The organism is Actinomadura sp. 6N118, from assembly GCF_044326415.1.
Lineage (GTDB): Bacteria > Actinomycetota > Actinomycetes > Streptosporangiales > Streptosporangiaceae > Spirillospora.
Genome location: NZ_JBIRAZ010000040.1, coordinates 1 through 55,319, shown reverse-complemented (window position 1 = coordinate 55,319; position 55,319 = coordinate 1). Strand labels below are relative to the sequence as shown.

Below are 55,319 nucleotides of genomic sequence, written 5' to 3'. Positions count from 1 at the left end.
GCCTTTCGCGACGTCTGCCCAGCCTTCTCAGGTCGGCCGGGTCATGCCTTCACCCGCTCAGAGCCCGGGCTTGTGGGTCCGGGCACGGTGGCAGCGTCGATCAAGCGCGCGACGAGCTGCTCGTAGGGCAGTCCGGCTGCGGCGAACATTCTCGGTACCTGGGACTCGGCCGTCATTCCGGGCATGGTGTTGACTTCGTTGAGGACGGGTCCGTGGTCGGTGAGGAAGAAGTCGATGCGGGCGACACCGGCGCAGCCGAGCGCGTCGAACATCCGCAGCGCCGCCCTGGTCAGGGCCGCCCGGTCTGCGCTGTCGATGTCGGCGGGCACACTGAACCGAGCCGAACCGTCGTATTTGGACAGGGTGTCGAACACGCCGTCGGTGTGGATCTCCAGCGGCGGTGACGCCCATCGACGGCCATCGGCCTCACGCAGAACGGCCACATCGATCTCCCGGCCCACGACGACGTCCTCGATCAGGATCCGGTCGTCGAATCGCGCCGCACAGCTCAGCGCGTCGCGTAGCTGGGAGGCGTCGCGTGCCAGGGCGACACCGAAACTCGACCCGGCCGAGGCCGGCTTCACCACCACATGCGTCTCGAACTCGATGCCCGCGATGTCTGCCGCCGCCACCAGCCGGCCGGGAGCAGTCCGGATCCCGACGGCCTGCGCCACGAGCTTGGTCGCCCACTTGTCCATGCCGACCGCTCCGGCCCGCAGGCCCGAGCCGGTCAATGGCGTATGCGTGAGGGCGCACAACGCCGCGAGGGTCCCGTCCTCGCCGGACGGGCCGTGGACTGCGGGGAAGACGGCGTCGGCACGTTCGATGACGCTCAATGCCGCCGCCAAGGACCCGATGGGCTGCGACCCGAGCGCATCGGTTCCTCGCCCCCATATCCCGTCGCGGTCGATGGTCAGCTCGTCAACGTCGAATCCGCTGGAACGCAGCGCCTGCGCGACCGCTGTGGCAGTGGCCAGGGAGACCTCGTGCTCGGCGTTCTGTCCGCCGCCGATCACCACGATTCGCCGTGTCACGCGATGCCCCCTTTCACGCGGTGCTCCCTTTCACGCGGTGCTCCCTTTCACGCGGTGCTCCCTTTCACGCGGTGCTCCTTTTTCACGCAATGCTCCTTTTCACACGCGGCCCGATGCCGGTGACGATGGTGTGCGGAATGGTCCCGGCCCAACGAGCCCAGTCGTGGATGGTCGGGGTCGCGCCCCCGTCCGGGCCGAACACGGTCGCGGACGTGCCGACCGGGAAGGACTCGGCACCGGTATCGATCACGATCTGGTCCATCGAGACCCGTCCGACGACCGGAAAACGGCGCCCGCGGATCTCAACGCCGGCCTGGGGCAAGCGCTCTCGCGGGATCCCATCGGCGTACCCGAGGGGGAGGACGCTCAGATGGGTGGCACGATCGGTGACATACGTGCCGGCGTAACCAACCGTCGTTCCAGCCGGGGCCGCCGTCGTGTGCACGATCGGTGCGGTCAGACGGGACGCGCCGTGCATCTCCACGGTCCCGGACGGATCGATACCGACCAGTCCCGCCCCGACGCGGACCATGCCGAAATGTGTCGCCGGATCGGTCACCGTCCCCGACGTGGCCGCAAGATGTGCCAGCGGCGAACCGAGCCCCGCCGCCCGGACCACCTTCAGCGCCTCGTGCATACCGGCGACCGCCGGTGCGTTCGCCACGGGGTCGGCCCGGTCGGCCAGCGGAAGATGCCCCATGACACCCACGACGCGGACCCTGCGAGCCTGCTGACCACGCTGCGCGAGAGCGATCAGTTCGTCCCACTGCCTGCGGGGGCAGCCGCCACGGGACATTCCGGTGTCCACATGCAGATGAACCCGCACCGCCGTCGCAGCGCGTGACGCGGCTTGCCCAACCAGCGCGCCGAGCTCGTCCACCGACCCGACCGCGACATCGACCCTCGCGGCCACGGCCGCCTCAGCGTCGATCCCGCAGGGGTGCAGCCAGGTGAGGATCGGCACCGCCAACCCCGCGGCGCGCAACGCGGAAGCCTCCGCGACGCTCGTCGTCCCGAGCCACCCGGCACCGGCGGCCACGGCAGCCTTGGCGACCGTGACGGCGCCGTGGCCGTAACCGTCGGCCTTGACCACGGCCATGACCTTGCTCTGAGTCCGCGCACGAATCTTGGCCACGTTCGCAGTCACCGCCACAGGCAGCGTCTGCAAGGTCGGCGGTCGAAACGTACCTGCCCGTCGCTCAAGCGCGACCGGGACCCGATTCACGGCTGCGTCCTCGGGTCGTCAGCCGGATCCGCATACCTCGGCGGCCAACTGTCGTCAGCATCGGAACGCAGCGCGTCATGCCAAGGCTCATTGCCATAGATCTGACACAGCCCGTACGCGGCGCCGTGCTCAGACAACCAAGCCGAGGCGTCCGGATGCGGCAGCCGGACCGGTGCGACCGTGCGGTATTCGAAGTGCCACCACTCGTTGTCGTAGATGCGGTAGAGCCCGTATCGTCCGCCGTGCTGTTCGAGCCACCGTGCGCCTTCGGTCGGCCGGACGTCGAGTGCGAGTCCTCGTACGTGGCTGGATTCTTGTGGTGGCAGCACCCGGCGCCGTGCCGCGGTCACCGAGCCGGTGCGCTGCACTTCGGCGGTGAAGATCTGGTGCTGTTGTGCCGCGTCGCGGTATCCGGAGGTGAGGCCGATCAGTTGCCGGTCGCGCCAGAACGCCTCGGCCCGCGCGTGGGTGAACGCCGCCAGCGTTTCCGGTGTCAGCCCGCGCAGATCCTCAGCGGGAAACCGCATGCCCAACGCCCACTGGCAGGCCAGGAAGCGGGCGTGGCCCGGCGCACGGCAGAAGGCAATCGGCACCAGCAGCACCGCAACGAACCGAGTGACGGCCGCCAGAACGCGCGCTTTGATAGCCAAGGGTGGATTCGCCACAACTCACCACCCAAGGGTCAAGCCGTACGCAGGGCCTCGGCAGGCGAGAGTCGGACGGCGCACAGGGCGGACATCGGGCCCGCGATCGCTGCACCGAGAATCGACCAGACTGACAAGCCCGCTCCTGCGCCTACAACGGGCTGGCGCTGATACTGATGAGCTGTGGTCCATGCCTCCACTGCAGACGGAGGACCGTTGCGGTGGCGTATGGGTTTTTGGATACGCCCGCGATACACCGAATCCCCGGGCATTAAGGAACCGGCGCAAGCCGGCAGTGCGAGAGAGTCCTGCCGCTGGTAATCGCCACAGCCCGGCTACTGCAGATGCTGGACGACTCGTAGCATCCAGGACGGGACCACTTCTTCACCCAACTCGGACTCGGCCCCGCCGTCGCAAGTTCAACCGCCGCACCCGCACCGGCTCAGCCATCCCCAACCACCTCACCCCGCAGCGCCCTCGGCGCCATCAAGGCGGGGGATGAGCGTTGAGCCAGGCTGTAGCTCGGCGGGCTGACGCGCGTGACAACCACGCGTCCTGAACTATCTCTGCCAATTCGTCCCGGGTGAGCTCGCCGATACGGCTGGCCCGCAGTAGCACAGACAGGTGGCCTTTGAAATGCGCGGTGGTGAAAAACGGCGACGCCTCGTCCTGCACCAGCGCCTGCTTGTCTTCTTCGGACGCCACCCAGAAAACGATTACATCCTGATAGCGTTCCCCGGTCTCGGGATCGACGGCATCCGGCCGCGGATTGCGGAAGAAGACAAACGACTTCCCACCTACCTGGTAGATCGGATTGTCGCCGGTCCCGTGGTCAACGGTGACATGTGGCATAGCCAGAGCAAGCTCATGCACGTCCTCGACCCGCGCGGGCCTTCTCTCGTCGTCCGGCACGAACTCAGCCTAAGCGGCTTCGGTGGAGCGGGGCATGCTCTCCGACGATCAGCCTCACTGCGGCTGCCTAGACCAGCAGGGACATCGGTATCCACCCGTGAATGACCCGTCCACGCATGGGCGCGTCTGCTCCACCCGGAGCTCGGGAGTTCCGGGAGCTCCGGGAGGAGCCAACGCTACTTCGTTGATCCATGCGATCTGGGTCGCTGGGTGGCAACCCAGCTGGGCATCCTGGCCAGCCATGATGCCCATGGGCGGTGTCAGGGAGGGACCTTCTGGGGGTCAGTTGTTGCGGGGGCCGAATGCGTGGTTGAGGACGTCGCGGGTGACGGCCGCGCCGAGTTGATCGCCGTCCTTGGAGGCGAAGCGGTAGTGCACCCCTGCCCAGATCCTGGCCTGGACCAGCTCGGCCATGGCTTTGGAGAGGCTGGTGTAGCGGCGGGTCGTGCCGGAGTCGGCGCTGTAGGCGCTGAAGGAGAGGTTGTCGCGGCCGAAGAACTTCCGCAGGCTTGCCGTGGTCGCCGAGGTGAAGCAGGCGTGCCCTGACGGGTACTCCGCTGACGGCGCCGTGGTCCGCAGGGGAGTCCAGTCCGGGTCGGCGTCGGTGGCCGGGTTGCCATCGGTGTCGGCCAGCGGGATGGCCGTCACCGGACGCCAGAACCTCCAGAACTTCTTCTCCTGGTAGCAGGCGATCAGCGCGTCGGCGGCGGCCACGTCCACCATCGCGAACATGCGGGCCGTTTGCAGGGTGCCAAGCCGATGGGTCGTGGCGAGCTGGCGTTTGATCGCCCACTCCACCAGTCGCGGGTCGTCCCACCAGGTCGCCGCCTCGGTCTGGTCGGGCGTACGCACCGTGCTGGTGGCCGAGCCGAAGGTCTTGACCTCGTTCAGGTCGCGGGCATAGGCGGCGCTGCTCAGGGCAGGCGGCCCCGGGCTGCGGTAGTCGCCGGGGTCGCCGATGACGAATGGCTTCAGGGTGGCGAACCAGGCGCCGGTCTGGAGGAAGCCGGGCGGGGTCGGCCGCCACTGGCCCGGGGCGGTGCCGACGGGCCAGGTCGCATCGGAGAACGCGCCGTCGTTGCGGCGGGCATCGATCATGGCTGCGGCCGTGGCCTCGCCGACAGCGATGCCGCCGCGTTCTGAACGGCCGTCGGAGATCGCGGCGAGCGACTTCTCGTACTGCGCGCGCAAGGAGTCTGCCTGGCCGGGGAAGAGCCAGAGGAGCACACGGTAGGCCGCGGTGGCGACGGCTGCGGGGGCCGAGTCACCGGGCCGGCTGCGGGGAGCGATCAGGTACGGCTTGTACGGAGTGCCGGCGATCGCGTTGACCGCGTCGTACACCGCACCCTGCACTATCGCAAAGCTGCGGGCGGACGCTGTCGGTGATTGCCGGGCGACCTCGTAGATGGCGGTCTCAGCGTGGATATTCCAGGTGATGACGGCGTTGGATTGGGGGTTGGCGGCCGGCTGCGCTTGCGCCGCCTGTACTGCAGTGGTCGTAAACACCACCGGCACGGCCACAATAAGCGCGGTCATGACCGCCATCCCGCACAATCTGCGGAATGGTCCAGACTTACGAACACGATTCGTCATGGGCTCCCCATCGGCTGATCGGTGCCAGCTCACACAAGCGAAAACCAGTGTCCAACCACACTGAAGCCTGAGCAATGAGTTGATCTGGCCGGAACTGACCAGTGCGGCACAACATTTCAGCCGCGGATCGCCGTGGCACTGCTGCGGCGACCAGGGGTTATCCGAGCTTGACGCGGATCCTGGGAAAGGTGCCTTATCTCAAATCCCGCGGTAACTGCCGCAGTTCGTTGCTCGCCTGCTGTGGTCCGAGCGTCGCCATCGCCGCACGCCGACGGCAGCAGGACGTTGACCTGCTTCGGGCAGGCAGCACTGGACCTGCGGTAGCTGCGTAACCGCGCTGACCCGGCCGCGTTCGGGCGTGACCATGGTGTGTCGTGGGCGACCGCCTACCGCTGCCCCGGCGAGGCCGTCGGCGTGCTCGCCGCACACGCGCCCGATCCGGACGCCCGGATGCCGCCCGAACGCCGCCTGTGGTCCGAACGCCGTCTGGTGGCGCGAACGCCGTCTGGTGGCGCGGACGCCGTCTGGTGGCGCGGACGCCGCCTGGTGGCCTAGACCCCCGCCCGGTCACCCAGACCCCGCCCGGTTGCCCAGATCTCGCCGTCACTGGGCACAGGCCGAAACGTTCGCACATGCTGCCGACGCAGCGCTGACCCTCTTGGAGTGCGTCGGCTAGGAGGATGTCTCGTCTGAATCGCCTATGCCGAGTCTCGCGCGCAGGCGGCGATCGGCTGATGCGCCGCAAACAATCCTCGGGCCGTGGCTGCCCTGCGGTCCGGGTCGGCTTGTCTTCTGGCAACGCGGGTGCTGTGGAACGCACCAATTGGACAGGGCGGAGCGCGGCTGTAGCGGCGACGACACGGCGGAGTTTGGGTGAATGACCTCCTGAACGTCGGTTGTGAGGGCCTTGTCTTGCCGCGCGATTGCCTAAAGCGTTCGCGAAAAACCGTTCGCTTGCCCCGGACGGCCCGAGGGAGCATGGAGGAAGCGGGCGGCGTGGGAGGGCTGGGTGGCTGTACTAGGGGTACGACGTGGTTCCCAGAACGGCCAGTCGCCTCGGAAGCGAGCGGTTCTGCTGGCCTTGCGCTACTACTGCGATGTGCTGCGCCGTCAGTGGCGGGTCTCGATTCCCGCGATGGCTCTCCCAGCGCTCGGGAACACCTGCTTGTTCTACCTGACACCGCTGATGGTGGCCGCTCTGGTGGGGCATCTGGCCGGCGGCGGGGAGAGTGACCTTGGCGCGCTCCTGCCCTATGTCCTCGGCTTCGGCGGCCTCATGCTGGCAGGCGAGGCGCTATGGCGAGCGGGGCTGCACTTCCTCAACCGGGTGGACGCCCGCGGCATTGAGCGGCTCGGCATCGTGGGCATGGACGAGTTGTTCGCCAAAGACCCGGCGTTCTTCCACGAAAACTTCGCCGGCTCACTGACCAAACGGATCCTGAACTTCTCCAGCGGATTCGAAGACTTCGCCGACACCCTCGCTTTCTCGATCATTGCCAACGTGATCCCGCTGGCCTTCGCCTCGGTGATCCTGTGGCGGTATCACCCGGTCCTGGTCCTCGTGCTCCTGGGGCTGATCATCGTCACGGGCTTTCTCGTCACCCCGTTCATCCGCCGCCGGCAGGTGCTGGTGGACGAGCGCGAGGCCGCCAAGGTACGCGTGTCGGGCCATGTCGCCGACGTTCTGACCAACATGGAGACGGTCCGTGCGTTCGCCGCTGAGGATCGAGAGGCCGCCGAGTTCCGGGATCGTGTCGCCGAGCAGTCCCGGCTGTCACTGCGCTCCTGGGATTACGCCAACCTCAGAGTCGACACGATCGTCGCCCCGATGCTGATCCTGACCAGCATCCTGGGCCTGCTCGCCGCGGTGGGACTCCGTGGCGGCCTCGGGGTGGAGGCCATCGTGGTGACGTTCAGCTACTACACCAGCGCCACCCGGATCATGTTCGAGTTCAACCAGATCTACCGGCGGATAGAGAGCACGCTCACCGAGGCCGCGCAGTTCACCGAGTTGCTCCTGGATCCGCCGACCGTCGTCGACCCGCCCGATCCGCAGCCGTTGCGCCAGGCCGACGCGGCGGTCCGCTTTGAGCAGGTGCTTTTTGCGCATGGTGAAGGCCCACCCCTATTTGATGGGCTGGACCTGGAGATTCCCAGCGGTACCAAGGTCGGATTGGTGGGCCGGTCCGGCGGCGGCAAGACGAGCCTCACCCGGCTGTTGCTGCGTCTCATGGACGTCGACAGCGGCCGGATCCTCATCGGTGGCCAGGACATCGCCCGGCTGCGCCAGACCGACCTGCGCAGTCTGATCGCGTACGTCCCGCAGGAACCCGCGATGTTCCACCGGTCGGTGCACGACAACATCGCCTTCGCCCGGCCGGGCGCGACCAAGACCGAGGTGCTCCAGGCCGCGCAGGCGGCCCACGTCACCGAGTTCGCCGAGAACCTTCCGGACGGCTTCGACACGCTGGTCGGTGAACGAGGCGTCAAGCTCTCCGGCGGCCAGCGACAGCGCGTCGCACTCGCCCGCGCCATCCTCCGGGACGCCCCGATCCTGCTGCTGGACGAGGCGACCAGCGCCTTGGACTCCGAGAGCGAGCTTCTCGTCCAGGAGGCCCTGTGGCGCCTGATGCGCGACCGCACCGCACTGGTCGTCGCGCATCGCCTGAGTACGGTCGTCCGCATGGACCGCCTGGTGATTCTCGACCGCGGCCGCGTCCTTGAACAGGGCTCCCACCGAGAGCTCCTCCAGGCCAAGGGTCCCTACGCCCGTCTCTGGCACCACCAGTCCGGCGGCTTCCTCACTGACGACGCAACCCCGGGCCCCCTCGACCGCCGCCGACTGACCGGAAATCACATCCGGCAATCGGCTGATTAGCCGGATCCGACGATGGTCGGCCCTGCGCAATATGCTGCCTTGATCATCGAGCTCGAGCCGGCGGCAATCCAAGAGAAGCTGGATGCTCAGTGGGGATAATTAAACGCAACCTGGTGGGTATTGTCATAGGCGTTACCATTGTTTGTCCTGCCGTGTTGGTGCTGGTGGTTGTTTTAAGTTGCCTATCTGTTGGTGGAAGCCGGGCCCGAACAAGCCCTCACCTGGCGGACCGGGCACATGCGCGGCGAAGGGGCGCTGCCCGACCTGTTCTTCCCCGCAGATCACTCCTGGCTCGTCAGCGCCCTCTGGGATGACAGCTGGACCAACATCGGCGGGACCGCCGCGTTGATCAGCGCCCTGCATGGCAATCCGCTGGTCAACGCACGCCCCGTCGGGCCCGACGAAGACGCCCTCCCACCAGGACTCACGCGCGATTAACCGCGCGGAGTCTGCCTGCCGGGGCTTCGCTGACGGGGCGTTTCGCGGGCTGCCTCATTGCGTGGGTCAGCGGGCTACGGCTTGGCGGTAGGCCTTGTCGGTGCTTAGGAGGTTTCGGTGCGTGTCTTCTGTGGTGATGACGCCGTCGTCCAGGACTAGGACTCGGTCGGCGGCGTCTAGGAGGGGTGGGCTGCTCGTTAGCACGATGGTGGTGCGGTTGCGGCGTAGCTTGGCGATGTTGCGGGCTATGAGTTGTTCGGTGACTGCGTCGACGGCGGTCGTCGGGTCGTGCAGGACGAGGATGTCGGTGTCGGCGGCCAGGGCGCGGGCCAGAGATAGCCGTTGGCGCTGGCCGCCGGAAAGGTTCGCGCCGCGGTCGCGGACGCCGTAGTCGAGTCCTTCGCGGTGGAGGGCGACGACGTCGGTCAGCATGGACGCTTCGACCGCCTCGGGGATCAGGCGGCTGGTCCCCGACGGGTCGATGTTGGTACGGAGGGTGCCTGCGAAGATCTCCCCGTCGTAGGGGTTCACCAGCATGTGTTCGCGGATGGATTCGATGGAGAGGTCCGCCGTGTCCTGACCGCTGATCCGCACCACACCGGCGTGCGAGTGGGGAGGGACGTTGACGGCGAGGATTGCCGCTAGATCGGCCGCCGCGCGTGGCTGGTAGGCGGCGATCGCCACGAACTCGCCGGCGGACACATGGAACTTCAGCTTGCGCAGGGACCCGTACCGGACGCAGTCGACCTCGAGATCGCTGTTGGGGGCCGGGTGTTTCGGACCGGGGGTCATTGCCGGGGGCGCTGCCAGCACCAATGCCATCCGCTCGGCTGACGCGCGCGCAATCATCACGTACTTCGGCATCTCGGAAAACAGCTTGAGCGGTTCCATGATGAACTGCGCCAGACCCACGGCCATGACGAGCTCTCCGATGGTGATCTGGCCCTGGAACGCGAGGTGGCCTGCGGTCAGGGTCACGGCGGCGGCGAGGATCGCGTTGAGGGCCAGCGCGGTGCCTGCGTACGCGCCGTTCACCTTGGCGACGGTGATCGCCTGGTGCTTCGCCTCCGTGCTGACCTTCCGGTAGGAGTGGAACGCCGCGTGGTTGCCGCCGAAGCCGCGCAGGGGGCGCAAGCCGGTGATCAGGTCGGCGACCTTCGCACCCGCGCGGGCTACACGGGCCTGTTGCTCTTGAGTGCTTGCGCCTATCCGCTTGGACATCACGCTCAGGATCGACAGGATCGCGACGGTTCCGATGATGACCAGCAGGCCGAGCCGGACGTCGGCCATGCCCAGCGCGACCGCCGCGATCAGTACCGCGACCAGCGAGCTGATCAGGAGCGGCACCACCTCGATGATGTCGGCGGTCTGGTCGGCGTCCTCGGTGGCGATGGTCAGCGCTTCGCCGGACTTGAGGTCGACGTCCCTGGCCACCGGCTGGAGCCCGCAGGCCGCGACCCGTACCCGCCAGCGGTGAGCCTCGGTCGTGTTGGCCTTCTGCAGAATGCGCATCCCGAACCGCCACGAGTACGAGACGGTCGTGATGATCACGGCGAGCGCGGCGATCGACAGGCCGAGTGAGCCCAGGTTCCGGTCTCGCATCGTGTGTTCGACGATCAGCCCGAGCGCGATGGGGAAGGCGGTCTCGCCTGCTTGGTACATGCCCATGAGGGCGGTGCCCCAGGTCATGGCGCCGACGTTGCGGCGCAATGCGGTCCTGAGGATCTCGGACCCCGTTTCAGGAGTCGTCATTGCTAGCTACCTTCTCGCCAGGCTCGCCACAGTTGCGCGTATCGACCGCCCAGAGCCACGAGCTCTTCGTGAGTGCCCTGCTCCACCATGCGTCCCGCGTCCAGCACGGCGATCCGGTCAGCCGCCACCGCCTGGGTCAGCCGGTGCGCCACGAACAACGTGGTGCGGCCCATGCAGGCGGCCAGCACGGCACGTTCAAGCTCGGCGGCGCCCTGGCTCCCCGCCTCCGCGGTTGACTCGTCCAAGACCACCACCGGCGAACGGCCCAGCACCAGCCGGGCCAGGGCGATCTGGGTGACCTTGGTGACGTCCAGGCGCTCGCCGCCCTCGCCGACCATGGTGTTCAGCCCATCGGGCAGCGTGTCGACCCATCCGTCGGCGCCGACTGTGCGCAAGGCGTCCATCAGCTCGCCGTCGGTCGCCTCCGGCGCGGCCAAGCGCAGGTCGTCGGCGAGTGCACCGGAGAACACGTGCGTCTCCTGCGTCAGGATGCTCACCAGGGCGCGCGCGCCCGCCTCATCCAGATCGGCGAGGTCGGTCGACCCGATGCGCACCGATCCGGCCTGCGGGCTCCCGATACCCGCGATCAGCGCGGCCAGGGTCGTCTTTCCCGCGCCCGTCGCCCCCACCAGCGCGAGCGAGGCCCCGGCCGGGATCGTCAGGTCGACCTCCCGAAGGACCGGCTCTTCAGAGTCCGGGTAGCTGAACGTCAGCCCCTTGACCGTCACCGCGTACGCCGCGCTGTCCGCCGGCGTGGCCTTTGCCGTCGCGGTGTCCGGTGACGCGTTCGCTGTCGTGGTGTCCGGTGACGTGGCGTTCGCTGGCGTGGTGTTTGCTGACGCGACTGCGGGAGCGCCTACCAGGCGTTCCTCTGTGGGCTCTCCCAGGACGCCTACCAGCCGGGTCAGGCTTGCGCCTGACTTTTGTGCCTCGTCGAAGGTGAACATGATGGCGCCGAGAGGATTGAACAGCCGGTGGAACATCAGAGGGGCCGCCGATACCTCGCCCAGGCTGGCGGCGTCGGCTTCCAGCAGGGCATAGCCCACCAGGATGATCAGGACCAGGCCGATGAACTCGGCGCGGTTTTCTCTGCCGACGAACCGGCCGAAGAGCCGGAACACCTCGATGCCGAAATCACGCACGCGCCACGACTCGCTGGTCACCTTTTCGCGGAAGGCTCCTTCGAGGCGATACGCCCGGACTGTGTCGATCCCGTTCAGGCCGCTGATCAGCGCTTGCGCGCGGTCGGCCTGGGCCGCCCGCTGCTTTTGGTAGAGCGGGGCGGACCGGGGGAGATACCAGCGCAGGGCCAGCGCGTACGCGGGCAGCGCGCCGGCGCCCGCCAGGCCGAGCCGCCAGTCCAAGCCGAACATGCCGACGGTGGCGATGACGACCAGCACGCCCGCCGAGAAGATCGTGGGGATGGCCGTCCGGATGCCCTTCGACAGCACGGCCACGTCGTCGCCGACCCTGGAGAGCACGTCTCCCCGGCCGACCTGCTCGATCCGTGCGCTCGGCATGCCCAGCACCGCCCGGACGGCGCCCTCTCGCAGCCGTGCGAGGAGATCCGCGCCCAGCCTGCCGATCAGGTATGTCGACGCAGCGGTGGCCGCCGCGCCAAGCAGCGCGGCGGCCACCATCAGGACTCCGATCGTGACCAGGGTCGATGGCGATTCGCCCTTGACCACCCCGTCGACCACCCGGCCGAGCAGGAGTACCGGCAACACCTGAAGCGCCGCCCCAGCGACCGTGGTGAGCACGGTGGCGAGTGCCAGCCATGGCACTTCGCGGCAGTGCGCCGCGACCCATCGGGTGGCTTCGCGTCCGGTCGCAGTGAGCAGGGTCGCCGGGGTGGTGCGTGTGTCGGTGGGGCTCACACCTAGCCGACCGACTTGACCATCTCGTCGATCGCGTACGGCAGGGACAGCAGGGTGCCCTGGGACATGGCCGCGCCGACCGCCGGGCCCTCGCTGTCCAGCAGGTACGACACCTTCCCGTTCTTGACCGCGGAGAGGTTGGTGAACAGCTTGAACTTCTTCAGCGCCGTCTGGTCCGCCTGGTCGTTGATGACGAAGACGCGGTCGACATCGATGAGGTCGATGCGTTCGGGGGACAACGTGGTGAAGAACTTGCCGCCCGCGATCTTGTCGATCTCGGTGGCGCCCTTGAAGCCGATGCCCGAGATCAGCCGTCCGCGTACGTCGGTGGTGGTGAACGGCGCGACCGAGTCCTTGTACCAGGACAGCGCGACGGCGGTCTGGTTCGCGAACTCCGGGTGCGCCTTACGGGCGGCGTCGAGCTTGGCCTGGATGCCCTGCACCTGCTTGGTGCCCTCGGCCTCCTTGCCGAGCGCCTTGGCGATGTGCACGGCGTTGTCCTGCCAGGGCGCGCTGAACGGCTCCTTCTCGGCCTTGGTGCGTCCCACCGTCGGGGCGATCTTGGACAGCTTGTCGTAGGCGGCCTGGTCGATCTCGGAGTAGACCGCGATGATCAGATCCGGACGGAGCGCGGCGATCTTCTCGAAGTTCGGGCCGGAGTCGCCGTTGTTCATGACGACCTCGGGACGGGTGCCGCCCCACTTGTCCTTCACCCAGGGCCACTGGGTGTTGATGTCGGGGGACTTGCCCGGCGGGTTCGGGTACTGGTCGACCATGCCGACCGGCTTGACGCCGAGCGCCAGGATGGCCTGGTCGTCGGTGTAGCCGACCGAGACGACCCGCTCGGGGGCCTTATCGATCTTCGTCGACCCGAACGCGTGCTCCACGGTGACCGGGAACACGCCGGCCGCGGCGGCCGGAGCGGTGTCGCTCTGCTTGTCCGTGGAGTCGGAGCCGCATCCCGCGAGCAGGCCGGCGCTGAGGGTCGCGGCGGACAGTACCGCCGCCAATTGCCGCCAGGACGTCGTCAGCGTCGTTCGTCGGAGGGCCAATCGAAATCCCTTGCTTTCACGCTGTCCACCTGCAACCCCGTCTAGGGCAGGCACACCCTAACATGCAGAAATAAGGGCAGCCTAACCTAACTTTGATCTTGTCCTCACGTGTCGTCCCTTGTCAGACACGTCCTAGCCGTGCCTCTAGCCGGACTGGACGTGCGCACGGCCGATCGGCACGATGAGCGGCCGGTCGCCCACCGGGTCGTCGATCACCTTGGCGCGCAGCCCGAACGCCTTGTACAGGAGCTCGGCGGTGATCACGTCACGCGGATGCCCCTCCGCCAGGATCGACCCCGCTCGCATCACGATGAGGTTGTCGCTGTAGCGCGTGGCCAGGTTGAGATCGTGAAGCACCATGACCACGGTGCGTCCCGACTCGTGCAGGTCGTCCACCAGGTCGAGCACGTCGATCGCGTGGGCCAGGTCCAGGTAGGTGGTCGGCTCGTCCAGCAACAGCAGGTCGGTGCCCTGGGCCAGGGTCATCGAGATCCAGACGCGCTGACGCTGCCCGCCGGACAGCGTGTCGACCGGGCGGTCGGCCAGGTCGGCCACCCCGGTCATGGTCAGCGCGCGTTCCACGACGGCGGCGTCGTCCGACGACCACTGCCGCAACCAGCTCTGATGCGGATGGCGGCCCCTGGCGACAAGGTCGGCCACCGTCAGCCCGTCCGGCGCGACCGGTGCCTGCGGCAACAGGCCGAGCTTCTTCGCCACGTCCCTGGTCTTGAGCTTGACGATGTCCGCGCCGTCCAGCACGACCGTGCCCTTCGCCGGTTTGAGCAGCCGTGACAGGGTCCGCAGCAGGGTCGACTTCCCGCAGCCGTTGCGGCCGATGATCGTGGTGATCACCCCCGGCGGGATCGCCACATCAAGGTCCTCGATGACCAGCCGGCCGCCGTATCCGACCGCGACGTCCCGGGCCGCCAGCGGCGGGGCGTCATCGACCCCCGGCTCGTTCCCGTTGATGTGCTGAGCGGCCACAAGATCTCCTTTATTGGCTTTGCCCGACGCTCGCATCGCCGGCTGGGGCTCGCCTGTCTGAGGTTGCTTCTCTGAGGTCTGCTCATCTGAGGTTCGCTATCTGAGGTTCGCTCTCACCAGCAGATAGACCAGGAAGGGGCCGCCGATCGCGGCGGTGACCACGCCGACCGGGAGGGTGACAGGCAGCGCCGTGCGCGCCACCAGGTCCGCACCGATCAGCAGCAACGCGCCCACCAGACCGGAGGCCACCAGCGGCGGCGTCGGGAACCTCGCCAGCCGCATCGCCACCTGCGGCGCCACCAGCGCGACGAACGGGACCGGGCCTGCCGCGCTCACCGCCACACCGGCCAGCAGCACCGCGCACAACAACATGGCCGCGCGCACCACCGAGTACCGGACGCCCAGGCCCGCGGCGACCTCGTCGCCGAAGTGCATCGGCCTGAACTGGAACGCGACGCCTGCCACGACGACCATGAGGACGAGCGTGCACCAGAGCGCAATTCGGACCTCGTCCCACGATCGGCCGTCCAGCGAGCCCACCAGCCATGCCTGGGCCCGGGCCACGTCTCTGATGTCGGCCGTGACCAGCAGCCAACTCGTGATCGCTTCCATCGCGGCGCTCACCGAGATGCCGATGAGGATGAGCCGGAAGCCATCGATCCCGCGCCGCCACGCCAGGAAGTACACGAGCAGACCCGTGCCGAGACCTCCCGCGAGCGCTGCCGCGGACACTCCCACGGAGTTGGCGACCGCTGCGGCGGTCCCGCCTGACACCGTCACCAGGAACACCGCGACCGCACTCGCGCCCCCGGTGATCCCCAGGATGTCCGGGCTGGCCAGCGGGTTGCGCGCGATGGACTGCGTGATCGCCCCGGACACCCCGAGCGCGATCCCCACGATGAGCCCGGCGAGGGCACGCGGCATCCGCAGGTCCATGATCACGAACTTGTCGACCCGTTCGCCCTGACCGAGGATCGTGGCGATCACCCGGGGCAGCTCGATGGGGAAGTCGCCGACGCTGATGGACAGGCAGAACACCAGGAACGTCGCCGTCGCCAGCAGCAGCGTGACGAAGACAAGCCAGGGCCGCCACACGAACGACACCTGGCCGAGCCGTACGCCCGGTGCCACCGAGGGCTTCACGTCAGTCCCGTTCATGTGCTCTTGAACTTTCCGCGCCACACCAGGGCCGCGAAGAACGGTGCGCCGAGGATGGCGACGAGGACGCCCGCGTCGAGTTCGCCTGGCCGCACGACCAAGCGCCCGACGATGTCGCAGATCAGGAGGACGACCGCCCCGAGCAGACCCGCGTACGGCACCAGCCAGCGGTAGTCCGGCCCGGTCAGATACCGGGCCACATGGGCCACCATGAGCCCGAGGAAGGCGATGGGGCCGCACGCGGCCGTCGCCGCGCCCGCCAGCAGGGTGATGGCGAGGATGCCGACGGTCCGGGTCAGCGCGATGTTGACCCCTAGTACTCGCGCCACGTCGTCACCCATGTTGAGCAGGTTGATGGCGGGCAGCACGGTCAGTGCCAAGACCAGACCGACCGCGATGAACGCGGTCACCGGCCAGATGACGTCGAATCCGACACCGGCCACGGAGCCCGCGTTCCAGAACCGCCACGCGTTCAGAGCCTCCTTGTCGGACAGCGCGATCGCGGTGGTCATCGCCGCCAGGAACACCGTGACCCCCTGCCCGGCCAGCGCGAGCGTCAACGGGTTGCCGGCCCCTCGCCCGATGCTCGCCAGCCCGAACACGACGACGCCGGCGACCGCCGCACCCATGAAGGCGAACCAGACGTACTGGAACGGGTTGGACAATCCCAACAGGGCGGTCGCCGACACCACGGCGACCGAGGCGCCTGAGTTCACCCCCAGCAGGCCCGTGTCGGCGATCGGGTTGCGCGTGCACCCCTGGATCAGCGCCCCGCCGATTCCCAGGGCGACGCCGGCCACGATCGCGAGCACGGTCCGCGGCACCCGCACGGTCTGCACGATGAGCCTGATCTCCGTGAGCCGCTGGTCGGAGCCCGGCTCCACGAACAACCCGCGCCAGACCTCGCCGGGGGTCAGAGCCCGCGCGCCGACGGCCAGCGACACGGCCCCCGCGACCACGAGGACCGCCACGAGCACCCCCACCCCCATGACCCGCCGCCGCCGGAACGCCACGACCCCGGACGCGGGCCGCTTCTCCATGACCGTGCTCATCCGCGTCCGTCGAGTCCGGCAAGCACCACTTTCCTCCGAAACCGCAGGCAAATAAGGGGAGCCTAACCTAATTCAACGTCCCTGATCACCTAAGAAGAAGCCGATCCCCGATGAGTTGGCTATAATTCTGTACATGACTACTCTTCCGGTGGCTGAGGCCAGGCAGCAGTTCTCCAGCCTGGTCGAGGAGGCCGTCAAGACCCACCAGCGCATCCGTGTGACGCGCAATGGCCGGCCCGCCATCGTGATGATCGCTGACGACGACTTTGAAGCGATCATGGAGACGATCGAGGTGCTCTCCGATCGGGACCTCATGCGTGACGTTGCCGCTTCCCGTGCCGACGCCGAGGCTGGGCGGTATCTGACCGGGGACGAGATGGCCGCGATCATGGCCGCCCGCGCCGAAGGCATCGAGCTGGGCGACGAAGCCGACGTCATCGCTGAGATGCATGCCAGCGGCATCCCCGACGAGGTCTGTATGACGGCACTGAGGGCGATCATTGCTCGGACTCGTGAGGCGGAGTGACAGCGACCCCGGACGAGACCTCTCAGCGCTATGGAATCATTCTCCGCCCAGCGGCTTCCCGGGCGCTCCAGCGGATGCCGGAGAAGATCGCTGCGGCGTGCTGGGAGTTCGTTTCAGGCCCGCTGGCCGAGAACCCACACCGGGTCGGTAAGCCCTTGGTCGAGCCTCTGGCCCCTCAATACAGCGCCCGGCGCGGTGAGTATCGCGTGCTGTACCTGATCGACGACGGGACCGTCATCGTTGAGGTCACCGCGATATCCCATCGCGCCGACGCTTATCGCAGGCGCTGAACGCTCGGTCACCTGAACGCTCGGTCATCTGGACGAACGTGACGGGATGGCAGAGGCCCCGTCCGGAGTGGACGGGGCCTCTGTCGGTCAGCGGTTGGGGGGAGTTGCTAGCAGCGCTGGCCGCGGTTGATGCAGGTGACTGCGCGGTTCATCAGGCCGTTGGACATGACGTTGACGAAGTCGCCGTGGTCGGTGACCGGGTTGTGGAGCTGCTCGGGGAAGCTGTCCACGGCATAGACCTGGCCCTGGTTCAGCTGCTGGCGGCTGAGGTTGATGTTGTAGCTGAGCCGCATTTGCAGCTGGGGTACCGCCCTGGTGCCGGCTGGGCAGGCACCGTTCTGGCCGGCGAAGGCGATGTGCGTTCGGTGGTTGGCGCTGTCGGTGTTCTGGCCGTCCCAGCAGCTCGGGAACTCCAGAATGCGGGTCACCTTGCTGCCTCGGGGGCACAGCGGGTACTTGTCGGTCAGGCGGCGGTTCTCAAAACCGGTGCAGGTCCACGAGGCGCGGGCGTTGGCCGGGCCGTTGGTGGCGGCCTTGGCGTCGCCGGTGATGACGCGGATGAAGCGCGGCATCGCGGTCACCTTGCTCGTGGCGTTGCCCCGGAACTGGAGAGAAACCGTGGCGGGCCGCTGGACGCGGCCGACGTTGCCGTCTGCGGCGCTCTGGTCGTTCTGCGGCGGGTCGTTGGCGCTGCGCACGCGCACGACCGGCCAGAAGTAGGGCGACTTGTCGCCGTTGCTGCACGTCGTACCGCCGGCAGCGAGGCTCTCGTCGGTGGAGTTGCCGTCGGTGGTGAGGTTTCCGACGTAGTCGTGCTGGTGGTGTGCCCCGTTGGCAACGCCCGGCGCGACGATGAAGTTGTCGGAGTTGAAGTGCCCGTTCTCGTTGCGCCCGCATCGCGAGGTGAACGTGCCGCGTGATCCGCGGGCCTGGGTCCGCGCCTGCCGGACGTTGGGCCTGACTTGGCGGATGTCGACGAAGTCCGAGGCTACTGGGCGTTGCTGACCCGCGTTCCCGTTGCCTTGGCCCGGGGCCTGGCTGGGGGCCTGGCTAGGGGCCTGGCTTGGGTTCTGGCCTGGGTTGTTGCCCTGGCCGCCGCCCTGGCCGTCGTCGGCCACGGTGCAGGGGGCAAGGGCGTCCAGGCCTGCGGGGCGCTGGGCCACTCGGCCGATGGCCGTGGCGATCCGGTTGATCGTGGCTACGCGCTTGTCGCGCAGCGGTCCCACGATCGCGTTCTGTACGAAGTTGGGGCCGCCCTGGCCGACTGAGTTGGCCAGGCGCGTGTTCGCCTCCTGGATCTGCGTGTTGAGGAGCGCGAGGTTGCGGTCCACTTCAGCCTTGGCTTGTGCGGGCACCTGAGGAAGCTGTCCGGCTACGTCCGGACAGCTGATGGTCTGCGCTCTGGCCGCGGACAGAGCGGGAACGCTCGCCTCGGCCGTCACCGGACCTAGGCTCGCCAGGACCAACCCGGCCCCGGCGAGCAGGGTGATGCTGCGCGAGATGGAACGCGGTCGCCGTGCATTTCGCATGCGGCGCTCCCTCCTTGTTAAGGGTGTGAGGAAGTGCACCCGGCTCCGTTCAACAGGTACGCACCATCGGTCACTCTGGTTCAAGGCGATTTCAAATTGCACGCTGAGCTGCCAAGACGTCACGCCCTGGCGATACACGCTTAGGGGGCGCTCAGCCCTGGGTCAAGTGAGGCTTAAGACGTGTGGTCGGAGGTCTGCGTCGGTCTAATCTCAGCCGCGACGTCATCACGCGTCGAGCGAGTGGTCCGTGCGGCCTCCATGTTCACCCGGCTTCTACCGTGCGGGCCACTCGATTCTCTGCGCTACGACGTTCGCTTCTCTTGCAGGAGATTCGCTTCTCTCGCAACAAGAAATTCAGAAGGTGGGTGACTGGGAACGGTCCGTCAGAGGTCGATCAGTGGTACGCGCCTGTCGCCGAGCTCGTTCAACGTCGGTCGTAGCTGAAGAAACGTCCACGATGACGACCGGTTGGGTCGTGAGGTGAACCGAATGTCCGGGATCACCCGTACGACATCCCGACGGCTCTGAACGAGTCGAGACCGCGCACACCCGGAGACCTCGCGGAGGATCGTGTGCAAGCAGGGAATACGGTCCCCACCAATGAGACGTACGGCGCCGATTGGGACCAGCGACAGACGGCCGTACGTGCCACTCCCGACATGCCATGGCCCATGGGCAGGGAAGACGCTGCCCAGCGCGACTTGCAGCGCGAATCCCAGCGCGATTCCCAGCGTGACTCCCGGTTCGAGAACGGCCGCGGGGAGCTCCGGGACGAGCTGGGGTCGGCGCCCCGGGCTATGGACCCGGGATCGGGCTTGGAGCAGGGGTTCAAGCCGCCTGCGGCGAAGACCGCCGGCAACAAGCTGTTCGTCGTCCTGTTGTTCTGGGGGCTGCTGGCCACCAGCGTCGCGCTGTGGATGTTCGGTACCCCGCCCAGCACGCTCAGCGGCACGCCCGAGATGGTCACGGCCGGCGGGCGGGTCACCGGCTTGGTCGGCGGGTACCTGCTTCTAGCGCAGGTCCTGATGATGAGCCGGGTCGCCTGGCTGGAGAACTGGATCGGCGGCCACGACCTGATGCGCTGGCATCGCCAGGTGGGCGTCTATCTGCTGCTGTCGGTGCTGGCACACGCCGCGTACATCACGGTCGGCTACGCCATGAGCGCCGACGTCACGGTCGTCGACCAGACGGTCACCCTCTTCAACACCGTCGACGGGATGGTCGGCGCCTACACCGCCACCGGGATCATGGTGGCCGTCAGCATGCTGGCGATCCGGGGCATCCGCCGCCGGATGCCGTACGAGCTGTGGAAATGGCTGCACTGGTCCACCTACGCGATCCTGATCCTGGGCTACGGTCACCAGTTCGCCGGGGCTGATCTCGCCAAGGGTGGGTTCGCCGAGTGGTACTGGATGGGCCTGTACGCCCTGGTGATCGCCTGCCTCCTGTGGGGCCGGATGGTCGAGCCGCTGTGGCTGAACGCGCGGCACCGGTTCGAGGTCATGGACATCGTGCCCGAGACGGCGACGATGTTCTCGGTCTACATCGGCGGGCGCCGCCTGGACAAGCTGGAGGCACAGGCCGGGCAGTACTTCCGCTGGCGGTTCATGGCGGGTGGTGCCTGGTGGCAGTCACATCCGTTCTCGCTGTCGGCGGCTCCCAACGAGCAGTGGCTCCGGTTGACCATCAACGCGGTCGGAAGCCACACGACCGGGCTGCGTGACCTGCGGCCGGGCACCCGGGTGTTCGCCGTCGGCCCGTCCGGGACGTTCACCGCCGGTCACCGCTCCCGGCAGCGCGCGCTGCTGATCGCCGGCGGGAGCGGCATCTCCCCGATCCGCGCCGTGCTGGAGGATCTCCCGAACGGCAGCATGGTCATCTACCGGGCCTCCGACGCCGACGACATCGTCTTCCGCGACGAGCTGCGCAGCTTGGCGCAGCGGCACGGGCACGAACTGCGCTACGTGCTGGGCTCACGCCACGAACCTGGCCCGCAGAACCTGTTCACACCCCAAGGACTCCGGGAGCTGGTCCCGGACGTCCGCCACCGTGACGTGTACGTGTGCGGCCCACCCGGCATGGTCCAAGCGGCGGTCGCGACCCTGCGCCGCCTGCGGGTGCGCCGCCGCCAGATCCACCTTGACCCTTTCGAGTTCTGATCGAGTTCTGAAACGAGGGACGTGATGCGTCGAACCACCGCGGCCATTGCCGGCACATTGAGCGGGGCGGCCCTGCTCCTCGCCGCCAAGTACGGAGCGGACGCCAGTTCCACGGCGGCCGGCCAGGCCGTCGGCCAGACGGGCGATCTCGCACCCCCTGGCTCGGCCGCCGCCCAACCGCCCGGAAACGGCCAGAACCCACCCGGTAACGGCAACGCCGCGTCTGGAAACGGGAACGGGAATGGGAACGCTGCGAACGGGAACGGGAACGGGAACGGCGCAGCCGGGAATGGCGCGACCGGCAACGGGGCGACCGGGAACGGCGCGACCGGCAACGGCGCCGCCGGCAACGGCACGTCCGGGAACACTCCGGCCAGAGCCGCCAATGGCCTGAAGGACGGAGTGTTCCGGGGGAACGCCGTGCGCAACCAATATGGCCCCATCCAGGTCACCATTCAGGTGGCCGCCGGACGGGTCACGAATCTCACCGCCACCTCCGCCACGACCCCCGCCACGACGGCGCAGGTCAACGGGCGAGCCCTCCCGCTGCTGCGGCAAGCGGCCCTGACCGCCCAGAGCGCCCGCGTCGACACCGTCTCCGGCGCCACGTTCACCAGCGGTTCCTTCTCCGCCTCACTGCAGTCCGCGCTCACCGCGGCACGGGGCTGATGATGCGGCATGTCGAGGATGTCATGGGCACGGCGGTCAGCATCGAGATCGCCGACCTTCTCCCTCGCCGCGCCCTCGCCGAGTTGATCGACGACACCTGTGCCTGGCTGCACGAGGTGGACCGCCGCTTCAGCACCTACAAGGACGACAGCGAGGTCAACCAGCTCGAACGTGGCGAACTGGCCGTCGACCGGTGCTCGCCCGACATGCGTACCGTGCTGGACGCCTGCGCCTCCCTGCGGCGGGAGACCGACGGCTACTTCGACGAACGAGCCGCCGGACGGCTCGACCCGTCCGGCTACGTCAAGGGCTGGTCGGTCGAGATGGCGTCGGCGCGCCTGGCCCAGGCGGGCTCCTTCAACCACTGCATCAACGCCGGCGGCGACGTCCGCAGCCGCGGCCGCCCCGAACCCGGCCGCCCGTGGCGCTTCGGAGTCCGTCACCCCTGGGAGTCCGACAAGCTGGCCTGGGTGCTGACCGGCACCGATCTGGCCGTCGCCACCTCCGGCACCTATGAACGCGGACTCCACGTGTACGACCCCCACTCGGGCGAACCTGTTCAGGCCCTCCGTTCGGTCACTGTCACCGGACCCGACCTGGCCCTGGCCGACGCGTACGCCACCGCTGCCATGGCCATGGGGTCGGACGGCCTCCTCTGGCTGGCCCGTCTCGCCGGGTCTGGCTACGAGTCCGCCGCCGTGACCCGCGATGGTCACGCCTACCACTCCGACCATCTCCCCATAGCCGAGGATGCCCTCGAGACGGGTGTAGAGGTCGGCGACCACGCTGACGTGGGTGCCAGCTAAGGGCTACGTGGGTGTGCGGCTAAGGGCTACGTGGGTGTCGGCTAAGGGCTAGGGACGGGGTAGGGCTTGGCCTGGGTTCCACCAATGCACCGACAAGAAAATTTGTCTTGACAGTGTGGATTGTCGGGTGCCAGAGTTGGGGCATCGCAAGGAACCCAGTGGCTCAGCACTCGGAAGGACTCCGCTCATGCGTACGTTCAAGCTCCAGGTCCAGACCACCGTTGACGGCTACATGGCCGGCCCGAACGGTGAGATGGACTGGATGACGTTTCCCTGGACCGACGACATCAACAACCACATCGAGGCGCTCACCGCGCAGGTCGACTGCATCGTGCTGGGGCGCAAGCTCGCCGAGGGGTTCATTCCGACATGGGCCGCAGGGCCGGAGGGCGAGACCCAGGAGTCGATCGACTGGATGAACAACACTCCCAAAGTCGTGATCTCCAACTCGCTCACCGAGTCGCCCTGGGAGAACGCCGTGGTCGCCAACGGCGACCTTGCCGAGACCATCAACAAGCTGAAGTCAGAGCCCGGCGGGGACATGATCGCTTACGGCGGCGGCACGCTGGTGTCGAGTCTGATCGCCGGGGGCCTGCTCGACGAACTCCACCTGTTCATGAACCCGACCGCGATCGGTGCTGGGATGCCCGTCTTCCCCGCGGGCGCCTACCAGCAGCTCCGACTCGTCGGGGCCCGTGCGTTCGACTGCGGCATCACCGGGTTGCACTTCGAGCCGAGGCGCTCCTGATCCAGCCACCTTCACGCTCAAAGGCTCCTCCCGAACTCCCGGGGAGGGGCCTTTTGTCGTTGTCGGATACGGCTTGGGTTCGGAGCTGTCAGAGGGGGTGGGGAACTGTCAGGCCGCTGTCCATCGACTGTCAGCGAAGGTCGGCATCGTCTGGGCCATCGAGAACGACACGGACCTGACAGACCCTGATGGGGAGTGAACCTAATGATCACCTTCGCTGCTGTAGTGCAACTGCTGATCGCGCTGGCCTTTGTGAGCATCCCGGTGGTGCGCCACCGTTACGGGGGCGACGCGGCTGCGCATGCGGAGGCGGAACTGGAGCGCCAGGGCATCCCGGTTCGCGTCCTGAAAGAGAACAAAATCAACTTCGATGCGAGCGGGCACGAGACATGGGCGCCTGGTTCGATCGCTCTCATCGTGGCGGCGCTGGCGGTGCTCAACCTGTCGGGGAGCCACTGGGGTGAGGTTCTGTCCTGGGTCTTCATGCCGCTCGTCTTCCTCGGCAGCCTCGCCATCCTGTACAGCCAGCTGACCGCCGTTAAGTCGGTGGAGGCCGCGTTCAAGCGCAAGGGCGACCCGATGCTCCAGCGGATCGACGTGCCGGCGATGATCGAGGCGGCGGAGAAGGGCTTCCCGACCTGGGTGATGCCGTTCTTCCAGAACGTTCGGCACGCGGTGGTGCTGGGCGGCGCCCTCCTCGCGATGGCCGCACTGATCATGGCCTGACGAAAGCCGCCATTCCTTCCGCCGTCCCCCTCTCCCTGGCCTCAGGGCGAGGGGGACGGTTTTCGGGTGTCAGGATCAAGTTACTCGTGAGTAGGGCATCCTGGTGTGCATGAAGTCGAAGCCCATGCTTGCCATCGCCGGTGCAGTCGGCGGGACGATGCTCGCCACCGCAGGCATCACCACGTTCCTTATGACAGGCGAAGATGGCGGGGCGTCGGCCCGGCCCGGCGCGAGCGCCCGTGCTTACGGGGACACCAAGGACATCGCGGCGGCCCTTCGGGGACGAGGAGCCACCGGTTGCCGGGTCGATCAGGCAAGGGTCGAGTGCCGGTTCGGCGGACGTTATGTCGCGGGGACGGTGCTGAGTTCCGGCTCGGGCTCGGGTTCCGGTTCCGGGTTGACCATGGACACGGCCCTGGAGAGCTGGAAGACCGGTGTCGGGCAGAGCGCCCTCGGCGAGCAGGGCGCCTTCGCGATCTTGCACGGCCCGAACTGGCTCGTCACCGGCCCGGACGCGCTCATCGACAAGGTCCGCCCGGCGCTCGGCGGCCAGGTGCTCCACTGCGACCGGCCCTTCGGCACCTGCACCTGACCTCTGGCGGCGTCTCGGGACAGTCGTTCTCGGGGGAACTTGACGCGCGGTGAGGCGTAGCACACAGGGTGACCGGGTTAGGGCAGGTCGGGTGCGGAGAGCGGTAGATCCGTAAGAGCTGCTAGCTGTCCTGGACCGTGCCTGAATGTGCCGAGTGCCCGAGCCGCGATGCCGCGTCATGGCAGAATGAGGCCTCGCGCCCCGAGGGCTCGGTGGGGCGGGATGAGGGGCTGTGTCCGCGGAGGCGGCGGTTGCCGCCGTGCTTCGTGTTCACGAGGATTTCCCTCTGTGGGGGTTGCACCAGCAGACCACGGCCGACGCCGGGAGGAGGTTCGGTGGGCGTGTCGCATGTCGGCCGACGCCGCTCTCGACGTACCCGGCCAGCCGGCCGCTTTGGCGTACGAGCCACCGCGAGCCTCACCGCGCTGACCCTCGCCGCCGCAGTCGCCGTGCCCGTGGCGCTTGCTCCTGACGATTCCATCGAACATCAGGCGGGCCGAGCCGACCCGGCGCGCGTCGCCGCACGCGGAGCCGTCACGGGAGCCGTCACCGGAGTCGCCCGGTCCGCCCCGGACCAGATCCGCCAGCGCGAGTGGCATCTCGACGTGATGCACATCCCCAAGGCCTGGAAGTGGTCCAAGGGGCTCGGGGTCACCGTCGCGGTGCTCGACACCGGCGTCGACAAACGCCATCCCGACCTGGTCGGCCGGGTCACCAGCGGTCCTGACCTCACCGGCGGTACGCGGCGTCCCGGCGGGAAGTTCTGGGGCCTGCACGGCACCTCGATGGCGAGCATCATCGCCGGACACGGCAACGGGCCGGGCTCCCAGCGCGGCGTCATCGGCGTCGCACCGCAGAGCCGGATCCTGTCGATCCGCGTGACCTGGGAGAACGACGATCCGCTCCGCGGCAACGGCGGAACGAGCGGGCGCAACCGTGACGCCGTGGCGCAGGGCATCCGGTATGCCGTCGACCATGGCGCCGAGGTCATCAACATGTCGCTCGGCGGCGGCAGGTTGTTCTATGACGGTGACAAGACCGAAGAAGAGGCGGTCAAGTACGCGCTGAGCAAGGGAGTCGTGCTCATCGCCTCGGCCGGCAACGACGGAGCGGGCTCCAACCGCCGCAACTACCCCGCCGCGTACGACGGAGTGATCGCCGTCGGGGCCCTCGACAACCGCGGGCGCATCTGGAAGGACAGCAACCGGCGCTCGTACGTGGCGGTCTGCGCGCCCGGCGTCGAGATCGTCAGCGCGGACGCCAACAACGGCTATGTGGTCGGTACGGGCACCAGCCCGTCCTCGGCGATCGCCGCCGGGGTGGCCGCCCTCGTCCGGGCCCGCTACCCGAAGCTGACTCCGGACGAGATCCGCCAGGCCTTGGTCCAGGGCTCCGTACCGCGCCAGCAGACGGGTGCCTCGACCAACTGCCCGGGCACCCTCGACGCGGCGCGTGCCCTCCTGGCCGCCAACAAGATCAACAAGTCCGCGCACGGCCCGGGCGCCACGCCCAAGAGCACCGCGCAGTCCTCGCCCGTCGTCGACGAACCGGCGGAGGAGGGCACCGGCACCCTGGTGATGGCCGTCGTCGCGGGCGGCGCCGTGCTCGTGCTCGTCGGGCTGGTGCTGGGCTGGCGGCAGCGACGCCGGCCCGAAGAGGACGTCGACGAGGGCGACTACCTGCGTCATTCCGGGTCCGACCGGCCTCGCCAACCCGTCGGCGCCATGACGGGCGGCGGTCCGCCGAACGGCCCTGACATCGCGCCCGTCAACGTTCCGTTGTGGCAGAGCAGCGAGGTCTTCCCCGGAGGCATGCCCTCCGGCTCCCCGGAGTCGGCGACCCGGATGGGCGGCTCGCACACTCCGCCCTCGCACACTCCGCCTTCGCACGCGTCGCCCTCGCCCGGGGCGTCGGCCTCGCGAGAGCAGAGCGACCGTCCTCTCTGGCCTCCGCGTACCGGTGCTGCCGAGCGGAACGGCCAAGGGCATGAACGCGCGTACGGCCCGCCAACCGGCCACAACCAGGAGAGCCCGTACGGCTCGGGAAGCAGTCACCGCCAGGAAAGCCCGTACGGCTCAGGAAACGGCCACAGCCAGGAGAGCCCGTACGGCTTGGGAAATGGCCACCGCGCAGAGCGCGCCCCTGGCAACGATGAGGAGCGCACGCAGGGGCATGACCTTGAGCACGGATTCGGCTCGGCACGGCCCCCGCGGCGCCTTGAGCGCGAATACGGAGGCTTTGGCGGTGGCCAGGACATAGAGCGCGGCGACGGGCTGGAGCGCGGGTTCGGCGAAAAGCGAGGACGCAGGCACAAGCCGGAAAGCGACGAAGACCGTACGCCAGAGCTCAGCGGCGAAAAGCCCCCGTTCAGTCTCGACGACCTTCGTCCCTACCGTCCCGCTGAGCCCGGGGTCTCGGACAACGGCCGAGGCCGGAACGGTTCGAACGGACTGGGTGCCCTGAACGGATTCGGGACCTCCGCAAGCAATGGTCATGGCCGCGGCCTCAACGGCCATTCCACCGAGAACGGTGGCGACCGTCACGCGCTCGATGAGCCGACCACTCCGAATCACATACCCGACCTTGATTCCGTACGCCAGCGGGAGGAGGACGCCGAAGGCCCGACCGACGCGCTTCCACTCCTACCTTCCGCGGATGACTTCTCGGACGAACTGCCCACGGCAGCCTTCCCCACGGTGCCGCCCGCGGACCTGGACGACGACGACCAGTACGGCGCCCGTTTCCCCGAGCCCGGATCGTCGGCTGAGGACCAGCCGGGAAGTCTCTTCAGGCGCCAGCATCCGGAAGATGACGACGACTACCGCCCACCGTGGTGGTGATTCCCGCGCGCCGTCCTGGCGTCCGCTTACGTCAGGCCGCCTCGATGCGCGCGATGGCTTGAAGCCTGGCTCTCCGCTACTCCACCGGGCGTAGCGGAGAAGCCTCCGGCCGTACGATGCCGCGCCCCTAACCTGTCGCTGAGCATCGACTTATCCGCAACAAGGAGGTCGATGACCATGCTGACGACGTTGGCGATGCAGATTCACCCGGGTCCCTGGCACGAGAACGGGGCCACGGACGCCCCCGCCTGGTGGCCGGTGTTCCCCATCACGTTCGGGCTGTTCTGGGTGGCCGTGGTGGTCGCCGGGTTCTACCTGGTGCGCCGCCGCATCGCGGCCGGTGCCGCGCAGGCCGATCCGATGGCCCGCGCCCGGTCGGTGCTCGCGGAGCGCTTCGCCCGGGGCGAGATCGACGAGGACGAGTACTACGCCCGCTCGTCGACGCTGCGTAACGACGCATGACGTCCACGCCGCGCCCGCCGTGCCTCCACTGACCCCCGAAGGCGCGGCGGCCGGCAGGCCGTAGGACACGGCGGCCGGCAGGCCGGTGAGACGCCACGGCCGACAGACCGGTAGGACACGGCGGCCGACAGGTCGGCAGGACGCCACGGCCGGGGTCAGTCGGCTTGGGCTTCTTCGAAGATCTTGTCGATGCCGTCGAAGTCCATGGGGCATCGGGCCGCGGCGTCGGCGAATCGGGTGAGAAGGCGCGCGAAGTCCTCGCGTTCCGTCCCGGTCCAGTCCGTCATCAGCTCGTCGAGGTAGGCGCGGCGGAAGCGATCGGCGACCTGCTTGACGCGCATCCCCGCATCCGTCAGCCCGAGGTTGGCACGGCGTGCGTCCATCGGGGAGGGACGCCGGGAGACCAGGCCCGCGTCGATCGCATGGCCGACCAGCCTACTCGCCGTAGAGGGATCGATTTCGAGCCGTTCGGCGACCGCCCCGACCGTCACCTCGGCACTGAGCCGGCGCTCGTCCTCGCCGTCGAAGCTCAACGCGGCCACGGCATGGACCACCATCAGGTTGGAGAGCTGGAGGGGCCTGCCGCCGGGGCCGCTGGAGGTCTGGGCCCGGATGCGCTTCATGAGGTCGGGCTTGGCCCAGACCCGCCGGAGATGAAAGAGCGCGAGAGCGATGTCGGACAGCACCGGATCAGGAACGGCCTCGGGCTGGTCGCCCTTGGAGGCGTTCTCGGTCCCCATGCAGGGCCTCCGCTCCGCTCAAGATCTTCCCGGGACACCCCGTACAGATGCACAATACATACATCCGTTCGTGCATGCAGTGCGCATGGTGACTGCGCCTCGGCCGGACATGACGCCGTCAGGGAGTGGGGGAGATCCGGATGCGGGCGCCCGGTGGGAGACCGAGACGCTGGGCGGCGTCGCCGGAGTTGACGGCCAATGCCACGCAGCCGACCGAGTCTGCGTAGGCGACCAGTTCGCCCGGGGGTACGGAGCCGAAGGTCTCCCGGTAGGGGACGCTGAAGGTGCGGCGGTGGTGGGGCTCGGCGCCTTGGAGACGAGCGGTGACGCCGAGGGTGATCGTGAGGGACTCCCCGGGATGGGCGCCCAGCTGGTCCAGGTCGGCTCGCGTCAGCGAGAGCTGGATGTTGCCGAAGCGATCGACCGTGAGCACTTCGCCCTCCGCCCCGCCGTTCTGAACGCGTCGCGTCGGGGAGGGGAGCGTGATGAGGCTTGCGGGGTCCAGGGGGCGCCCGACGGCCGTGATGTCGAGGCCGCTCGCCAGCTGCGCGGCGACGGGCGTGAAGATGTCGCGCCCGTGGAACGTGGCGGAGACCGGCTCCAGCCAGAGCTTGGAATTGGTGAGTTCGAACGCGCGCGGCTCGTTCGGCGCCGACGTGGCCTCCCCGGCCGGGGTGCGCCACGGTGCGAGTGAGTACGTTCCGCCAGGCGCCAGACCGCGGGCGGCCCACGACAACAATCCGTTGTCAGGGCCCACGAAGATCCGGTCACCGGCCTCGATGGCGATGGCGCGCCGGCTCGTACCCACACCGGGGTCGACGACCGCGACGTGCACCCCCGGCGGGAGGTACGGGACGGTCTGCGCCAGCACCGCGGCGCCGCGCCGCACGTCACCCGCCGGAACGAGGTGGGTGATGTCGATGATCCGGACGTCCGGGGCGATCCGCGCGGCCACGCCGTGACAGGACGCGACGAACCCATCGTCAAGCCCGTAGTCGGTAAGAAATGTGATGCACTGACGCGCCTTGGCGCTCGTACCGTCACTCAACGGAACCCACCTCCGTTGCCTGAGCGTAACGTTGGGCCGTTCCGTCAGAACACCCGGAACTTGTCGGCGGGGACGCGTAGCATGGCACCCGGCCGAACCCGGACGACCCGGGATTAGTGACCACAGAGGGGACCTCATGCGAGAGGCCAACGCCCCTGGTGACGGCCCCCATCAGGACGGAAGCATGAACGATGGTCCAACGCTGCACCCACCCGTGACCGACGGCTTGGAAGACGACGGCGCCTTCCCAGCCGATCTCCTCTCCGAGCGTGACCGCCAGATCCTCGCCTTCGAGCGGCAGTGGTGGAAATACGCCGGAGCCAAGGAGCAGGCGATCCGCGAACAGTTCGACATGTCGGCGACGCGGTACTACCAGCTCCTCAACATTGTCATCGACCGACCCGAGGCGCTCGCACACGACCCGATGCTGGTCAAGCGCCTTCGCCGGATGCGCTCACAGCGTCAACGGCAACGCGCCGCGCGGCGACTCGGCATCCGGCCGTGACGTGACCAAAACTGGTCACGTGAACCTTTCTTTGACCGCCGTCGGCACGGACGGCCTCGACGCTATCCGCAACCACCCCCGCGGAGCCGTGCTCGGCTTCGACTTCGACGGCACACTCGCGCCGATCGTGGACGATCCCGAGGCGGCCCGGGCCCACCCCCGGGCGGCCGCGACCCTGGCCCGCCTGGCCCCGCTCGTGGGCTCGCTGGTGATCGTCACCGGCCGTCCCGCGGCGACCGCCGTGGAGTACGGCGGCTTCGAGGGCATCGACGGCCTCGTGGTGCTCGGGCAGTACGGCCTGGAGCGCTGGGAGTCGGGCACCATGACGGTGCCCGAGCCGCCTCCCGGTGTCGCCGAGGCCCGCGCGAAGCTGCCCGACGTCCTCGCGGCCGCCGGGGCCCCGGACGGCACGTTCGTCGAAGACAAGGGTCAGGCGCTCGCCGTGCACACCCGCCGCACCGCCGAGCCCGAGGTCGCCCTCGAACGCCTGCGCGGCATCATGAACGCGCTCGCCGAACGCACCGGTCTCGTCGTCGAGCCCGGCCGCCTCGTGCTGGAGCTGCGCCCGCCCGGCATGGACAAGGGCATCGCCTTCCGGAGCTTCATCGATTCTCTGGGTGACGGGCCGCCGTCCGCCGTCCTCTTCGCGGGCGACGACCTGGGTGACCTGACCGCCTTCGACACCATCGACGCACTCCGTGCCGAAGGCATCCCGGGCCTCAAACTCTGCAGCGGCTCCACCGAGGTCACGATCCTCGCCGAACGTGCTGACCTCGTAGTGGACGGCCCGCAAGGCATAGTCGAGTTCCTGGAAAACCTCCTCCCGTAAGGGTCCAATCGCGTGCATGGTGTCGCTCTTTGTGTTTGGCGTGACTCATTTCTGTGAGGAGTTGAGTTGTCACGCCTAACGGAGGGCGGCTGCATGTGGGGTTTTGCCTGTGTCCATAAGTGACAACAGGGGCGTGACTGATTAGCGTCTTTTGGTGTTATTCCGGGGTCGCATGTTGATAAGGCGTCCAATTGCGTCAAACTATGGGCGGCATCTCGGTGGAGTACGGGGGGACGGGAGCGTTGGACATGCAGCCAGGAACACCGCGAAGACCCGGCGACGTTCCGCCGAAGGGCGAGCCCGAGTCGTTCCACTACCAGCAAGGGCATCCGTCCGGGGCCTATGCGGCGGACGTGGAGGGGATGTCCGTCACGACCGGGCCCATCGGCGTGCGGGAGACCAGCGGCGTCGAGGTGCGACTCGGTTCGCAGTCGGGCCGGAGCCGCGCGCTGGCGGAACGGCGGAAGCGCGCAGGACGGCGCAGGGGGCTCATCCTGATCGCGGTCGTCGCCGGCGTGGTCACGGTGATCGCGGGTGGTGCGCTGATCGCGCTCGGGTTCGGGGAGAAGAGCGGCGGGGGCGATGACCCGCCGGCTGACTCGCGGCTCCAGTCTCAAGGGGTCGTGCCCAAAAGCGGGACGCCGGTCGTCGTCACGACGGCCGAAGGCGCCCAGTACCGGATCGCGGCTGTGAACGGGGGAGTCAGCGCCGACGGCGAGCCGACCGTGCAGTCGTCACCGCTGCCCGCCGGGTCTGCGGTCGCCTACATCGACTATGTGTTGAGCAACCCGACGGACCAGAAGGTCCTGCTCGACCCTCCTGGTGACGTGTTCGTGAAGCGCAGCCTTGTCGCGAGGCAGGCGCGCGGCCGTTGCATGTGGCAGGCGGGGGTGCCGGAGACCATGTGCACTCCGCCGACGCAGAGCGAGGTCATGCGCCGCATCTCCGGTGGCCAACTGGAAGCGGGTGATGGTGGCGACAAGTACATGCCGCCCCGCTCGTCCTACCTGATCCGCGCGATGGTCGAGGTGCCTGTCGACAGGCGACTGACAAGGAACGACCTGCGGCTCTACATCTGGCAAAAGCGTTTCGTCACCGGGGAGGCCCAGCCGGCTCTGTTCCCCAACTGACCAGCAAGAACGTGCCCCGCAGCCGTTGGGAGCGTCTGCTCTTGTCATGTGCGTCCATGACCTGGCGGACCCGGGAAATGGAAGGGCCGCATCGTGATCTGAGTCGAGTGATCACGATGCGGCCGGGGTGGGGTTACTCGGCTGCGGGGTCATCGGCGAGGATTCCGTAGAGGCGGCGGCGGGCGTCGTTGACGACGTCCAGGGCGCGTTCCTTCTGGCTTTCGCTGCCGACGTTCATGACCTGGTGCAGCGCGCCCATGAACTGTCCGATGGCCTCGCGACCGCGCAGGGCGTTCTCGCCCGCGGCCTCGGTGACCTCGTCCCATGGGGCGACGGTCTGCTGGGAGGCCTCCTCGCGGCCTGTGTCGGTCAACGAGAAGAGGCGCTTGCCGCCCTGCTCCTCACTGGTGACCAGGCTCTCGTCCTCCATCATCTGGAGCGTCGGGTAGACCGAGCCGGGGCTGGGCCGCCAGACCCCGCCGGTTCGGTTGTCCAGCTCCTGGATCATCTCGTACCCGTGCATCGGCCGTTCGGCCAGCAGGGCGAGCAGCGCAGTCCGGACGTTGCCGCGCCGGGTGCGCCTGCCGCGCCCGCGGCCACCGCCGTGCCGGCCAGGGCCGAATCCGGGTCCGCCGAAGCCTTGGCCCCAGGGGCCGAACGGATCGCCGCGGCGGGGACGCTCTTCGGGGTTCTTGAATCGTTCGTGTCGGGAGTGCATCGCAGTTCTCCTTCTGTAGTGATCGGTTGCGATGCATTAACGATATATCGGAACCTGTCGCGATGCAACTGTCAGGCCATAGGCGCCGCCATCACTGCCGTGGCGCCTACGAGGGCGCGTCGGTATGCAGGCGGCCACAGCCGCGGACGCAGTGACCACGGCGAACCTTTGTAGGAGTTTTGCGTTGGGGCTGACCAGCCCGGGTGACCCGGCTAAGCCATACGGCCCGGCTACGCCGTAGGGCGCGCAGCCGTTGCCGCCCGACGGCGGCACGGAGCGGTCGTCAGTTGGCGCATCCGCCTTCTACTCGCCCGGAACGCGACTGCCCACGCCCCCTGACGCCACGGCGCCTATGGCGTTCGGGCAACGTTGTCGCGTCACCTCGCCCTCGCCCTCGTAATAAGAGCTCAGCCGGTCACTCGGGGGCGGCGAGCTTGAGGTTGTCGAGGATGGTCTTGGCGAGGTTTCGGTTGTCCGTTTCCTTGATCCGGACCCAGGCGCCGAACGTGCCGCTCTTGTCGCGCAGGCCGATTTCGGTGACGGACGGCGTGCCGACCTTGCATGCCGTGAAGCGGGTGATCGTGCCCGAGAGAGCCTTGTCGGGAGAGACGTAGTTCTCCTGGGCGCCCTTCGTGCACTGCGTGTGACGGATGAGTCTTGGCGGCGGCAGTTTCCCGGCGGCCGTGTCGGTGGTCAGGCCCACGAAGACACCCGGGCTCGTTCCGTCGCCCTTGAACGCGGCGGCGCTCGGGGTCGCGCGCAGGACGGGCCGGGCCTTGGAGTCGTTCAGCGCGGCGACCGAGGTGCTCCAGGTGCGCTCCGCCGACTGGAGCGGCCAGGCATTGGGCGCCGCCAGCCTGATCTTGCCGGACGGGTCGGCGATCTGGACGAAGTCCTGCGGGAGGCCGGGCTGCTTAGGTTGACCGTTCCCGCCACCGCCGCCACCTCCGCCGCCGTCGTTGAACAGCGTGCCGAGCAGAAGACCGCCGACCAGCGCGATGGAGAGCACGATCGCGGCGATGATCATCGGTGTCATGAGCTTGTTCTGCTTGCGGTCGCCGGCTCCGGCCCTGGCGCCCGCCGGACCACCGGTCCCGCCTGACCGCCCGGGAAGGCGGACGTTCTTGAGCCTCCCCATCGGGCCGCCCGGCGGTCGCGGCGGCTGCTCGCCACCCGGTCGCGGCGGCTGGAACCCCGTGGGCAACGGGCCCTGCGCGTGACCATGCGGCGGTGGGTACCCAGGACCTCCACCATGCGGGGGCTGCGGGGTCGGGAGAACGGTCGTCTTGTCTTCGTCGTCAGGCGGCATCTGCGGGCCCGGACCAGGAGGTGCCTGGTAGGTGGGAGGTAGCGGGACAGCCACCGTACGGTCGTCATCAGGAGACGCAGGAGGCTCTCCGGGGCCATACTGCGGGCCGCCCCCACCCGGAGGCCGCGCCGGGCCGGGCTGGTCCACGATCGTCTTCTCGTCCTCGGGGACGCCCCCGTGAGGTCCCGGCCGGTCGCCTGGACGGGGTGGCACACGCATCTCGGAGGTGCGGATGTCGTCGTCAGCCGCCGTCCGGTCCTCGCGTGTGGGCGGCTCCGGTTCGACCGGGAAAGGTGCCCGAGGTTGCCCAGGCGCTACTGGTTGCTCCGGCGCGGGCGGGACAGGACGGCCGCCGCGCTGCTGCTCAGCCGGGTAGCCGCCAGGAGGGCCGTACTGGCCTGCCTGTCCTGGTCGCTCCTGCTGCGGGCCGCCAGGCTGGGCTCCGCCCGGGTAGGGCGCGCCTGGCTGTGCTGCGCCTGGCTGTGCTGCGCCTGGCTGTGGGGCGCCTGGCTGTGGGGCTCCGGGACGTGGAGACCCTGGCTGCCCGGTGCCGGCCGGACCTGGGCCAGCCGGAGCACCAGCGCCGGGTTGGGGACGGTCGGCTGCAGGAGGCGCCTGACCAGGCGTGACCTGGCCGGCTCCGGCCACGGGGCGCCTGGACTCGCCGGGCGACGCGGGTCGTTGGGGGCCCACGTACTCGTCCTGGATGGTCGAGTCCAGGCTCGGGGGCTCTGCCCGCATGGGGTGTGGCGTTCCGGGCGGCATGGTCGGCCGGAGCGTGGAGAGGGCCTCGGCAAAGGCTTCGGCGGTCGGCCAGCGCTTCTCCCGTTCGACCTCCAGGGCCCGGAGGATCACCTGGTCGAGCGCGGGCGGAATGCCCTCGCGAAGCGCGCTGGGCGGGGACTTGACCGGGGCAGGTCCCGGGGGACGGCCCGTGAGCATGTGGTACGTGAGCGCGCCGAGCCCGTAGACGTCGGCCCGCACGTCGAGCCCGCCGCCGAACCGCGCCTGCTCGGGCGACATGTAGCCGGGTGTGCCGACCGGCAGCGTGAACGCGCCGGAGGCGTGGGCGAGGGCCTTGGCCAGGCCCAGATCGGCGATCAGGAGCTTCTCGCCGCCGTCCCGGGTGGACTGGAACAGCACGTTGGAGGGCTTCAGATCGCGGTGGATCACGCCGAGGGCGTTGATCACCTCGACGCCGTACGCGATTTCCTCGGCGAGGACAAGGGCGTCGTAGACCGGAAGTGGCCGTTCCCTCATCCGGTCGGCGAGCGTACCGCGATCGGCGTACGACATCACGAAGTAAGGGCGTCCGTCTGGTAGCTCGCCGATGTCGTGGACGCGAACAAGGCGTTCCGAGTCGGCGCGGCGCAGGATCCGCGCCTCCTCCAGGAAACGATTGCGCACGTCGAGGTCGTCGATGAGGCTTCCGGACAGCACCTTGATCGCGACCTGGGCTTCCAGCGCGTCGTCGTGCCCCAGCCACACTGAGGCAAACGCCCCGGACCCCAGGACGCGATCGATTCGGTAACGGCCGACCGTTGGTGGGAAGGACACTCCCGTATCATGCCCAACAAACGGGGTGTGTGTGCGAACGAGCATGAGGCGCGGCGATGGCATTCGACGAGCGGACCGAAGAACTGGCCGTCAAGGCGGCCCAGGGGGATCAGGCGGCCCTCAACGAACTTCTGCGTAAGATTGAGCCTGATGTGATGAGACACAGCTCACGCTTCCTGCCGTGCAGGCAGGACGCGGAGGAGGCCTGCCAGGACGCGCTCCTGCAGGTGGCTCGGAACATCCACAGGTTCGAAGGGCGGTCCAGGTTCAGCACCTGGCTGCATGTGGTGGTGGCCAACTCGGCGCGTTCGACCTACCGGTCGCTGAAGCGCCGTTCGGTCGAGCAGGCGGGCGAGTTGCCCCAGCAGCGGCCTGACCCGCGGCGTACAAGCGTCATCGCGGGATCGAGGGTCGACATCCTCGACGCGATGGAGGACCTGGAGGCCCGCAAGCCGGACCTCATCCAGGCCCTGGTCCTGCGCGACGTGTCGCAACTGGAGTACGCGGAGATCGCCGAGCAGCTCAAACTGCCCCTCGGCACGGTCAAGTCGCGTATCCACGAGGCCCGCAAGCAGGTCCGCCAGACTCTCGGCGAGTCCTACACCTGACGCGGCGTTCCCACGGGACCGGCTGGGTGCTGGTCGCTTGGGCTAGCCGTGTCCGACACGCCGATCGCGCCGATCACGGCGTCGCCGCTGGTGAACGCGGTGGCGCCGTGTCCTGGGTGCAAAGTGTCCCGGTGCAAAGAAATCTTTGCGCGCCGTGTCGACCGGGAGGTCGGCCATGGCGAACTCTGGTTGAGCGCGGGCATCGGTCTGGTCTGTGCGGCGCCGGCGCGGCGTCGGTTGGGGCGCAGCGCCGGATCGGGGAGCTTCGTACAGGGTTGGTATGGGGCGTCCGGTGGCCGTCAAGCATCGGTAATGCCTCAGCAAGCGTGCGGCTAGGCGCAATGTGTCGCATGGGTGGGTCGGCAAGCATTCCGTGCATGTCCTCAGGCATGGCTTTCCAATCCGACCGGCCGATCTTTGTCATCGGATGCCCCCGGTCGGGGACGACGCTGCTGCAGCTGATGCTGCACTCCCATCAGCGGATCGCGATCCCGGCCGAGACGCGGTTCCTGCTCCCCGCGTATTCGGCCCGGTGCGACTTCGGTGACCTCCGCGACAGAGACAACAGGCGTGCGCTCGCGGAGTGGATCACCGGCCGCAAGGAGACCAAGTTCAGGGATCTCGGGCTCGACGCCGCGGAGGTCGTTGAGGAGATCGTGGCGGGTCCGCCGACGATGGGCTCGGCGCTGGGCATCGTGTTCCGTGCGTACGCCCGGAAGTTCGACAAGCCGCGCTGGGGTGACAAGCGGCCCAGCTACTTCAAGCATGTGCCCACGCTCTTGCGGATGTGGCCGAACGCCCAGTTCGTGCACCTCATCCGGGACGGCCGGGACTGCGTCGCGTCTCTCAAGGAGATGCCTTGGTACAAGCTTGACATTCACCACGCGATCTCTGCGTGGCGCGAGGCGATCGATTTCGGGCGGCGGTACGCGGCGAAGCTCGGGCCCGACACCTACTACGAACTGCAGTACGAGCGGCTCGTGGCGGACCCGGCCGACGAGCTGGCCCGGCTTTGCATGTTCCTGGGCGAAGATTTCCATTCCGAGATGACCCAGCCGCAGGACATCGCCCGGCTGACCGTTCCGCCGCAGAAGAAGTGGCACAACCTGACACAAACCGCCGTCACGTCGGGCCGGGTGGGGTCGTGGGCCCAGCGCCTTGAACCAGAGGAGATCGCCCTGGCCGAGTCTGTGCTCAGTGAGCGTCTGACCGAGTACGGCTACACGCTCAGCGGTGCGCCGCGCCCGGGCCCGGCCATGCTCGCGCGGTTCGCCAAGACGGCCACGCATCGGCGGGTGGCGCATCGCAAGCAGGACCTGCGGGACCGCTGGCAGCGCCGGTACGAGCCGGGGCCGGTGGAGTGCCTGCTCACCACGCAATCGCCCACGCCGGCCTGAGTCCTCGCGGCGGGTTCGGCGGCAGGCGCCGTCTTGCCGAAAGCCCTGGACCCGCCACGCTCGGTCAGTCGAGCGCGGCGAGCTGGTCGCCGAACCACTGCTGCGGGGGGAGCGCGGTCGCCGCGGCCGCCAGCCGGGCGCAGCGTTCGGCGCGTTCGTCCTCCGGCATCAGGAGCGCCTGGTGCAGGGTCTCGGCGGTCTGCGAGACGTCGAACGGATTGATGATCAGCGCGTCCTCGGCGAGTTCCGAGGCCGCGCCGGCCTCGCGGGACAGCACCAGCGCCGAGCCCCGCTCCGACAACACGGGGCCTTCTTTGGCGACGAGGTTCATGCCGTCGCGGATCGGGTTGACCAGGAGCACGTCCGCCATCCCGTAAGCCGCCAGGGAACGCGGGAAGTCGTCGTTCACCTGCAGGATCAGCGGCTCCCAGTCGGGTGTCCCGAACTCGTCGATGATCTGCTTGGCCATCCGCTGCACCGCCGCCGTGTACTCGCGGTACTCCGGCAGATCGTGCCGCGACGGGTAGGCGAAAGCCAGGTGCACCACCCGGCCTCGCCATTCCGGATGGTTGGTGAGCATCTCGCGGTACGCGGCGAGGCCGCGCACGATGTTCTTGGAGAGCTCGGTCCGGTCGACACGGACGATCAGCTTCCGGTCGCCGACCTGCTCGCGCAGCGCCTCGGCTCGCGCGGCGACGTCCGGCTCGGCGGCGCGCCGGCGCAGCGCTTCGCCGTCGATGCCCAGGCCATGGACGCCGATCCGGGTGACATGCCCGGCGCAGGTGACCGTACGGGCGGCACGGTCGACGCGTACACCGCTCAGGAAACGCTCGCAGCAGTCGAGGAACGCCATCGCCCATCGCTCCGTGAGGAATCCGACGTGATCGGCGCCGAGGATCCCCTCCAGAACCTGCGCGCCGATGTCGTCGGGCAGCAGCCTGTAGTACTCCGGCGGCGCCCAGGGCGTGTGCGAGAAGTGCACGATTTTCAGGTCAGGGCGGCGGTCGCGGAGCATCCGCGGGGCCAGCGACAGGTGATAGTCCTGGATCGCGGCCTTCGCTCCCTGCGCGGCGTCGCGGGCCAGAGCGTCGGCGAACGCCGCGTTGTACGCCTCGTACGACTGCCAATCCCGGCGTGAACGAGCATCGAAGTGCGGCGCGCGCGGGGTGTCGTACAGCAGGTGGTGAACGAACCACAGGGTCGAGTTGGCGACGGCGTTGTAGGCACGATGGAACGTCGCTGCCGGGATGTCGAGCATCCGTACGGCCGCGCCACCCGTGTCATGGCCTGCTTCGTCCAGCCGCCCGTCCGGCGCCTGCCGCGCGGCGGCCCGGTCGGCCTCGCCCAGGGCCGCGCACACCCACAGCACATCCGCCGAGGACTCTGGCGCGGGCCGCCCCGGGCCGCCGGTCACCGCGGCCAACCCGGAGACGAGACCGCCGCCGCCGCGCCGCATGGTCAGCGAGCCGTCGTCGGACAGGGAGAACGACACCGGACCACGGTTGGACGCCACCAGCACTTGGCTCATACCCGAAGGGTCTCAGTTGGTGCCCAGCCACATCAAAGTGACCCAGGTGAAACTCAACGTGACATCGGCGAGTGGCCCCGCCACCGCAGGTAGCGGCCCCGGTTTGGGAGCGGCGAGTCGCCCCGCCGCGGCGGGGCGACTCGCCACACCGCCGCGGCCCAAAACCGGCTTCCTCAGCAATGAGCCATCGCGCTGGCATTGCGTGTTGCGGTGGCCTCGGCATCTCGGGAGGTTTTGCGGGTAGGCGGTGCGAATGAGCAGGGCCGAGACGAAGAAGACGGTGCTCGTCGCTGGGGCGGCAAACCTCATCCTCGCTGTCACCAAGCTGGTGGCGGGGGCGCTCGCCGGTTCGGCCGCGATGTTGGCGGAGGGGGCGCACTCGATCGGCGACACGCTCAATCAGGCGTTCCTGCTGACGTCGTTGCGGCGCAGCGCGCGGCCGCCGGACCGGCGGCATCCGTTCGGGTACGGGAATGAACGCTATTTCTGGTCGCTGCTCGCCGCGTTCGGCATCTTCGTGGCGGGGGCGGGCTATTCGATCTTCGAGGGCATTCTGACGATCATCGGCCGTGGGCACGGTGGCGAGCAGGTCTGGCTGGCGTTCGCGGTGCTGGGGCTGGCGGCCGTTCTGGAGGGCGGCTCCTGGATCCGCGCGTACACGCAGGCACGCCGGGAGGTCCGCGACAGCGACCGTGACCTTGACCTCGTGGAGCACGTGCGGCGGACGCCCGACATCACGTTCAAGGCGGCGCTCTTCGAGGACACGGCGGCGATGATCGGTCTCGCGCTCGCCGCCGCCGGGCTGACGCTCCGGGAGGTCACCGGCTCGTCGTTCTGGGACGGGCTCGCGTCGATCTTGATCGGCCTGCTGCTGGTCGTGGTCGCGTTCACGCTCGGCCGGGACAGCCGGTCGCTGCTCATCGGCCAGGCCGCGGATCCGGCCGACCAGCGCGCGATCCGCGACGAGATCATTTCGGCCCCGGGTGTGAACGGCATCGACGAGCTGCTGACCATGCACTTCGGTCCAGATGATCTCCTGGTGGCGGCCAAGGTCCACTTCTCGGACGACATCAGCGCCGACGAGGCCGAGGACATCGCCGGTGAGATCGACCAGCGTCTCCACGAGCGGCTGCCGATCGTTCGCCACGTCTTCCTCGACCCCACCCAGGAGGACACAAAGCCGCAGGGCTCCGAACAAGCCGCAGGGCGCTGAGCAAGCCGCAGGGCGCTGAGGAAGCCGCAGGGTGCTGAGGAAGGCCTGCCGGGTTGAGTGATCTTGACGGTGCCCGGGTAATGTCTCATCTCGTGAGATCCGGCTGTCTGGCATCCGGTCAGATCAGGTAAAGTCACGCACACAGCTTGAAAACACAACTGAATAACGCTCATCCAGAGGGGTGGAGGGACCGGCCCTGCGAAGCCCCGGCAACCACCTGGCTTGTGTGCGCTCGCGATCCTGCGAGGCCGGCCAGGAAATGGTGCCAACTCCGGCCTGTGACCAAGGCGGCACAGGGAAGATGGGGAGAAAGGCCTCGCTTTCATGGCACTTACGCCTGCCACCAACCTCGGACCCGCTACCGCTCTCGTGTGCCGCGAATGCGGCAACACCAGAGATCTCGGCCCGCACTACGCGTGCGAGGAGTGTTTCGGTCCACTCGAGATCAAGTACGACTTCGACGATGTGACCCGCGCCTCGATCGAGGCGGGCCCCCAGAACATCTGGCGCTACCGCGGGCTGCTGCCTGTTCCGGAGAACGTCGCGGAGACCCCCAACACCGAGCCCGGCCTGACGCGCCTGGTGCGCGCCGACCACCTGGCGGAGTCGCTCGGATTGCAGCGGCTGTGGGTGAAGGACGACAGCGGCAACCCGACCCACTCGTTCAAAGACCGCGTCGTCGCGGTGGCGCTGGCCGCCGCCCGCGAGCTGGGCTTCAAGGTGCTGGCCTGCCCGTCCACCGGCAACCTCGCGAACGCGGTGGCGGCGGCAGCGGCGCGCGCGGGCATCCGCAGTGCGGTCTTCGTGCCGTCCAACCTGGAGTCGCAGAAGATCATCACGACCGCGGTCTACGGCGGGACGTTCGTGACGGTCGACGGCAACTACGACGACGTCAACCGCCTCGCCTCGGAGATCGCGGGCGAGCAGGAAGACTGGGCGTTCGTCAACGTCAACGTGCGGCCGTACTACGCCGAGGGCTCCAAGACCCTGGGCTACGAGATCGCCGAGCAGCTCGGCTGGCGGCTGCCCGACCAGATCGTCATCCCGATCGCGTCCGGCTCGCAGCTCACCAAGATCGACAAGGCGTTCCAGGAGTTCATCAAGCTCGGCCTGGTCGAGGACAAGCCCTACAAGGTGTTCGGCGCGCAGGCCGCCGGCTGTGACCCGGTGTCCGCCGCGTTCAAGGCCGGGCATGACGTCGTACGCCCGGTCAAGCCGGACACCATCGCGAAGTCCCTCGCGATCGGCAACCCCGCCGACGGCCCGTACGTGCTCGACATCGTCCGGCGCACCGGCGGCGCGATCGAGGACGTCACCGACGAGCAGGTCGTCGAGGGCATCCGGCTGCTGGCCCGCACCGAGGGAATCTTCGGCGAGACCGCGGGCGGCGTCACGGTCGGCACCCTCAAGAAGCTGACCGAGAGCGGCGCGCTCGACGCGTCCGCCGAGACCGTGATCATCAACTCCGGCGACGGCCTCAAGACCCTGGACGCGATCGCGCCGGTGGTCGCGCCGACCGCCAACATCGCCCCGTCCCTCGAGGCCTTCCGCGCCGCGGGCATCGCCTGAGGCGAGCGATGACGCCACGGTGGGGCGGGCCTCTGCTCATTCCATCGCGTCCCGGCGCCGCCGCCTTGGGGGCGGCGCCGGGTCCGCAAGCCACCTGAAATACCGATCGAACTGTTGAGGAGTTCCTGAAGATGAGCACGGTCTCTGTGCGGATCCCGACGATCCTGCGGACCTACACCGGCGGTGAGGCGGAGGTGAAGGCCGAGGGCGAGAACCTGCGCGCCGTGGTCGCCGACCTGGACGCCGGCTACGCCGGAATCGCCGCCCGTATCCTCGACGACAACGGTAAGATCCGCCGCTTCGTCAACGTGTACGTGGGCGACGAGGACGTGCGCTTCGCCGACGGCCTGGACACCCCGACCCCCGAGGGCTCCCAGATCTCCATCATCCCCGCCGTGGCCGGCGGCTGACGCTCTTCCTAGAACGTGCTAGGCCGGTACTGGCACCGTGCGGGAGTGCTTTTGTCCTGATAGATCGGGTAAGACGCCCGCATGGGGATAGCGGAGGACATCGCGGGTGCCGTGCTGGCTCACCCCAGCGTTAGCGAGGTGGAGCTGATCGGGTCCCGGGCGCGCGGCCACGCGACCGAGTTGTCGGACTGGGACTTTCATGTCGCTGCCGAGGACTTCGGTCAGGTGGCTGCGGACCTGCCCGGGCTCGTTTCTCCGTACGATCCGATCGCCGCCCAGTGGGACCCGCTCGGTGATTACGAGAGCTATCTGCTCATCTTCAGCGGGCCGACCAAAGTCGACCTGATCTTTCCTGATGTGGCGCGCAGTTGCAATCCGCCCTGGCGGGTCGGACCCGACACTCTTGCCGCAGTCGACGCGCATTTCTGGGATTGGTCGTTGTGGCTGGTCAGCAAGCGTCGCCGCGGCATGACCGACCGCGTACGAGGCGAACTGCTCAAGATGAGCAGGCATCTCCTAGAGCCCCTCGGCATCGCGGTCATTCCCCGTTCCCTCGAGGAAGCCGCAGCCCGATATGTGCGGGCGAGGGACCGGCTGGAGACGCGCTACGGGTTCCGTTTGTCGCGGCGTCTTGAGGAGGAAGTGCTGCCGCTCGTACGGGCGTCCGATGGTGACCATTACCGGCCGTCAGGTCTTCGGTCGTAAGGGCTGTCACCGGCATCAGGTCACATATATGGTCGAGCCCGATCACGCCGAGTCGAACCCCGCCGCGGCCCTGAGGGTCACGGAGACACGGGCGCTGGTCGACGGGCCTCGCGGTCGAAGGGGCGAGGACCGCAAGCGTTGACCGTGGCCGGGGCCACGGACGAGCGGCAGGTTTCGGTATGGCTCAGGGCACAGTCAAGTGGTTCAACGCCGACAAGGGGTGGTGAACTGCCTGTCCGGAAGTGTGTTTGAGTGTGCATAGGGTTACTTTTGCGTACAGTCTGTGACTGTGAATCTCACTGAGTGGGCGCGGGCGCAGGGGATTTCTCCTCATACGGCGTATCGCTGGTTTCGCAACGGGACACTTCCCGTGCCCGCTCAGCGGGTCGGTTCGCGGACGATCCTGGTGAACATCCAGGCGGCCGCTGCCCCAGAGGTGATCGGTGGCGTGGGTTTGTATGCCCGCGTCTCCTCGCACGACCAGAGGGCGGACCTGGAGCGCCAGGTCACACGCTTGTCGGAGTGGGCCGCCAAGGCCGGACACAATGTGGTGCGCGTTGAAGCGGAGATCGGGTCCGGGATGAACGGCCGCCGCTCGGCCCGTAACCGGGCGCAGAAGGCGTTGGAGGCGGCCGAGCATGGCTGATCTGCGTGAGATCGCGCCGAGCTTTGTGGCGCCGGTGCCGTCCGGGGTAGCGATCCGGGACCGGCTGAAGAACCTCACTCCGCTGGACGAGGACGTCCTGCGCATGGTGGGCGCGGATCTGGGGTCGTTGGCCGGAACCGACCTCAAGGCGCGCTGTGCGGCCGGGCTCGATCACGACACCGGCCAGTGGGCTGAACGTAAACGCGCTCTGACCGCCGAAGCGTCGTCTCGGTGGGCCGGGAGCATCACCAAGGCCACCCATGACCAGTGGAACCTGGCGTGGCGCTGCCAGCTGGCTCACATCCAGTCGCTTGAGGCCGGCATCGCGGCGATCGAGCACCGCTTGTCGTTGCCGCTGGGTGAGGTCGGTTCGAAACGGGCGCCGGGCGGTTACCGGTCACGGCGGGAGTGGTTCGTCAAGACCCGCCGCCTGCAGTTGCTCCGGGATCGGCTGCAGACCGAACGCGCTGACCGTCAAGCAGGGCGGGTGCGGGTGGTGCGGGGCGGTAAGCGGCTGGCGCGCAACCGGCACAACCTGGAGGCCGCCCAGCTCACCGAGGACCAGTGGCGGCAGCGGTGGGAGGCCTCGCGCTGGTTCCTGCAGGCCGACGGTGAATCAGGCAAGCGGTTCGGGAACGAGACCATCCGCGTCACCCCGGACGGTGCGGTCTCCATCAGGCTTCCGGCCCGGCTGTGTCACCTGGTCAACGCCCCGCACGGCCGGTACGTGCTGACCGGCACGGTGTCGTTTCGGCACCGGGGCGACGCCTGGCGCGACCGCGTGACCGCGAACCGGGCCGTCGCCTACCGCATCCACCACGACACCGGCCGGGGCCGCTGGTACCTGACCGCCTCTTGGACGATCCCGCCGGTCCAGACCGTGCCGCTGGACACGGCGCGGGCAGGCGGCCTGATCGGTGTGGACACCAACGCCGACCACCTGGCCGCATGGCGGCTGGACGAGCACGGCAACCCGTGCGGCCGGCCACGTACGTTCGGCTATGACCTGTCCGGCACCGCCCAGCACCGCGACGCTCAGGTGCGGCACGCCCTGATCCGGCTGCTGCACTGGGCTCACCGCCAGGGCGTCGCCATCGCGGTAGAAGACCTGGACTTCACCGCCGACAAGACCCGGGAGAAACACGGCCGCCGCAAACAGTTCCGGCACCTGATCTCTGGCATGCCCGTCGCCAGGCTACGGGCCCGGCTGGTGTCGATGGCGGCCGAGCTCGGCATCGCAATCGTGGCCGTCGATCCGGCCTACACCAGCAAATGGGGCACCCAGCACTGGCAGCAGCCCACCAGCACACCCACCAGGAAGACGTCCCGTCACGAGGCCGCGGCCATCGCGATCGGGCGACGCGCCCTCGCGCACCCGATCCGGCGACGGACGGCACCGCCCCCACACGACCAGAGCGATCGTGCGGGGCATCGGACCGCCCAGGCCAGACCAGGAGCCAGAGGCCGTGAGGAAACCCGCCCCCGCATCCCCGGACCACCGACACGATCGGCCGGGACCGGAAGCGGCGCGAACGCGGGAGACCAGGACACCCAACACCGTTCGGAGCGTCCGGCCGAGCACACACAACCCATGCTCAGTCCCTAGGAACGGTACGGCTTCATCGCGGTCGACGGTGGCCGGGATGTGTTCGTCCACTACTCGGCCATCCAGATGGACGGCTACCGCAGCCTCGAACAGGGTCAGCGAGTCGAGTTCGAGATAACGCAGATCGACAGAGGCCCGCAGGCGGACGCAGTCCGAGCTATCTGACATTTTCGTGCCACCCAAGTCCGCAGGTGCCGGAGCCGTCCGACCCACCTGAGGCCGGTTCCGTCCGTGCGATCTGAGACAGCCGCGTCATCCGAGGCTGTTCGAGTCTCCTCCCACCGCGTTTGCCCGGCGTTCCGTGCCAGAGCTGCTCACGTGGCGGCAGCGCCGGCAAGCCAGGCACACCCCTCCCTGAGCTGCCCGGGCGCATCGAAGAGGGTGTCTTTATCAGGGTTCGTAGGGCTTTGTCCCAGGTGGGGACGGTTTCGGGTAGGTAGATCGGCCTGAACTGGACGAGGATGTTCGGCGCTTGCACTCGGCAGGGTGGAGTGATCATGAGGAGGCCGACTGAGCCTCTGACCTGCGAACGGGCGTCCCCACCGTGCTCGACCGGGGCCGCCCGTTCCGCGATTGTTCCGCGAAGCGGTCGATCTGTCCTGACACCCGCCTTGCAAAGCCGATCATGGACATGATCGCTGACCAGGCGATCCCCTGGCCTCCGCTCCCCGGCCGATCTTCCCGCAAGCGACCGTGAGTCCCCGTAGATCCCCCTGCCAACGGGCACGCAACGGGCACGATTCCGGATCTTGTTCTCCAGACTTGAAGTCACTGGCAAGATGCCGAACCACCAGATCATCACGCCACACGGAGAGGGCTTCCATGAGCAACGCGTACTCACCCGTTCGTGAGCTGAACCTCCTCAAAGAGCTCCAGGATCGGTCCCCGGGTTACTACTCGGGCGGGTTCGAGTTGCGGGACTTCGGCTACGATCCCGGGCTAGCCGAGTGGTTCGACCTGAAAAATCCGCACGACTTGGAGTTCCTCGACCGGCTGATCCCTTTCGCTCAGGCCAGCACTTCAGGATCCTTCTTCGCGCTGTGGAAGTGCGACGACCGGGAAGATCTCGCCACGCTGCCTGTGATCCGGTTCGGTGACGAGGGCGACCTCGACGTCGTTGCGCGGGGCCTGCGGGAGCTGTTCGAACTCCTCGCTCTCGACAGTGAGAGCTTCGACCTTGAAGGTCCCGACGAGGGTTATTACGACACCGAGGACGGCCACACAGATGGCCACAGCGCGTACCTCGAATGGTTGGAGGAGAACTTCGGGCTTGCGCCGCCGGAAGACCCGGACAGCATGCTCGACCGCGCTGAACAGGAGTTCGGTGCCCGATTCCGCGATTGGTTGCGACAGTTCGCGCCCGGTGACTGGACCTGAGGGAAATGACGACCCTGGCGTCCATAGGAGCGACCTCCCCGCACAGGCCTCCACCTGAGCTTCCCAGAGTCAGAGGCCCCGCCGGAGGCATGTTCCGCACCCGGCCGAGTCTGGGACTCTGCTTGGATGACCGGCGATTGCCCTTTCTGCGCGATGGGTTCGGGTGAGGCCGATGCTGACCTCGTCGCCTTCAGAACTGATCGAGTTTTCGTTTCGGTAGCCAAGAAACAACGTCCCGCCAATCCTGGGCACGTGCTCGTCTGCCCAATGGCGCACGCAACCACGTTGTACACAGTCGAGCCAGCCTTGCTCATGGAGGTGGTGAGCGTGGTAGCCCAGGTGACGCGCGCTGCTCCGTCGGCGTTCGGCGCTGTGGGAACCACTGTCCTCAACAACAACGACGCCCCTGACCAAGTGATCTCTCATCTCCACGTGCACGTGATCCCGCGCTTCTGTGGTGACAACCTGGTGATACCCAACCCGGACAAGGCCGCGGCGCCCCGAGACCTTCGGGTCGAACTCGCGGCGAAACTGCGGTACGCGATGAGCTGAGCCCGGGGCGGCGGCGCGTACCCCGTGACCGCCGTCAGCCGGGCGGCCGGGCCGGGGCGGTGGCTTTCGCGCGGCCGCCTTCGGCCCGCCGGGTTGGGACCGGCCCCCAGGCCGCACGCCCGCCCCGGCGTCGCCGGGCGGGCGGTGCGGTGGCGCGAAGCGCCGCCGCCCTTGATACCTAAAAGCTGAATTCGGCAGGCTGGCGGGTCAGGTGAGTTGCTCGGGGCGGTACGTGCGCAGGGCCTCGCGTGCGGCCAAGAGTCGTTCGTAGAACTGTCCGGCGAGTGGCTCGGCGGGGTATCGCTCGTCCAGGACCTCGGCGAGATCCTGTCCTCGCATGGCCAGGTCGTAGTTCTGGCGGTTGTACTCGAACGCGGCTAGCCCCTGGCGGACGGCTTCGTCGAGATCTCCTCGGCGGGCGTGGACGATCGCGAGATTGACCCTGGCGTCACCTGATCGCATGGGGGCGTTGCTGGTTCCGTCTGGCCTGTCGTGGCGGGTGAGGACCTCTTGCGAGTACTCCTCGGCGCGTTCGTCGTCGCCTTGGCTGGTGTAGATCGTGGAGGCGTAGAACACCCACTTGGAGTGGTCGAACACAAAGTGGTGATCTGGCCGTGACGGCGTGGGGAGGCGGTTGAGGACTTGGGCGCCTCGTTCCAGGGCCTCTCGGGTTTCGGTGCGGAAGCTGGTCCCGAGTCGGGAGTACGCCTGAGCCTCTTTCAGCGTGAGTTGGACCGTGGCGTTGCTGTTGCCTGAGAACTGCTGCCCTCGCTGGGCGGCGTCTAGTACGTCCTCGTAGCAGCCTTCAACGAGTCCGAACCATGCAGACATCTCATACGCCCAGCCCATGAGTTCGCCGTGCCCGGTCTGCTTGCCCATCTGGTAGGCGGTCTGGCGTGCCACCTCGGCCTGTTCCCGCTGCCCGAGGTCGTAGTGCAGACAGCCCAGGAGGGCCGACAGCCATCCGGCCTGAACGAGTATCTCCCGCTGCTGCTCGAAAGTGAGCGGGCCCTTCAGCAGATCGAGAACGAACTTCATGCGGCGCTTCGTGCGGTCACGCAGGACGGCAGCGTCCGTTACGGGGTAAGCGCGGCAGAGGAGGTCAACCGCCTCCTCAATGATCTCCAGGGTGCCAGCTCCGATGGCGGAGACCTCGGTCAGGCGGGCCAACTCCATCGTGTCGAACAAGGCGGCCTCTGCCCGCATGGCCTCGGCGGGGATCACCCGGCCTTCCAGCAAGGTTTGCCGTTCCCGCTGCTTGGAGGGAGGCACGAAACCGAACTGCTCGGCGGTCCGGCCGCTCAACTCCTGGAGAGCCTTGCGGTAGGGCGGGTGCGGCCAGAGGACCTCGCCTCGTTCCCATCGCCGGATGCGTTCCTCGTCGCAGACGATCCCCTTCTCGATGGCTGTCGGCGTGCGGCATAGCGCATCGGCCATGTCCCGGCGAGTCGGGTAGTTCGCCTCGCGCCACGAGATGAGCTGCACGTTGGGGATCGTGTCCGACATTCGACCTTGCCTCGTCGAGAAAAAGGGGCGAAAAGGGGCCGGTTTGGCGGTCCAGCGGGAACTTGGTGACTGGTTGTCTTCCTGACAGCAAACCGTACGTCATCCGATCACGGCTGACCTTGGTGACCAGGAGGCACGACCGGTGACCCCCCATCTCGGAGAGAACGAGTCAACCCGAGAAAGCCACTGCCCATCGTGCGGAGGGCGGGGCAAGAAGCTGCGTAACTCTCGGCGCCTGCACGTGATCAGCGAGGTTGAGGACGGCCGGATCCCTGTCCGGGTGTGTGACTGCCTGGACTGCGGTGGCTCCGGCCGGGCGGAGGCGGCGTGATGAACGGGGTCAAGGGGGATCATGAACTCTGGTTGCTGGGCGAGCTGTGCAAGGCGCTGGCTCAGCGTGGGATCGTGGTCCAGCTCCGGGACGCGATTCCAGGGCTCACGGTCACCACTCCAAGGGGCGTGTCCGCCTATGTGGTGATGAATGGTCCCCGCTTCACCTGGTGGCGGGTGGACAACAGTCATCCTGTGTCTGACATCGACGGAGCCGCCCGGCGTATCGCCATGTTTCTCCGCCAGGGGGAACAGTCGGGTGCTGGTGGCGCCAGGCCATGAGCGCGGGTCTCGATGCAGATGAGATTGCGGCCGCTGTTGTTGCTCTGAGGCAACGGTTCCGCGTGCGTTCCTGTGGTTCGGAGTCCACACATTCCGGTGGTGGGCTCTGGTTGGTCATGGCTCTTGGCCGCGTCTGGTGGAGGCGGCGAGTCCTGGAGAATTGGCGGCTGTAATTGCGTCGGCGGGCGCGTGGAGCAAGCTCGTGCCTGAACGTCGGTGTTGGCATCCGTGTAAGGGTTCAACTCACGCTCACGGAGCGTGCTGCCTGGCCCTGCGCTGCTTGATAGTCGTGACAGCAGCGGGCCGAGCGGGGTACCTTCTGCCTGGTTAGAGCGCTTGCGGCGTGGGCCTTCAACAAAGTGCGGATGGAGAAGGAAACACCGCCTCCGGAGATTTCGGCAGCGCTGGAATGGATCGAGAGGAAGTCGCTGCCTCTCGCTGAGCTGGTGGATACCGAGGTCCTGGAAAGCGCGCTCAAAGGAATCGCGATCAATCTCGATGGCAGCAAGGCGGCGGCCAATTCGACCAAACGCCGCGACGGGGTGTTCTGGACCTGCATGGACTGGGCCACCAAGAAAAAGAAGGTCTTCGAAGCGAACCCCCTCAACGAGGTGGACTGGAAGCCTCCGGAAACTGTGGTCGAAGTCGCCCCCCGACAGGTGCCCAATCCCGATCAAGCTCGTGCCCTGCTGGCGGCGGTGCTGGTCGTCGCCCCCCAGGTTGGCCGTCACCTGTACGCCTTCTTCGCCTGCATGTACTTCGCGGGGCTCCGGCCGTCTGAGGTAGTCGACCTGGCGGAGGAAGACTGCGACCTTCCTCGCTCTGGGTGGGGACTGCTGAGGCTGGCAGGGTCCAGCCCGGCGGCGGGCAAGAACTGGACTGATGACGGGCGTTACCACGAGCAACGCGGCCTCAAGTCTCGTGCGGAAGGGACTCAGCGGCCTGTCCCCGCCTGCCCGGAACTGGTCACGATCCTTCGGGCTCATATCGAGGAGTTCGGGGCTGGTGACGGCGGTCTGCTGTTCCGCAGTCAGCGGGGCAACAGACTGGCGCCGGTGAGCTATGAATCGGTGTGGCGCCGGGCACGTGCTCATGCACTCACCCCGGCCCAGCTCGCCACGCCGCTAGCGGAACGTCCCTACGATCTTCGGCACGCTTGTCTGTCGTTGTGGCTGCGTAGCGGGGTGAGCGAGATCGAAGTGGCGGCTCGGGCGGGTCACTCGGTGGCGATGCTCCAGAGCACTTACGCGCACTGCATCGACGGGGACCGGGACCTGATGAACAAGCGGATCGAGGCCGGTCTTGGCAGCCCAGGGCAGGGCCTCACGGAACACACGGAACAAGCGGGTGCTTGGTCGCCCGACCGGCGGGGGTCTGTTCCGCGATTGTTCCGTGAACGGCGGATTACGGTCACCTACAGCGGCGGTCAGCGGAGCACGCCTCGCGGGGGTACGGGAGGGTTTGTCCCAGGTGGGGACGGTTTCGGGCAGGTAGATCGGCCTGACCTGGACGAGGATGTTCGACGCTTGCACTCGGCAGGGTAGAGTGCTAAAAAACGGTTGGCACTCGCCTGTGGAGAGTGACAATCCCACAGTCTGGGTCGGGGCGATGAGGCCTTGTTCTCGGCGGCGGAATGGAAGCCGTTCGAGGTGGGGCCGTCCGTCGCGGGCGTCGGCTCGATCCGTCATAGCCACCTTGTTCCGGGAGGACTGGAGCCTATGGCTGCAAAGATGATCGCGTTCGACGAGGAGGCCCGCCGCGGCCTTGAGCGCGGCATGAACCAGCTCGCTGATGCCGTGAAGGTCACCCTTGGGCCCAAGGGCCGCAACGTCGTTCTGGAGAAGAAGTGGGGCGCCCCCACGATCACCAACGACGGTGTATCGATCGCCAAGGAGATCGAGCTCGAGGACCCGTGGGAGAAGATCGGGGCCGAGCTCGTCAAGGAAGTCGCCAAGAAGACCGACGACGTCGCCGGTGACGGCACGACGACGGCGACCGTCCTTGCTCAGGCGCTGGTCCGTGAGGGCCTGCGCAACGTGGCCGCCGGCGCCAACCCGATGTCCCTCAAGCGGGGCATCGAGGCTGCGGTGGAGCGCGTGAGCGAGGAGCTGTCCAAGCTCGCCAAGGACGTGGAGACCAAGGAGCAGATCGCTTCCACGGCCTCCATCTCCGCCGGCGACCCGCAGATCGGCGAGATGATCGCCGAGGCGATGGACAAGGTCGGCAAGGAAGGCGTCATCACCGTCGAGGAGAGCAACACCTTCGGGCTCGAGCTCGAGCTCACCGAGGGCATGCGCTTCGACAAGGGCTACATCTCGCCTTACTTCGTGACCGACCCCGAGCGGATGGAAGCGGTCCTCGAGGACCCGTTCATCCTGATCGTTCAGGGCAAGGTCTCGGCCAACAAGGACCTGCTGCCCGTCCTCGAGGGCGTCATGCAGTCCGGCAAGCCGCTGCTGATCATCGCCGAGGACGTCGAGGGCGAGGCCCTGGCCACCCTGGTCGTCAACAAGATCCGTGGCATCTTCAAGTCCGTGGCCGTCAAGGCCCCGGGCTTCGGTGACCGCCGCAAGGCCATGCTGGGCGACATCGCCACGCTGACCGGCGGCCAGGTCATCAGCGAGGACGTCGGCCTCAAGCTGGAGGGCACCACGCTCGACATGCTGGGCCGGGCGCGGAAGATCGTGGTGTCCAAGGACGAGACCACGATCGTCGACGGTGCCGGTGACGCCAACGAGATCGCGGGCCGGGTCAACCAGATCCGTACCGAGATCGACAACACCGACTCCGACTACGACCGCGAGAAGCTCCAGGAGCGCCTCGCCAAGCTGGCCGGCGGCGTCGCCGTCATCAAGGCCGGCGCGGCGACCGAGGTCGAGCTGAAGGAGCGCAAGCACCGCATCGAGGACGCCGTTCGCAACGCGAAGGCGGCCGTCGAAGAGGGCATCGTCCCCGGCGGTGGCGTGGCGCTGATTCAGGCCGGCGCTCCGGCGTTCGACAAGCTCGAGCTGACGGGCGACGAGGCCACCGGTGCCGCGATCGTCAAGCGCGCGCTGGAGGAGCCCCTCAAGCAGATCGCTGTGAACGCCGGCCTTGAGGGCGGCGTCGTGGTGGAGAAGGTCCGTAACCTGACCCCAGGTGAAGGCCTCAACGCCGCGACCGGCGAGTACGTCAACATGTTCGAGACCGGCATCCTCGACCCGGCCAAGGTGACCCGTTCGGCGCTGCAGAACGCATCGTCGATCGCGGCTCTGTTCCTCACCACCGAGGCCGTCATCGCTGAGAAGCCGGAGAAGAACCCTGCTCCGGCCATGCCGGACGGCGCCGGCGGCATGGACTTCTGATCGGGTCCTAGCCGTACGACTCCGCACGCATGAAAGGGGCGGTTCCCTACGGGGACCGCCCCTTTTGCATGCGTAGGTGGCTCAGGATTCGCCTTGATGGCCGACGTCGGTCGTACGTACGTCGCGGTGGGCCTGCGCAGGCACCTTCGCTAGCGGTCTCGTGTGTCACTGCAGCGGGCGTTGGCCCCATGGGCGTCCTCCTGGCCTGGTGCGCTTGGCGCGTGGCTTGCTGAGGGGCTTGGAGGCGGGTTTGGTTTGGTCCTGGCCCCGCAGTTGGTCTCTTGCCTCCGGCTTGGGGTAGGCCCCAGGCTTGGGTTCTGGCCTGCGGATCTTGCGGCGCTGGTGGTCAGTTGCCGTTGGTCAGGCGCCGCTTCCCTACAGAGCATGAGGACACGTGAGCGATCTCTTCAACTCCCCGGTCTTGAAGGTCGAGCAACCGCGCCGCATCCCCTCGGCCAAGTCGCAGTACACGATCTCCGACGGCCACGGCGCTCTCCTGGCCAAGGCGTCGGAACGTTCCGTACCGCTGCACCGCCAGGCGACGCGAGCGTTGTTCGGCGACGGTGACGACCGGCGCATGGTTCAGGTGGAGAACGCGCAGGGCGGTGTGCTCCTGGTGATCGAACGGCCGAAGGGCACGTTGGCGACCTGGGTCAGCGCTCCGAACGGCGCGTTGATCGGGTCGATTCGGGCGGACGGCTACAAGTGGCGTTACCTGGTGCTGGACGCGGCCGAACGTCCCGTCGGCAGGTTGGAGGGCAACAAGCTCGCCCGGAAATTCAAGGTGCTGGACGGTGTCGGCGCGCACGTCGCGCAGGTCGACAAGAAGTGGAAGGGCGCGGCGACCGAGGTCCTGACCACTGCGGATCGTTATGCCGTGGAATTCTTCCATCCGCTGCCGGATCCCCTGCGCGTACTTGTCGTGGCGGCGCCGATCGCGCTGGATCTGATGTTGTACGAGGGCAAGGACCTGCCGGATCTCAACCCACTGACATAACTGAGGCCGCAAGGCACTTTCGCGCACCGCCGGAGCTTGGCAGGATCGCCGGGTGAGCGATCTCTTCAATTCCCCGGTTCTCAGGGTTGAGCAACCCCGCAAGGGTCCGTTCTCCAAGACGCAGTACAAGGTGCTGGACGGCGACGGCACGCTCCTCGCGGTCGGCGCCGAGATCAAGGTCCGTTCGCGTGGAGAGTCACTGAAGGCGGTCTTCCCGGGCAAATCCGAGATGGACGCGCGCGCCGTGGAACTGGCCACGCCCGAGGGTGAGCCCCTCCTGCACGTGGACAAGGCCATGGGCAGGATGTTCACGGCGGTACGGCGCCCCGACGGCGAGGTCATCGGGGCCTTCCGTACTGAGCGTGTGGGTCGGCTCTACTCGTTGCGCGACGCCGATGACAAACGCTTTGGTGAGGTCGTGGGCGACGTGCCGCGGCGTAACTTCACCGTGAAGGACCTCGATGGCAACCAGGTGGCGCACGTCCAGAAGAAGTGGGCGGGTGTGGCCACCCACCTGCTGACCACCGCCGACCGGTATGCGGTGGAGATCTCCGATCCGGTGCCGGAACCGCTGCGCACGATGGCTGTCGTGACCGCGATCGCCATGGACCTGCTCCTGCACGAGTCCAAGGACATCACTTAGGCGCAAACGGGCTTCCCGGGCCCCCTGACCGCGAGGTACGTTCCGATCGTGCAGGCCATGCCCGGGCGTTCGAACGGCTGGTGGATCTCACCGGCCATTCCCACGATCGCCAACGCCGTCCTGGCCATGCTGTGGGGTTTCTCGGCCCTCGGCGGCTGGGGCGACGCGGCCTTCTGCGGCGATGCCGACGAGCATGACCCGGCGTGTGGCGCCGACTTCGACATCGCCGTCCGCCTCTCCGCGGGTCCTGCCTGCCTGGCCGTAGCGATCGCCCTCACGGCATGGGCTCTTCCTTCTGTACGTCGCAGCTATGACCGGCTCGACGCCCTCCTTACCGTCGCGGCCTTCATCTGGGTGTTCGCCGAAGGGGTGCTCTTCATAGGCGGTCTCGTAGCCAAGCCCTGAGCTCGACCGCACCCGAATCTCCTGCTTCGTCGTTACCAAACAGGGACAAAGTGGGGAAGCGATGCCGTTTCTACCCGCCTGACCAGGCCATCCATCGCGCGCGAGCAACGCCGCGGTACCGGGAATCGCGACACGTTGCGACTTCTTGCGCCAGCCGGTTTGACGTCCGGTCGGCGTGGGCATACTGTTCTCTTCGCCCCACGGAGAGCGGGACGCCGATTTTTCGGTGGCCGGCCCGAGGGGAAACCACTAACGATCAACGGGTCTGGTTTTCCATGCCCGTACTCCGCGGTGGGTCGGAATGGCTGGTTTTGACAAATCGGCTGGATCTGATGAAATAGCAACGCCCGCCGGAAATGGGGCCGCGAAAGCGGAACCAGGAACGACGGAATCAGAAAAGACCGGAAATTGACAAGCCG

General features: G+C 67.9%; 51 protein-coding genes and 1 riboswitch. Of the genes, 33 read left to right on the top strand and 18 right to left on the bottom strand.

All coding sequences use genetic code 11. The features are described from left to right. Window positions 1-41: 41 nt before the first annotated feature. From ACH34W_RS52435 to ACH34W_RS52415, 5 genes are all read right to left on the bottom strand, one after another. Window positions 42-1,034: a D-alanine--D-alanine ligase gene (locus ACH34W_RS52435; protein WP_395968794.1), complete on the bottom strand. Its 993-nt coding sequence runs from the start codon at window positions 1,032-1,034 to the stop codon at window positions 42-44. 82 nt (window positions 1,035-1,116) lie between these two features. Next, window positions 1,117-2,181 carry an alanine racemase gene (gene alr, locus ACH34W_RS52430; RefSeq protein WP_395968793.1) on the bottom strand — a complete coding sequence of 355 codons (1,065 nt, stop codon included), beginning with the start codon at window positions 2,179-2,181 and terminating at the stop codon, window positions 1,117-1,119. A gap of 74 nt (window positions 2,182-2,255) precedes the next feature. After that, a complete protein-coding gene (locus ACH34W_RS52425; RefSeq protein ID WP_395968792.1) occupies window positions 2,256-2,909 on the bottom strand; it encodes a M15 family metallopeptidase in 654 nt (217 codons plus the stop codon). 480 nt (window positions 2,910-3,389) lie between these two features. Beyond that, window positions 3,390-3,815: an MmcQ/YjbR family DNA-binding protein gene (locus tag ACH34W_RS52420; RefSeq protein ID WP_395968791.1), complete on the bottom strand. Its 426-nt coding sequence runs from the start codon at window positions 3,813-3,815 to the stop codon at window positions 3,390-3,392. 282 nt (window positions 3,816-4,097) lie between these two features. Beyond that, window positions 4,098-5,351, bottom strand: a complete 1,254-nt coding sequence (locus tag ACH34W_RS52415) for a vanadium-dependent haloperoxidase (RefSeq protein ID WP_395968790.1) — start codon at window positions 5,349-5,351, stop codon at window positions 4,098-4,100. Window positions 5,352-5,777: 426 nt separating this feature from the next. Here ACH34W_RS52415 and ACH34W_RS52410 point away from each other — a divergent pair, with 426 nt between their 5' ends. From ACH34W_RS52410 to ACH34W_RS52400, 3 genes are all read left to right on the top strand, one after another. Beyond that, on the top strand, window positions 5,778-5,963 hold the full coding sequence (locus ACH34W_RS52410; RefSeq protein WP_395968789.1) for a hypothetical protein: 186 nt from the start codon (window positions 5,778-5,780) through the stop codon (window positions 5,961-5,963). 580 nt (window positions 5,964-6,543) lie between these two features. Next, window positions 6,544-8,286: an ABC transporter ATP-binding protein gene (locus tag ACH34W_RS52405; RefSeq protein ID WP_395968788.1), complete on the top strand. Its 1,743-nt coding sequence runs from the start codon at window positions 6,544-6,546 to the stop codon at window positions 8,284-8,286. Window positions 8,287-8,478: 192 nt separating this feature from the next. Next, window positions 8,479-8,724, top strand: a complete 246-nt coding sequence (locus tag ACH34W_RS52400) for a hypothetical protein (RefSeq protein WP_395968787.1) — start codon at window positions 8,479-8,481, stop codon at window positions 8,722-8,724. A gap of 66 nt (window positions 8,725-8,790) precedes the next feature. On the opposite strand, the gene ACH34W_RS52395 is transcribed toward ACH34W_RS52400, so the two are convergent. From ACH34W_RS52395 to ACH34W_RS52370, 6 genes are all read right to left on the bottom strand, one after another. Next, window positions 8,791-10,476 (bottom strand): ABC transporter ATP-binding protein, encoded by a 1,686-nt coding sequence (locus tag ACH34W_RS52395; protein ID WP_395968786.1) that lies wholly within the window; start codon window positions 10,474-10,476, stop codon window positions 8,791-8,793. Between the two features lie 2 nt (window positions 10,477-10,478). Next, window positions 10,479-12,353: an ABC transporter ATP-binding protein gene (locus ACH34W_RS52390; RefSeq protein WP_395968785.1), complete on the bottom strand. Its 1,875-nt coding sequence runs from the start codon at window positions 12,351-12,353 to the stop codon at window positions 10,479-10,481. Window positions 12,354-12,355: 2 nt separating this feature from the next. Further along, on the bottom strand, window positions 12,356-13,405 hold the full coding sequence (locus ACH34W_RS52385) for an iron-siderophore ABC transporter substrate-binding protein (protein WP_395968784.1): 1,050 nt from the start codon (window positions 13,403-13,405) through the stop codon (window positions 12,356-12,358). Window positions 13,406-13,549: 144 nt separating this feature from the next. Further along, window positions 13,550-14,389, bottom strand: coding sequence for an ABC transporter ATP-binding protein (locus ACH34W_RS52380; RefSeq protein WP_395968783.1), 840 nt, complete (start codon window positions 14,387-14,389; stop codon window positions 13,550-13,552). Between the two features lie 96 nt (window positions 14,390-14,485). Continuing rightward, window positions 14,486-15,547: a FecCD family ABC transporter permease gene (locus ACH34W_RS52375; protein WP_395968782.1), complete on the bottom strand. Its 1,062-nt coding sequence runs from the start codon at window positions 15,545-15,547 to the stop codon at window positions 14,486-14,488. Further along, complete coding sequence (locus ACH34W_RS52370; RefSeq protein WP_395968781.1) at window positions 15,544-16,599, bottom strand: FecCD family ABC transporter permease; 1,056 nt, start codon at window positions 16,597-16,599, stop codon at window positions 15,544-15,546. The genes ACH34W_RS52375 and ACH34W_RS52370 overlap by 4 nt, the downstream gene beginning before the upstream one ends. A gap of 133 nt (window positions 16,600-16,732) precedes the next feature. Here ACH34W_RS52370 and ACH34W_RS52365 point away from each other — a divergent pair, with 133 nt between their 5' ends. Together ACH34W_RS52365 and ACH34W_RS52360 are read left to right on the top strand one after the other, a co-directional pair. Then, entirely contained in the window at window positions 16,733-17,125 is a 393-nt protein-coding gene (locus ACH34W_RS52365; protein WP_395968780.1) for a type II toxin-antitoxin system Phd/YefM family antitoxin, read from the top strand. Next, entirely contained in the window at window positions 17,122-17,415 is a 294-nt protein-coding gene (locus ACH34W_RS52360) for a type II toxin-antitoxin system RelE/ParE family toxin (protein WP_395968779.1), read from the top strand. Before ACH34W_RS52365 ends, ACH34W_RS52360 begins: the two co-directional genes overlap by 4 nt. Window positions 17,416-17,522: 107 nt before the next feature. Here ACH34W_RS52360 and ACH34W_RS52355 read toward each other — a convergent pair whose 3' ends face one another. After that, on the bottom strand, window positions 17,523-18,944 hold the full coding sequence (locus ACH34W_RS52355) for a DUF1996 domain-containing protein (protein WP_395968778.1): 1,422 nt from the start codon (window positions 18,942-18,944) through the stop codon (window positions 17,523-17,525). 671 nt (window positions 18,945-19,615) lie between these two features. On the opposite strand from ACH34W_RS52355, the gene ACH34W_RS52350 reads away from it, so the two are divergent. The 8 genes from ACH34W_RS52350 (at window position 19,616) to ACH34W_RS52315 (ending at window position 27,946) form a co-directional block, all read left to right on the top strand. Next, window positions 19,616-21,103, top strand: coding sequence for a ferric reductase-like transmembrane domain-containing protein (locus tag ACH34W_RS52350; RefSeq protein WP_395968777.1), 1,488 nt, complete (start codon window positions 19,616-19,618; stop codon window positions 21,101-21,103). 24 nt (window positions 21,104-21,127) lie between these two features. Continuing rightward, a complete protein-coding gene (locus ACH34W_RS52345) occupies window positions 21,128-21,772 on the top strand; it encodes an FMN-binding protein (protein WP_395968776.1) in 645 nt (214 codons plus the stop codon). Between the two features lie 23 nt (window positions 21,773-21,795). After that, on the top strand, window positions 21,796-22,578 hold the full coding sequence (locus ACH34W_RS52340) for an FAD:protein FMN transferase (protein WP_395968775.1): 783 nt from the start codon (window positions 21,796-21,798) through the stop codon (window positions 22,576-22,578). Window positions 22,579-22,765: 187 nt separating this feature from the next. Continuing rightward, window positions 22,766-23,326, top strand: coding sequence for a dihydrofolate reductase family protein (locus ACH34W_RS52335; RefSeq protein ID WP_395968774.1), 561 nt, complete (start codon window positions 22,766-22,768; stop codon window positions 23,324-23,326). 204 nt (window positions 23,327-23,530) lie between these two features. Then, window positions 23,531-24,052: a hypothetical protein gene (locus ACH34W_RS52330; RefSeq protein ID WP_395968773.1), complete on the top strand. Its 522-nt coding sequence runs from the start codon at window positions 23,531-23,533 to the stop codon at window positions 24,050-24,052. A gap of 109 nt (window positions 24,053-24,161) precedes the next feature. Then, window positions 24,162-24,644 (top strand): hypothetical protein, encoded by a 483-nt coding sequence (locus ACH34W_RS52325; protein ID WP_395968772.1) that lies wholly within the window; start codon window positions 24,162-24,164, stop codon window positions 24,642-24,644. Window positions 24,645-24,979: 335 nt separating this feature from the next. Next, window positions 24,980-27,484 carry a S8 family serine peptidase gene (locus ACH34W_RS52320; RefSeq protein ID WP_395968771.1) on the top strand — a complete coding sequence of 835 codons (2,505 nt, stop codon included), beginning with the start codon at window positions 24,980-24,982 and terminating at the stop codon, window positions 27,482-27,484. 171 nt (window positions 27,485-27,655) lie between these two features. Further along, window positions 27,656-27,946 carry an SHOCT domain-containing protein gene (locus ACH34W_RS52315; RefSeq protein WP_395968770.1) on the top strand — a complete coding sequence of 97 codons (291 nt, stop codon included), beginning with the start codon at window positions 27,656-27,658 and terminating at the stop codon, window positions 27,944-27,946. Between the two features lie 155 nt (window positions 27,947-28,101). Here the strand turns inward: ACH34W_RS52315 and ACH34W_RS52310 are convergent, their stop codons facing one another. Together ACH34W_RS52310 and ACH34W_RS52305 are read right to left on the bottom strand one after the other, a co-directional pair. Next, window positions 28,102-28,686, bottom strand: coding sequence for a MarR family winged helix-turn-helix transcriptional regulator (locus ACH34W_RS52310; RefSeq protein ID WP_395968769.1), 585 nt, complete (start codon window positions 28,684-28,686; stop codon window positions 28,102-28,104). 118 nt (window positions 28,687-28,804) lie between these two features. After that, on the bottom strand, window positions 28,805-29,734 hold the full coding sequence (locus tag ACH34W_RS52305) for an S-adenosyl-l-methionine hydroxide adenosyltransferase family protein (RefSeq protein ID WP_395968767.1): 930 nt from the start codon (window positions 29,732-29,734) through the stop codon (window positions 28,805-28,807). A 184-nt stretch (window positions 29,735-29,918) separates the two neighbouring features. On the opposite strand from ACH34W_RS52305, the gene ACH34W_RS52300 reads away from it, so the two are divergent. The 3 genes from ACH34W_RS52300 (at window position 29,919) to ACH34W_RS52290 (ending at window position 32,198) form a co-directional block, all read left to right on the top strand. Next, entirely contained in the window at window positions 29,919-30,239 is a 321-nt protein-coding gene (locus ACH34W_RS52300) for a DUF3263 domain-containing protein (RefSeq protein ID WP_395968766.1), read from the top strand. Window positions 30,240-30,258: 19 nt separating this feature from the next. After that, on the top strand, window positions 30,259-31,068 hold the full coding sequence (gene otsB, locus ACH34W_RS52295) for a trehalose-phosphatase (protein ID WP_395968765.1): 810 nt from the start codon (window positions 30,259-30,261) through the stop codon (window positions 31,066-31,068). 248 nt (window positions 31,069-31,316) lie between these two features. Continuing rightward, a complete protein-coding gene (locus ACH34W_RS52290; protein WP_395968764.1) occupies window positions 31,317-32,198 on the top strand; it encodes a hypothetical protein in 882 nt (293 codons plus the stop codon). 133 nt (window positions 32,199-32,331) lie between these two features. Here ACH34W_RS52290 and ACH34W_RS52285 read toward each other — a convergent pair whose 3' ends face one another. Continuing rightward, window positions 32,332-32,916: a PadR family transcriptional regulator gene (locus ACH34W_RS52285; protein ID WP_395968763.1), complete on the bottom strand. Its 585-nt coding sequence runs from the start codon at window positions 32,914-32,916 to the stop codon at window positions 32,332-32,334. Window positions 32,917-33,331: 415 nt separating this feature from the next. Then, window positions 33,332-35,782 (bottom strand): serine/threonine protein kinase, encoded by a 2,451-nt coding sequence (locus tag ACH34W_RS52280; RefSeq protein WP_395968762.1) that lies wholly within the window; start codon window positions 35,780-35,782, stop codon window positions 33,332-33,334. Between the two features lie 56 nt (window positions 35,783-35,838). Here ACH34W_RS52280 and ACH34W_RS52275 point away from each other — a divergent pair, with 56 nt between their 5' ends. Together ACH34W_RS52275 and ACH34W_RS52270 are read left to right on the top strand one after the other, a co-directional pair. Then, window positions 35,839-36,390: an RNA polymerase sigma factor gene (locus ACH34W_RS52275; RefSeq protein WP_395968761.1), complete on the top strand. Its 552-nt coding sequence runs from the start codon at window positions 35,839-35,841 to the stop codon at window positions 36,388-36,390. A gap of 389 nt (window positions 36,391-36,779) precedes the next feature. Next, a complete protein-coding gene (locus ACH34W_RS52270; protein ID WP_395968760.1) occupies window positions 36,780-37,787 on the top strand; it encodes a sulfotransferase family protein in 1,008 nt (335 codons plus the stop codon). Between the two features lie 64 nt (window positions 37,788-37,851). Here the strand turns inward: ACH34W_RS52270 and ACH34W_RS52265 are convergent, their stop codons facing one another. Continuing rightward, on the bottom strand, window positions 37,852-39,315 hold the full coding sequence (locus tag ACH34W_RS52265; RefSeq protein ID WP_395968759.1) for a trehalose-6-phosphate synthase: 1,464 nt from the start codon (window positions 39,313-39,315) through the stop codon (window positions 37,852-37,854). 253 nt (window positions 39,316-39,568) lie between these two features. Between ACH34W_RS52265 and ACH34W_RS52260 the strand changes: the two genes are divergently transcribed. From ACH34W_RS52260 to ACH34W_RS52220, 9 genes are all read left to right on the top strand, one after another. After that, complete coding sequence (locus tag ACH34W_RS52260) at window positions 39,569-40,528, top strand: cation diffusion facilitator family transporter (RefSeq protein ID WP_395968758.1); 960 nt, start codon at window positions 39,569-39,571, stop codon at window positions 40,526-40,528. A 166-nt stretch (window positions 40,529-40,694) separates the two neighbouring features. After that, a riboswitch (SAM riboswitch) is annotated at window positions 40,695-40,836 on the top strand. Between the two features lie 16 nt (window positions 40,837-40,852). Continuing rightward, window positions 40,853-42,097, top strand: coding sequence for a threonine synthase (thrC, locus tag ACH34W_RS52255; RefSeq protein WP_395968757.1), 1,245 nt, complete (start codon window positions 40,853-40,855; stop codon window positions 42,095-42,097). Window positions 42,098-42,228: 131 nt separating this feature from the next. Then, complete coding sequence (locus tag ACH34W_RS52250) at window positions 42,229-42,507, top strand: MoaD/ThiS family protein (protein ID WP_151561740.1); 279 nt, start codon at window positions 42,229-42,231, stop codon at window positions 42,505-42,507. A gap of 81 nt (window positions 42,508-42,588) precedes the next feature. Further along, window positions 42,589-43,212: a hypothetical protein gene (locus ACH34W_RS52245; RefSeq protein WP_395968756.1), complete on the top strand. Its 624-nt coding sequence runs from the start codon at window positions 42,589-42,591 to the stop codon at window positions 43,210-43,212. Window positions 43,213-43,582: 370 nt separating this feature from the next. Then, window positions 43,583-43,858: a recombinase family protein gene (locus tag ACH34W_RS52240; RefSeq protein ID WP_395968755.1), complete on the top strand. Its 276-nt coding sequence runs from the start codon at window positions 43,583-43,585 to the stop codon at window positions 43,856-43,858. Further along, a complete protein-coding gene (locus tag ACH34W_RS52235) occupies window positions 43,851-45,464 on the top strand; it encodes an IS200/IS605 family accessory protein TnpB-related protein (RefSeq protein ID WP_395968754.1) in 1,614 nt (537 codons plus the stop codon). Before ACH34W_RS52240 ends, ACH34W_RS52235 begins: the two co-directional genes overlap by 8 nt. Window positions 45,465-45,479: 15 nt before the next feature. Beyond that, window positions 45,480-45,629, top strand: a complete 150-nt coding sequence (locus ACH34W_RS52230; protein ID WP_395968795.1) for a cold shock domain-containing protein — start codon at window positions 45,480-45,482, stop codon at window positions 45,627-45,629. A 657-nt stretch (window positions 45,630-46,286) separates the two neighbouring features. Beyond that, complete coding sequence (locus ACH34W_RS52225; RefSeq protein WP_395968753.1) at window positions 46,287-46,841, top strand: hypothetical protein; 555 nt, start codon at window positions 46,287-46,289, stop codon at window positions 46,839-46,841. Window positions 46,842-46,967: 126 nt separating this feature from the next. Further along, the gene (locus tag ACH34W_RS52220; RefSeq protein WP_395968752.1) at window positions 46,968-47,393 is read left to right on the top strand and encodes an HIT family protein; all 426 of its coding nucleotides are present in this window, start codon (window positions 46,968-46,970) and stop codon (window positions 47,391-47,393) included. Window positions 47,394-47,600: 207 nt separating this feature from the next. Here ACH34W_RS52220 and ACH34W_RS52215 read toward each other — a convergent pair whose 3' ends face one another. Further along, window positions 47,601-48,899, bottom strand: coding sequence for a hypothetical protein (locus ACH34W_RS52215; protein WP_395968751.1), 1,299 nt, complete (start codon window positions 48,897-48,899; stop codon window positions 47,601-47,603). Window positions 48,900-49,229: 330 nt separating this feature from the next. Between ACH34W_RS52215 and ACH34W_RS52210 the strand changes: the two genes are divergently transcribed. The 6 genes from ACH34W_RS52210 (at window position 49,230) to ACH34W_RS52185 (ending at window position 54,900) form a co-directional block, all read left to right on the top strand. Further along, complete coding sequence (locus ACH34W_RS52210) at window positions 49,230-49,511, top strand: hypothetical protein (RefSeq protein WP_395968750.1); 282 nt, start codon at window positions 49,230-49,232, stop codon at window positions 49,509-49,511. Between the two features lie 365 nt (window positions 49,512-49,876). Then, window positions 49,877-51,055 carry a tyrosine-type recombinase/integrase gene (locus ACH34W_RS52205; protein ID WP_395968749.1) on the top strand — a complete coding sequence of 393 codons (1,179 nt, stop codon included), beginning with the start codon at window positions 49,877-49,879 and terminating at the stop codon, window positions 51,053-51,055. A 174-nt stretch (window positions 51,056-51,229) separates the two neighbouring features. Then, window positions 51,230-52,855 (top strand): chaperonin GroEL, encoded by a 1,626-nt coding sequence (gene groL, locus ACH34W_RS52200; protein ID WP_395968748.1) that lies wholly within the window; start codon window positions 51,230-51,232, stop codon window positions 52,853-52,855. 394 nt (window positions 52,856-53,249) lie between these two features. Beyond that, window positions 53,250-53,852 (top strand): phospholipid scramblase-related protein, encoded by a 603-nt coding sequence (locus ACH34W_RS52195; protein WP_395968747.1) that lies wholly within the window; start codon window positions 53,250-53,252, stop codon window positions 53,850-53,852. A 52-nt stretch (window positions 53,853-53,904) separates the two neighbouring features. After that, entirely contained in the window at window positions 53,905-54,495 is a 591-nt protein-coding gene (locus ACH34W_RS52190; RefSeq protein WP_395968746.1) for a phospholipid scramblase-related protein, read from the top strand. Between the two features lie 57 nt (window positions 54,496-54,552). Further along, a complete protein-coding gene (locus tag ACH34W_RS52185) occupies window positions 54,553-54,900 on the top strand; it encodes a hypothetical protein (protein ID WP_395968745.1) in 348 nt (115 codons plus the stop codon). Window positions 54,901-55,319: the final 419 nt, after the last annotated feature.

What these genes read in the sequence shown, in the direction of transcription:
- ACH34W_RS52415 (WP_395968790.1), bottom strand. Translation starts at nt 5,351, where the DNA reads ATGACCGCGCTTATTGTGGCCGTGCCGGTGGTGTTTACGACCACTGCA.
- ACH34W_RS52405 (WP_395968788.1), top strand. Translation starts at nt 6,544, where the DNA reads ATGGCTCTCCCAGCGCTCGGGAACACCTGCTTGTTCTACCTGACACCG.
- ACH34W_RS52395 (WP_395968786.1), bottom strand. Translation starts at nt 10,476, where the DNA reads ATGACGACTCCTGAAACGGGGTCCGAGATCCTCAGGACCGCATTGCGC.
- ACH34W_RS52375 (WP_395968782.1), bottom strand. Translation starts at nt 15,547, where the DNA reads ATGAACGGGACTGACGTGAAGCCCTCGGTGGCACCGGGCGTACGGCTC.
- ACH34W_RS52370 (WP_395968781.1), bottom strand. Translation starts at nt 16,599, where the DNA reads ATGAGCACGGTCATGGAGAAGCGGCCCGCGTCCGGGGTCGTGGCGTTC.
- ACH34W_RS52365 (WP_395968780.1), top strand. Translation starts at nt 16,733, where the DNA reads ATGACTACTCTTCCGGTGGCTGAGGCCAGGCAGCAGTTCTCCAGCCTG.
- ACH34W_RS52355 (WP_395968778.1), bottom strand. Translation starts at nt 18,944, where the DNA reads ATGCGAAATGCACGGCGACCGCGTTCCATCTCGCGCAGCATCACCCTG.
- ACH34W_RS52350 (WP_395968777.1), top strand. Translation starts at nt 19,616, where the DNA reads ATGGGCAGGGAAGACGCTGCCCAGCGCGACTTGCAGCGCGAATCCCAG.
- ACH34W_RS52345 (WP_395968776.1), top strand. Translation starts at nt 21,128, where the DNA reads ATGCGTCGAACCACCGCGGCCATTGCCGGCACATTGAGCGGGGCGGCC.
- ACH34W_RS52340 (WP_395968775.1), top strand. Translation starts at nt 21,796, where the DNA reads ATGGGCACGGCGGTCAGCATCGAGATCGCCGACCTTCTCCCTCGCCGC.
- ACH34W_RS52335 (WP_395968774.1), top strand. Translation starts at nt 22,766, where the DNA reads ATGCGTACGTTCAAGCTCCAGGTCCAGACCACCGTTGACGGCTACATG.
- ACH34W_RS52330 (WP_395968773.1), top strand. Translation starts at nt 23,531, where the DNA reads ATGATCACCTTCGCTGCTGTAGTGCAACTGCTGATCGCGCTGGCCTTT.
- ACH34W_RS52325 (WP_395968772.1), top strand. Translation starts at nt 24,162, where the DNA reads ATGAAGTCGAAGCCCATGCTTGCCATCGCCGGTGCAGTCGGCGGGACG.
- ACH34W_RS52315 (WP_395968770.1), top strand. Translation starts at nt 27,656, where the DNA reads ATGACCATGCTGACGACGTTGGCGATGCAGATTCACCCGGGTCCCTGG.
- ACH34W_RS52310 (WP_395968769.1), bottom strand. Translation starts at nt 28,686, where the DNA reads ATGGGGACCGAGAACGCCTCCAAGGGCGACCAGCCCGAGGCCGTTCCT.
- ACH34W_RS52300 (WP_395968766.1), top strand. Translation starts at nt 29,919, where the DNA reads ATGAACGATGGTCCAACGCTGCACCCACCCGTGACCGACGGCTTGGAA.
- ACH34W_RS52290 (WP_395968764.1), top strand. Translation starts at nt 31,317, where the DNA reads ATGCAGCCAGGAACACCGCGAAGACCCGGCGACGTTCCGCCGAAGGGC.
- ACH34W_RS52285 (WP_395968763.1), bottom strand. Translation starts at nt 32,916, where the DNA reads ATGCACTCCCGACACGAACGATTCAAGAACCCCGAAGAGCGTCCCCGC.
- ACH34W_RS52275 (WP_395968761.1), top strand. Translation starts at nt 35,839, where the DNA reads ATGGCATTCGACGAGCGGACCGAAGAACTGGCCGTCAAGGCGGCCCAG.
- ACH34W_RS52270 (WP_395968760.1), top strand. Translation starts at nt 36,780, where the DNA reads ATGGCTTTCCAATCCGACCGGCCGATCTTTGTCATCGGATGCCCCCGG.
- ACH34W_RS52265 (WP_395968759.1), bottom strand. Translation starts at nt 39,315, where the DNA reads ATGAGCCAAGTGCTGGTGGCGTCCAACCGTGGTCCGGTGTCGTTCTCC.
- ACH34W_RS52260 (WP_395968758.1), top strand. Translation starts at nt 39,569, where the DNA reads ATGAGCAGGGCCGAGACGAAGAAGACGGTGCTCGTCGCTGGGGCGGCA.
- thrC (WP_395968757.1), top strand. Translation starts at nt 40,853, where the DNA reads ATGGCACTTACGCCTGCCACCAACCTCGGACCCGCTACCGCTCTCGTG.
- ACH34W_RS52250 (WP_151561740.1), top strand. Translation starts at nt 42,229, where the DNA reads ATGAGCACGGTCTCTGTGCGGATCCCGACGATCCTGCGGACCTACACC.
- ACH34W_RS52245 (WP_395968756.1), top strand. Translation starts at nt 42,589, where the DNA reads ATGGGGATAGCGGAGGACATCGCGGGTGCCGTGCTGGCTCACCCCAGC.
- ACH34W_RS52235 (WP_395968754.1), top strand. Translation starts at nt 43,851, where the DNA reads ATGGCTGATCTGCGTGAGATCGCGCCGAGCTTTGTGGCGCCGGTGCCG.
- ACH34W_RS52225 (WP_395968753.1), top strand. Translation starts at nt 46,287, where the DNA reads ATGAGCAACGCGTACTCACCCGTTCGTGAGCTGAACCTCCTCAAAGAG.
- ACH34W_RS52220 (WP_395968752.1), top strand. Translation starts at nt 46,968, where the DNA reads ATGACCGGCGATTGCCCTTTCTGCGCGATGGGTTCGGGTGAGGCCGAT.
- ACH34W_RS52215 (WP_395968751.1), bottom strand. Translation starts at nt 48,899, where the DNA reads ATGTCGGACACGATCCCCAACGTGCAGCTCATCTCGTGGCGCGAGGCG.
- ACH34W_RS52210 (WP_395968750.1), top strand. Translation starts at nt 49,230, where the DNA reads ATGAACGGGGTCAAGGGGGATCATGAACTCTGGTTGCTGGGCGAGCTG.
- ACH34W_RS52205 (WP_395968749.1), top strand. Translation starts at nt 49,877, where the DNA reads ATGGAGAAGGAAACACCGCCTCCGGAGATTTCGGCAGCGCTGGAATGG.
- groL (WP_395968748.1), top strand. Translation starts at nt 51,230, where the DNA reads ATGGCTGCAAAGATGATCGCGTTCGACGAGGAGGCCCGCCGCGGCCTT.
- ACH34W_RS52185 (WP_395968745.1), top strand. Translation starts at nt 54,553, where the DNA reads ATGCCCGGGCGTTCGAACGGCTGGTGGATCTCACCGGCCATTCCCACG.